Consider the following 57671-nt stretch of genomic DNA (forward strand, 5'->3'; position numbering starts at 1 on the left):
ATCGGAATGACAGCGTGTAACAGTGGATCGCCCTCAAGTCGTACAATTTTGTCTATCGGAAAACCAGCGGAGGATAATGTTATATATTTTACGCATACAGATAACAAACGAAAGATACATGATATACAAGACATGTTTCAAAATAAGAAGTGGAAAAGAAATGAAACATTCAGCACTGTTAATAAAACGCCAGATGTCGTCTTATCAATAGATGAAAACAACAAAGGGTTACCGACGTTATATGTTACCGTGTATTTTCATGAAAATGGAGCGGACGTTTTGAATTTGTATGGGGAGTATACGAGCTTAAATAAAGAGGAACTTGAAAATCTTAGAAAAAAGATGAGTGCATATTATCCTAAAATGATTTTTGGTCTAGTGTTATAAATTACTTGTAAATAAAATCCCCTTATTTTTCCAAATTAAACTAAGAGAAGGTGATCTGTCTATATGCAGTTAATAGAATATCACTTGCCACTTTAATTTTCTTTTAATATAATTAATTTAGAATTTTTAAATATTCTAAATTTTATAAAGGTGGGGTTTTTGTGAATCTCGTTCAATCTTTGGCTGAAACGGCAAAAAAGAAGGGGGAAAAACCGGCTTATATATTTATGGATCAGTCGGTCTCATATGACCAATTAAACAAAATGGTCACAAGGTTTTCTAGCAATTTAGCAGAAATGGGCATTGGAAAAGGGGACAATGTCGCATTAGTTGTTGGGAACTCACCACATTTTTTGGTCGGTTTATACGGAACAATGAAAGCCGGAGCAACTGTTATTCCAGTTAATCCAATTTATACAGCAGACGAAATGCATTACATTTTACAAAATGGAGATGTAAAAACAATCATCGTACTCGACGTCTTTCTACCTGTTATACAATCTCTTACAACAAGACTTCCTTCATTAGAAAACATCATCATATGCGAAACCTCATCAGATTTTAACCATACAGAAACCGAAAAAATGAAAACGTTTACTAGTTTTGTGGGGGCTGGAGATTTACAATACGAAGGCCCTGAACTAGATGAAGAGGATGTAGCGGTTATCCTATACACTTCAGGTACAACTGGAAAACCGAAAGGCGCTATGCTCACACATAAAAATTTATATAGTAATGCGAATGATGTTGCGTCTTATTTACAATTTACTGCTGACGATCGCGTCGTTGCGGCACTGCCAATGTTCCATGTATTCTGTTTAACAGTTGCGGTAAATGCACCGATTGTGAACGGAGCAACGATTTTAATGTTACCGAAATTTAGTCCGAAAGAAGTATTCCGTATTTGTCGTACGTACGAACCAACGATCTTTGCTGGCGTACCGACGATGTACAATTATTTATATTTATTTGAAGAAGCAAGCGCAGAAGATGTGAAGACGCTTCGCCTTTGTATTTCCGGTGGTGCATCGATGCCTGTTGCTCTTCTGCAAAACTTTGAAAAACGTTTTAACGTTATTGTTTCAGAAGGATACGGTTTATCAGAAGCATCACCAGTTACTTGTTTCAACCCGCTAGATCGTCCTCGTAAACCAGGATCAATTGGCACAAATATTTGGCATGTAGAAAATAAAATTGTAAATGAACTTGGGGAAGAAGTACCTGTCGGCGCAGTCGGCGAATTAATCGTTCGCGGACCTAACGTTATGAAAGGATACTATAATGCACCAGAAGATACAGCTGCGACATTGAAAGACGGCTGGCTATATACAGGTGACTTAGCGAAAATGGATGAAGAAGGTTACTTCTATATCGTTGATCGTAAAAAAGATATCGTCCTAGTTGGCGGTTATAACGTATATCCTCGTGAAGTAGAAGAAGTATTATATACGCACCAATCAGTAGCTGAAGTTGTTGTAATCGGTGTTCCTGATGAAAACTTAGGAGAAGCTGTGCGAGCGTACGTCGTTTTGAAGCAAGCAAACGTAACAGAAGAAGAACTAATGCATTACTGTACGTTACATTTAGCGAAATATAAAGTGCCGAAAAGCATTGAGTTTTTAATAGAATTACCGAAGAATACGACGGGTAAATTGTTAAGAAGAGCATTGAGAGAGAAAGCGATGCAAGTGTAATGAAGAAAAGGTCCCCTAAAAGATATTTTAGGAGACCTTTTCTTTGTTTATCGTAATAACTTTTTCTCATATGAAATGTAGTAGGAAGTTTGTATATATAATAGCGGAGCGTGTTCAAATAACTATTTGGTACTAGTAGTAATGAAGATATTCTTCCTACTTTCTTACATGAAATTTTTAATTTTGGATATTTGTATCATATGTTTCTGCAACAAACACAAAGTCTACATGCTCTTTATCAATAAAAATACTTGTTTTAGATGGAAGACCTGTTATGGTAGAAACAATATCAACCTCAACAAGGTCAAATCCTACACGATAAGCATCTGCAATTTCAATTCCACCAGTTAGAAAATGCAATCCATCCCCAAATGACTTAAATACAAATACATTTTCTTTCAAACTTTTATTATCCATTTCAATCCATTCTTCGTTAATATAAATCTTAAATGTCGTGCACTTTGGAACACACTCGATGTGATGTATCCCTTTATAACTATTAAGCGAAAACATATAGGTATGAGTTTCTTTAAAGTTAATATCTATCCCGTATTTAAAAGCAAAGGTTTTATATACCATTTCATAAAACAATGGCATTACAATATCATCCCATGCGTCATAGGCAAAAGCATGAATTGGTATTAGATGAGGATATAAACTTACAATCGCTTTTTGAAAATTAAGTAAGATGGTTGTATCTGTAATTTCTTTTAAAGAATCATCTATTTCATGGTCATAATCTTTCGAAATTCTGTTATCAATCATATGAAAAACTCCTTACATAGTCTTCTATATACTACGTTTTTCCGCATCATCAGTTTGTGCCTTCTTCAACTAAATTGCAAGTTTAACCGATGATTCCAAAAAAGCCCTTGTCTTATTTTATCAATTGTTAAATGTATTTATCTTTAAACTTCAATACGAAGATTAAACATGAAGGTGCGGGCGGAAAAGTAACAGAAACAAACTTTGTATATGACCCGATTAACCAATTATTAAATGAAGCACTACCAAACGGAACAACTAAATCATACACATATGATGGATTTGGAAACCGTACAAGTGTGAAAGTTGTAGAGAATGGAAAAGAAACAAAATCTATAGCGGCAACATTCAATGAAGGAAATCAGCTTGTAAAATTCGGAAACGAATCGTTAACGTATGATGCGAATGGCAATCGTACATCTGATGGAAAGTACAAGTATACATGGAATGAAGATGACCAACTTGTAGCGATTACAAAACAAGGTGAAAGCAATGCATTCGCAACTTATAAGTATGACGAGGATAATCGTCGTATTGAAAAGAGTGTAAATGGTCAAGTAACACGTTATTTCTATGATGGAGACAGCATTAACCCATTATATGAGACAGATGGTAGTGGAAATGTTCTTCGTCAATATGTATACTCAACAAGTGGCGCGCGTCTAGCGATGAAATCAAAAGGACAAACGTTATACTACCACTACAACCCTCGTGGTGATGTCATTGCGATGACAGATCAAAATAGAGAAGTTGTAGCAACGTATGAATATGATTCGTGGGGTAACGTATTAAAGAGTGATACAAAAGGTATCGCGACAGAGAATCCATTTGGATATGCGGGATACATGTATGATAAAGAAATTGGCATGTATTATTTAATTGCCCGTTACTATAATCCAGATCATGCGGTGTTCTTATCGGTGGATCCTGATCCAGGTGATGAAGATGATCCGGTTACAATGAATGGGTATACGTATGTAGATAATAATCCAGTAATGTTGATAGATCCAGATGGTAATATACCTGTTGCTCCACTTGTAATAGCGGGTGCAAGGATGGCTGCCCCTCATATAGCACGTTATGCAGCAAAACAAGCAGCAAAACAAGCAGCAAGAAAAGCGAAAAAAAGAGCTACATTAGCAGCTAATAAAAGAGCAGGAGCAAGGGCTGAGGAACTTGCAAAATCGGCATTAAAGAAAAAGGGATATGATGTATTAGGAAGTCAAGTTAGTGTTCGTACTTCTAAAGGTATTAGAAGGGTTGATCATTTAGTTAGAACACCTCGTGGCAAATTACTGGCGGTAGAAGTTAAAGCTGGTAATGCTAGAAGAACTGCGATGCAGTTAAAAAAGGATAAGCTAATGAGGAAACAGGGAGGAAAGATTATAGGGAAGAATGCCCCTCGTAGATTGAAAGACCAAGTTCGTAAAATACGAACCGTTGTTGTCACCCCTAAGTAAGGAGGATAGTTATTATGAATAAAAAAGAACTAAAATTAAAGTTATTGCAAGGTCTAGGTGAAGCATTAAAAGAAAAAGGTTATAAGACTAGAACTACACAACAAGACCTGGTGAAAAAATTTGATAAAGGAAAAATCAGTATACATTTAGCCTTTATCAATCACCCAGAAGATTTTCATGTGACGGTGGATGTGGGAATTCGGTTTGACGAATTAGAAAATATGAAAAATCAATGGGATGAAGGTTTAACAATTAAAGAGAAAAAGGAAACCTATACGATTGGGGTTGAGTTAGGGAATTTAGTCCATAGGGAGCAAAAAAGGTGGCGTGTTGAAAAGGAAGAAGATATTTTACCTGTTACTATGGATATTTTAAAAGAAGTTAAGGAATACTTCATTCCATATATTGATAAGTATGTAGATGTGGAAAATGTATTTGATTTATGTGTAAGAGATGATGATGAGGCTGGATTAATAGGGACAATATTTGATGGGGCTCGAGCACAAAATGCTATTGGATTAGCCTTGTTATTAAATAAAGAAGAGATGTTAGAACAAATCATTGAGAAAAAGAAAGAGTATTTAAAGACGAGGGATAAATTTGAATTGGAGTTATTTGAAAACTTTCTTTCTAATATGAATCTAGGATAAACCAGGTTAGTTATTCATTTTCGTGAGTATAGTGGGGTTAATTGTTTATATCTGGTTTTTCTGGCTGGAAAAACATTAAACTCTAGATTTTCTATTAATTATAAATATTAGTAGCCCCTAGAAGGAAACATTCGACGTTTTTATGATTAGACATAAACTTCGAATGTAACTTATAGGGGTTTTTATTTACAGGTTTTATAATGCTGGAAAGTCCATATCGAATTTTAGTGCCTGCGAGTGATGATGGTGCACTGTAACCTTGAGCAGTAGCGATAGACTTAGCCTTTGATAGCAAAACCCCCACAGAGTTTAGTCAACTTACCTTTTTAAAGAGTCTATCAAAGAATTATTTATTTTTATAAATTAAATGATTAAGAACCATTATTTCGATTATGAAAAAGAAGTATTATTATAAAATGCTAGAGAGACGCTTTTTATTAATTTAATTTATTTGAGTTCAATTATATTATGTGAAATAGGAGTGAGAATTTTGTTCCAAACGATAATTTACGATAAAGCTAAATATCATTATGAAGGAGATTTCCCACAAGAACTACCGATGGAGCAAGCATTTGTACATACTGGAATGTTCTTAGGTTGGATTATTGATAATAATTTATTTAGTGATGAATTTTTAGAAGAGACTGAAGAGGAAATTAATAAATTTAAGCTTAGAAAAATGACTGGAACTCAAGTTTATATGTTCTGGGATGGGGTTTTAAGCGATGACATGTTAAATGATGAAGGGAATCAATTTGCAATAGATTATTTTGATTTTGAAAAAGGTTTATATTTAGATGATTATGATGATGTATTTTTAGAGTGTGATACATTATATCAAGTGCAAGATACTTGGGAAAATTACTTTAAATTAAAAGAAGTAATTGATATTAGGTATACAGAATGGAAAAAACTTAAAAATAACGGGTAAAGAGGACTTTAAGTAATGGAATATTTTTTGTTCCAAATGAAGGTTTATTATATGCTGTAGAAAGAGGAGAGAAATAATGAAATTCCCAAAAGATGAAGATGGACAAGTATTAAATATGTTATACAAGCAAGGTATAGATTTTAATAAAAAACATATAGTAGATTTCTTTATTGCAATTCCTGATCAAGGTAATGGAGAAAAAATAATTGGCAGACTACAAGAGCTGGGCTTAAATTGTGAATTAGATTATAATGAAGAATTTGAAGATTGGACATGTACTTGTTCTAAAGAGATGTACTTAGTTTATGAGGATATCGTAAAGATGCAAAAGGAATTGAATAAACTGGGTGAAGAGTTTGGTGGATATACAGATGGTTGGGGTGCATTTGTGTAATGTTGAATTTATTTATAGTGATAAAATAAATTAGACGGAGTAAAGAAACTATTTATGGAAAGAAGGGCTTATATAAGTTCTTCTTTCTTTGTATATATTAAGATATCTTAGTGATAGAAACGTATATGATATGTGGGCGGGGGGCTATTGGTAAAAGCCCGATTGGTAAGGGCTAATTAAAGTTTCACTTTATATAGGTTTTGAGAGAGTAAGATATAAGATATATTGTTTGTAGCGGAGATCTTGAAGGAAGGGAGCGTGTGATAATTGGCAATGACGGATGAACAATTCGAAAATTATCTTGTTATGTGTTATGACAAATTAGAAAGTAAACAGCAAAAATTCATTTCAGATTATAATATCTATAACTTTGATGAGTATTGGTATGATCAAGATCAATGTATATTACAGTTTAAAAAAAATGGTCAAGTGTTACTTGAATTTAGTGTTGTTTTTATAGGGTCTTGGTCTGGAAAGAGTAACAGTTGGATGTGGTCTTGGGCTAATGAGAATGTGGCTGATTATGCAAGAAGTAAGTCTAACTGTTTGAAAGATTTACAAAAGATTACAGGAAGTGAGGTTTTTATAAATCCACTTTTTGAATGCGTTCAAGAAATGGCGTATGAGCTAGCAGCCTTTTCGATTGAATATTTAGATGCAGAAGGAATGTATATGGCACCAGGTGAGAGAAGTGATGTATTTATGGCTGTTATGTCACCGCGTGCATTGTGAGTAGAGCATATGAAAAATATAGATAAGGTAAAATGAATAAGGAGTACAGTTTAATAAATTAATAAAAGGTATCATAGGTCCCCGATGCATGGTGATAAATTTAAAGGAGTGAATTATATTGCTTGAAGTAAAGTTTTACGATTGGAAAAAAACGTCCTAAAAAACATTATTTGCTTGTACATGAAATTAGAATTTTCGAGCTGATTTTCTCAAAGAAAGTTAGCGAGTTTGAGATGGGATTAAGAGAGATTGAAAAAGTAACTGTCTTTTGTTTAGCTAACGAAAACACTGATATTTCATATGAAGTGAATAGAGCTTTGGGTGAAATTCGTATATATGTTCCATATGATTTTATGGATTTTTTAGCATTAAATTCAGTTGAAGAGAAATACAAAGAGTTTTGCAAATTAGTACGCCAATATGTTGTCCTTGGACTTGAAGAAAACTCTACTCTTTCATCATCTGTTGTTAAAAGGTATATAGAGGAATCTTTAGATGAAATTGTGAAGCAAAACTATGAAGGAATATTTTTAGTTGGGAAGACACCTAAGAAAAGCCCAAGCCGTAAGAAGATAGCGATATTAAAAGGAATTCATCGTGTTAAAGGTTTCCAGCTACGATGTGAAGTGTATGATGAAAAGGGATTAAAGATTCGAGATCAACTATTGGTGGAAGAGGTAGGGAATGAAATAGTATATTCTAGATTCTTAGGGACATTAAAATGGGAAAGTGAAAATCTAATAGTAGTTCAATCTAAATCCAGTAGTTGGAAAGAAGAAATCTATCTTTAATAACAAGGTTGTATAGTAGAAAGAGGGTTGTAGAGCATAAATGAATTTTTTTCGAAAAGATAAATTAAGTGACATTCAGAAAAAGTACTATGAACATTTTGGAGAGCCGATTCAATTTGTTAATTATTATAGCTGTGGATCGGTTATGTATTTTCAAACGGATGATACGCTTTATTATGTTAATTTACTGAATGTATGAGGTGATAAATGTGAATGAACGTTTAAAGAAAATAGCAATGTTAAGAGAAAAGGTCGAGGAAAAGGCTACTAGAGAATAGTTTTTAATGTTATGTCCGTCTATAAAAGAATTTGAGATTATTAGCGGGAAGAAAATTGCTTCATTAGTAAACTTTTTAATTGATGAAGCACCGAATCCTATCAAAGTTATGAGTAAATTAAATGCTGAACAAGTTATCAATGAAATAAAAGAATTTGAACGTGAATTAACTAGTTTATTGTCTAAGAAGATTATTCTATGGTATGCACATGAAAATTGGGACTTTGGTGTGCAATTAGAATTAGAAGATTTCATGTTATATACAAAAGAAGTATTACATTTCATTGGATATGATGATGCTCAAAGATCATTAATTTATTCTAGCCTTATTGTAGTAGATGAATCTATGAGAAGTGGTTTTACTTTTCTAAAGAATGAGTATGATCTTGAAATAGTACTATGGAAAGAAGGCTGAATGTATTAGAGTGTTTTGAAACAAATTGGATGAATGGTTGGGTTTATTATTAGAAGAAGTGGTACGTGTTTTAGTGTGATAGAAAGAAAAAGAGAGTCTTCAAGGGATATGTATAAGAGAGTAAAGGAGAGGAAATATGTCTTTTTATAAAAAGGAAATAAAAGGGGATAAATTGATTATAAGTGACGAAAGCATTGATATTTTAATGGATGCTTTTCAAAATAAAGGTGAAGAGATGCCTAAAAATATATCATAGAATTTCATAGCGACGGTATTACTCGCGGGATCTTATTATGAATAAGTAAAAAAACGAAGAGTTTAAATAGCCCTTCGTTTTTTTTACTTTATTTTTTCTCTACTAATTTCTTATTCTTCCAATCTAGTGTGAACAATTTATTAAATGTTTTTTGATCAACGTCTTTTACGTTGTTTCCAACCCAGTTTGCAGTTCCGAATGTGTAGCCTGGACGAAGTTGGTAATCGTCGGCGTGTTTTGTATAAGCGACTTGTAAGTTAGATTGATCTGTATTTTTTTCAGAGATAACAACAGCGATCATACCAGGAGAGAAACCGCTATTTGTTAGCGCTGGAAGTTGATCCATCGGTATTAAATTACCTTTTGCATCAGATTCATATAGGTATGTGCGAGAGTACATGAAAAGTTGGTTTCCATATAAAGAATGATAGGAGTCACGTGTGTAAATACCCCAGTTTTGATTGTTATATCCGTTAAAGAATACGTTCCACTTTACGTTTTTGTTTGTTTGGTCAATTAAATTTGTTTTATAACTAGTTTGTTTATAGCTTACAGAGTCAGACCAAGTGACTTGACCAGTTGCACCAGCTTCACCGCTAGGGCCATTAGGCGTTACAGAAGCTTTAACAGAGCCACCAAGTTGATAAGATACGCTAGATGTTACAGTCGTTTCTTCTACAGCATTTGTAGGTGCTACGTTAAAGAAACGAGCGCTGTTATCTTGAAGGTTAAATGCAACATCATATTGTGAAGGATAACGTAATGTTGCACTAGCGCCAGGGATTGGGTAGTTATCAATAGGTGCATCACTTATAGTAGGATTTGCTTTTAGAAAACTACCAGTTGTATTAATAACGGCAATCTGTTTATCAGCGCTTGGGTCATCGATAAAAGTTACCTTTAAAGACATTGTCATATTATCAGCTTGATCATTATTAAATGTATTATAGCTCGTATGTGTTTTTGCGTTTTGTCCGATATCTGTTACAACTTGCGATGTTGTTTGAGCATAAGCAGCAGGTGTTGAAAGAGTTACAGCGCTACTAGCAAAAACAGCGGATAATGCTAAACATTTTAAGTATGTTTTAGAACGTTTCATACAATCACTTCCTTTTATCTTTGTCGATATATGTCGTATTACATTTATATCGTAACATGAAAATAAAACGGAATGGATGGTTATGCATAATTGCATAGATGAGTTTTGAAGGATAACGATAATAGCATTTTATCAATCCTTATTAAGGAAATTGATGTGATTTTATTTTATCCCGCTATTTGCTGGGCAGTAAGACCCCCACCTCAAAATGCAGCGAAAGCAAAGAAGTTAGGTGGGGGATGAATAAATCCCCACTGATTAAAGTTTCATTTCATATATTCCTCCTAATCAATTCTCCAACTTGCGTCGCAACAAACGCAACATCACTATCAATTTCATCCAACACGTAAGACTCTAAAATGCCCATTACAGCTGTTCCTAAAAATTTTAAGATGATATGTTTATCGATGTTTTTATTTACTGATGTGTCTGTATTTAACTTTTTCTCTATTTCACCCATGATGAAAGTTAGTAATTTTTTTTGAAATGATAAGGTGCTGTTACTTCTAAATAGTGCCGCAAAAAATGGTTTGTGTTCTTTGAAGTATTCAAACCATATGATTGTTCCTTCTATAAATTCTTTGTTTTGCTTCTCGTAGCATATTTCTTTTAATTGGTCTAAATGATCGTCCACAATTTTATCTAATAAATTGTACTTATCTAGATAGTGTAAGTAAAACGTTTTTCTTCCGATGTTTGCTTTTTCGGTAATGTTTTTAACTGTAATTTCATCAAATCCATCTGTAATTAACATTTCTATAAATGCCGATTGAATGGCGTTTTGTGATTTTATAATTCTTCTATCGATTTTCTCCATATCGTGTTCCTCCGTTGTTGATACACATATTTCTTTATGTGTGTATTATCACCCAAATGCGTAAATGTGGTCATTGAAACAAGGTTCTACTCATTTTATTATAAATATACACACGAGTAATAACTCTCACAAGTGTAAAAATAATAATAATAAGATAAGGGCGGTTTTATATATGGCAGTTACGAAGGAAAATATAAGATTTTATGCAAGAGGTTTACAAGTTACAGGTATTTTGAACATTCCTGAAGGTGCTGAGGAAAAGAAACAAAATCCATCGATTGTTTGTGTGCATCCAGGTAGTAGCTGTAAAGATCAAACAGCAGGATTGTATGCCGAGAAGTTAGCGGAACAAGGATATGTAACGCTTGCGTTTGATGCGTCATATCAAGGTGAAAGTGAAGGTACACCGAGATATATTGAAGAGCCAGCTGCGCGAGTTGAGGATATTCGCTCAGCAGTAGATTATTTAACTACTCTTCCTTATATAGATGAAGAACGTATCGGTGTGTTAGGTGTTTGTGCAGGCGGTGGTTATGCGGTAAATGCTGCGATGACAGAGCGCCGCATTAAAGCGGTTGGTACAGTTGTTGGTGCAAATATCGGTCGTTTAAATCGTGAGTCTAACCCGATTGGTGTGTTAGAGGCAATTGGTAAACAACGTACTGCTGAAGTACGCGGAGCAGAGGAAATGATTACAAATTGGATTCCTAAAAATCAGGAAGAGTTAGTAGCAGCGGGTATGACCGATATAGATATTGTAGAAGCAGTTGAGTATTACACAACGCCGCGAGGGCAAAGTGTTAACTCTCCAAATAAGTTAAACTTTACGAGTATGGGATCGGTAATTGGTTTTGATGCGTTCCATTTAGCAGATACGTTATTAACGCAGCCGCTGCAAATTATTGTCGGCAGTAAGCAAGGTGCATTTGGTTCTTATAAAGATGGTCATGAGCTGTATGAGAAAGCAGCTTCAGAGAAAAAAGATTTACTTGTTGTGGAAGGTGTGAGTCATTACGATTTATACGATCAACCAGAACCAGTAAGAATTGCAGTTGAAAAATTAACAAGTTTTTATAAAGAGCATTTGTAAAAACAATGTTGATATAAATGGTGCCTATAGTTGTTAGATACAAGTCTAACAACTATAGGTTTTTACTATGATGAGCGAAGTGCTTAATATTTACGTTATAAGTGCATAACAAGTTATAATAGAAGAAATCAATAAGGAGGCTGGCTGTGAAGAATCTTCGTTATCTCAATATATTTACGATATTAATTATATACACACTACTTATGTTTTACATTGGCTGGAACGGCTGGGTTTGGCTTCATGCGGTATTTGGCTGGGAATCTTGGGGATATTACGCTTTCGTAGTCGGATTTATTTCATATGCGTACATTCTCGTGCAAGTGTTTAAGTTTCTGCCATTTCTGCGAACGATAGGTTCGATTTGGTTTGCAGTTATACAATATGCGCTTATGTTGTTGCCATTAGCTAATATTATGGTCTTTCTTTTACAGTTTTCAGCAGAGAAAGAAGCGGCAATTATTTGGACAGGGGCGGCTGTGATAGCTGCATTTATCTTTATCTTTGCGTATGGAGTATTTAATGCGTATAGTCCGGTAGTAAGAAAGTACGAGGTGCACATACCGAAAAAGGTAGAGGGGCGTAAAAGTTTACGCATTGCGATGGCTTCTGATATGCATTTCGGTAAACTGTCTGGCGTTTCGCATTTAAAAAGACTTGTTCGTCATGTAAATGAGATGGAACCTGATATTATTTTACTGCCAGGTGATATTATCGATGATCATCCAGGTGTGTTCATTCAAAAGAATATGGGACCAATCATGAAACAAATGAAAGCACCATTAGGCGTATATGGCGTATTAGGAAACCATGAATACTACGGTAGAGCGGTTCCAGAGTTTTTACAAGAGATGGATAAGATTGATATTCGTATTCTTTTAGATGAAGTAATTACAATTGAAGATGACTTTTATCTCGTTGGAAGAAGAGATAAAACAGAGCGAGATCGTCAAAGCTTTGAACAATTAATGAGTACGGTAGATAAATCGATGCCTGTTATCGCAATGGATCACCAGCCATTTGAGTTGAAACAAGCAGCAGCGGCAGGTGTAGATTTATTATTATCCGGTCATACGCACCGCGGACAAATGGCGCCCAATCATATTGTAACGAGAAGAATGTACGAGCTAGACTGGGGATACGCACAAAAAGGCGCGTTCCACGCAATTGTTTCTTCTGGATTTGGGTTTTGGGGACCACCGCTTAGACTTGGTAGTAGGTCGGAGATTGTGCAGGTAGAAGTTACATTTGAATAGGGGTTATGAAATAGAGAGCTGATGGCTCTCTATTTTTTTTAATAAAAACAAATAACAATAAATATTTATGTTGGTGCTAATTTCATAAAAGAGATAAGATTATAAGACTCGATCAAAATAAAGGGGGATTGTAAGTGATCATATCAGATGTACTATACGGAGAATTTGAAGTGGATCAAGTAGTAGAAGAATTAATTTCAAGTAAGTCTATGCAAAGGCTAAAAGGTATTCATCAAAATGGCGCAAGTTACTTAATGAACGAGAAATGGAATGTAACGCGCTTTGATCATTCAGTTGGTGTTATGTTATTAGTTAAAAAATTAGGTGGTTCAGTAAAAGAACAGATTGCTAGTTTACTGCATGACGTATCGCATACTGCTTTTTCCCATGTGATTGATTACGTTTTTGATAATGAAGATGAAAGTTATCATGAAGAGATATTTAGTTCTGTTGTGAAAAACTCAGAAATTCCAGCGATTCTTGCGAAGTATGGTTATAACTATGAAGATATTTTGTTAGATGATTCGAAATGGACGTTACTCGAAAGGTCAGCACCAGAATTATGCGCAGACAGAGTGGATTATACATTACGAGATATGTATACATATGGGTATGTTTCTTTAGAAGAAGTTCACAGTTTTTTAGAAGATGTCATCGCTGTAGATGGGAAAATGGTTGTTCAAAGTGTCGAAATGGCAGAATGGTTTACAGAAACGTATTACAAGGAAGTAATCGATTTCTTTATGGAACCAATGAATATTTACGGAAATGATATGTTAGCGAAAACGTTAAAGGTAGCTCTTCATAAAAGGATTATTCATGCAGATGATTTTCTTCTTGAAGATGAGGAGCTTATTTCGAAATTGCAACAATGTAATGACCCCGAAGTAGAAGCTTTATTAAGCAAAGTTCATCGAAATGTAAAAGTAAAAGAAGATAGAAACGATTATGATTTACATCAGAAAAATAAAGTGCGTCTTATTGATCCGCCGTTACTTCGTGAAGGAAAAATCGTTCAGTCGTCTGTTGTGTCAGAAAACATAAGACAGATGAGTGATATTGCTTATGAAAAAGCGGTGAGAGGGATGTATGTGAAATTGATTTCGGAATAAAAAAGAAGTAGCGCATCTTTTTTAGAGCGCTACTTCTTTTTTATTAATTATCAAACCAATTCCAAATCTCAATATCTCCAAGAGTCGCATAACGTACGTGCGGGGAGTTTTGTAATTTTAATAACTCTTTCGATGGGCCAGTAATAACAATTCCGTATACTTTTACACCGTTATCCTTTACATATTGATAACGTTTATCTAAGTTTAGTTCTTTCTCAGAAAGCGCTGCTATTTTGCTTACCGTTTTTTTATGGATAGAAAGGACGCGCATCATTTCGGTTACTTTGTCTTCTTGCGTTTTCCGCCCGTCAGTTTCATTATCGAGGAATCTTACATGTTCTGGAAACCCTATAGCTTCTCCGCCATGTAGGATATAGTCATCTACATTTTTTCTTTCTTGTCCTGTATCTAAAGCGTACCATACAGGAGTTGGAGGGAGTTCTTGTGCCTCGAATATGCTATATAAAAGCGGTTCTAATTCTTTTAAAGTGTAAGCTTTATCAAAAGAAATTGCTACTTCTGCAACGGTTCCATCATGTACTTTTGCAAGTGTATCCCATACTTTTTTTGATGAATCCTTTAAATAATCACCCTGCTCTGTTTTGGGATGAACAAAGAAGAGTTTTGGTTGATAGAACGGATTCATCCAAGTTTGCTTCGTGATATCTACAGATGATAAGAAGCTTTTTGTTTCTATTGTACCAAGTGGCATTTCTTTTTTACCGACGGTTCTTACTAAATCAAATTGGCTATTTGTACGGAAAAAAGCTTCTACACTTGTTCCGCCTCCCATAACGCGGCTATTTGGGATAGTTGCTTCAAGTGCCAGCGAAGGAACCTCTCTAATTTCTTTTAGCCTTTTATCATTATTAGCTTGAAAATAAAAGGCTGATAATACCCCGCCGATTATATAGATAACGATGCAAATTGATAATATAAAACCAAACGTTTGTAAACGATGTTTCCACTTAATTCTCCAAAAAGGAATTTTAAGATCTTTTGGAGGTAACTTTTTCTTAATTGGTTCTGTCTTTGTTAACAGCTCATCTAAGTAAGCTTCACACTCTTCACAAGACTCAATATGACTTTCTAACAGTTCTTGTTCATCATGTGTGAGCGTTCCGGTTTCATACTTCTTCCATAGTTTTTTAAATTCTGTACAGCCCATCTGTATCACTCCTTTATGCTTTTTATTTCTTTTCGTCCCCTGTGTAATTCAATTTTCACTTTCGCTAATGAGAGACCAGTCATTTCTGCTATTTCCTTATAGGAGAATCCATAGTAATCTCGTAGTAGCAGGGCATTTCGTCGTTCGAGCGGAAGAATGGATAAACTTTCTAACCAACTAGCAATCTCAAATTTTACGAAATATGCATGTTCTGTACTTGGAACGTTTGGTAAATGGAATTCTGCAACTTCTGTTGTTTTATATTTCTTTTCTTTACGATACCAATCGATAAAGGCATTGTAGGCAATTGTAAATAACCACGGCCTAATTTCTTCTCCTTTATAATAATCAATATGGACGAGCATTCGGTAAAAGGTTTCTTGCATGAGATCTTCCGCATAGTGGGAATCTCCGGTTAGGGAGAGAAGATAGCGAAATAAATCTTGCATATGCTCGGAGTAAATGTCTTCTAATGATTGTTTGCGTTTCACTACATTTCCCTCCCTTCATACATAACAACGAAATACATATAAAAAAGTTACAATTTTTTATGGAATTATAGTAAAAAACGTCAAGAATTGGATAGGATTCTCTTTTATCATAATACATATAAGGCGGGTGAACAGAGATGGAAAGCTATGAAACACAAATTCAAAGGTCAATTGATTATATTGAGGAAGATGTAATGGAAAAACAGACGCTGTGTAATTTAGCACGTATTGCAGGTTTTTCTGAGTCGCATTTTCATCGTGTATTTCAGGCATTAGTAGGTGATACAGTAATGGAGTATGTTCGAAAGCGGAGGTTAGCCCGGGCAGCTTATCAACTTTCTCATACGGATGAAAAAGTTATTGATATCGCGTTTGAGCATGGCTTTCAATCTCACGAAACGTTCACGAGAGCCTTTAAGAAATTATTTCAAATGACACCGAGTGAATATCGAAAACAAGAAATTGAAACACCGATGTATTACAGAGTGAATGTAAAGCAAAGAAAATTAAATCCGTATTTAGGAGGCATACAAATGGAATATCGTATTGTAAATAAACCAGAATTTTTAATGGCAGGTTATGAACTGAAGACGACAAGTAAAGAAGGGAAAAACCATCAAGACATCCCAGCATTTTGGCAAGAATATTTACAAAAAGATCTTGGAACAACGATTCCGAATCGTAAAGATACGAGCCAATGGGTAGAGCTTGGATTATGTACTGATTTTAATTTAGAAACAGGGGACTTCACTTATATTATCGGAATGGAAGTTACAGACTTTGAAAATGTACCAAATGAAATTGCAAAGCGTACTTTCCCTGCAGCAACATATGCAGTATTTACAACGCCGAAAGTTCCTCATAAAGAAATGGTATCGTCTATTCACCAAACTTGGAATGCAGTATTCTCAGAATGGTTCCCGCATTCAGGATATGAACATTGCGGAGTTACAGAGTTTGAACTGTACGATGAGCGTTGCCACGAAGATAAGAGTGAGTTTGCACAAGTAGAGCTTTGGATACCGGTGAAGAAAAAATAATAGGGTAAGAGCGAATCATTGGGAGATGGTTCGCTTTTTTATAAAGGGGGAAATAGGAAAATATTCAAAAAACTAGAATGTGTATCTATACATACGAAGAATATAGAAAGGTCAGTTTCTTTCTATCCCGCTATTTGCCGGGCAGTAAGATCCCCACCTCAAAATTCAGCGAAAGCAAAGAAGTTAGGGGGGATCAACTGCCCGTAAAAGCCCGATTGGTTCAACTAATAATCAGTGGGGGATGAAGAAGCCCCCCACTGATTAAAGTTTCACTTTATAAAGAAATGGGAATGAAGCAAAACTGGATGATAGAAAGAGAATTAGAAGAAGGGGTTATTTGGACGTTAATAGGATTGAAGTTTCCAGATGAGAAAAGTTCGGAGTTAGTAATAAGCAATCACCCGGATATTAATTTTACGGAAGTCGAAGTATTAGTAGAAGATGTACAACAAACGTATGAAAGTTTAAAAGATAATAAAGATGTAAAGTGGATTCGCGAACCATTTCCAACAGAATCAGGACATGTTGCAGTAATGGAAGCACCTGATGAGAATGTATTTGTGTTAGTAGGGAAATAGCTCAAATATGGAGTGACCTTTCATAGTGAGTTATGAAAGGTTATTTTTACTTTGTATAGTAGTAGAGGAAGTAGGTTAGTATTGTAAATTTTTGTCGGTAAGTCGATATAATTTGAATTGCGCCGATATATTTCGGAAATCGCTGATATAATTCGAGTTGCGCTGATATATTCAAAAAATCGCCGATATAATTTCATATATCGCTAAAACACCTCAAAAAAACGATCCACATAATTTCAATTACCGCAAAATTCTTCTAGAAAAGAAAAAAGACGCTACATAGCGTCTTTCCTACGAACGAAACGGAAACACAAGAATAATCGTCGTTCCTTTTCCGAGTGCACTATCAACGGAAATTGTCCCGTTATGAGCATGAACGAGCTGTTTTGTAATGGCTAGGCCAAGTCCAGTTCCGATGTTGCTTTCTTCTGTGTTTGTTCCGCGGTAATATCGTTCAAATAGAAGTTCTTTCGTTTTTTCATCCATTCCTTTTCCGTCATCCGAAATGGAGAGTATAAAGGAATTGGCGTTTTGTGATAGTTTTACGATGACAGTAGTTGTTTCGTTATTATGTTTTACAGCATTTACGAGTAAGTTTTCGATAATACGCTGGAACCATTTTTCTTCAATGAAATATTGAATTTTATTTGAGCTCGGTACGAATTCAATATTTTGATTTTGAAGTGTTGGATTATTAATAAATTGCAATAATACTTTTTGGACGAACTGATTAATTTCAACGTTTACGTGCTGTGCAGGAAGGCTATTATTTTTTAATTGATACGTTAAGCTTAAATCATCAATTAATGTCGTCATATATTGAGATTTCTCTTTCATAACACTACCAAATTGTTGAATATCACGATCGGTCCAGTTGTATTGATTCGATTCTAGTAATAATGCGTAGCCATATATAGAGCTAAGTGGTGTTTTTAAATCATGCGTTAGACCGGTAATCCATTCTTCTCGTGTTTGCTGAAGTACTTGCCTCATCGCATCATTTTTCTTGAGTGTAATAGAAAGGTGTTCTAGTGAACTTGTCACATCTCTAAACAAACGGAATGACCATTTTTCTTTACCAGATCGCCGGAACCTGACAGGCTTTCCTTTTTTACTAATAGGTTCTTCATACTTTCCACCAGCGATATTTTTAAGCCAGCGCATCGCATGTAATAACGGTTTTCCGAATTTATTACCATACCAAATAGAAAGAATGACTAAATAAACAAATACGATAAGAAGGATTAATCCGCATCCAATGAGAAACTTCTTAGTAAATACATCTTCAATTTCGTCATCTGGGTAGTAGTGATCATTTTTTGCAGTTACAACGAGAAGGTTGCCACTATTTGCATCGTAAAAGCTAGACGTGTTTTCTTTATGATTCCAAGGTTCTTTTTCATTAAGGGCGATTTGTATTGCTGAAAATGTTTTTTTCTTTCCGGTTGTATAAGAAAAAACCTCTTCGCCATTTTGATTAAATATTTGAAGTGCTGCTTTTTCTTTAGACAGTAACTGTTTTTCTTGATCTGTTAATGTGAACGAATCCATTGTTAAAGAGGAATGCTCCTTTTGAATTGCTGTTAGTAAAGCATTGCTTTTTAACATACCACCATAAATAACAAGTACTTTCTTTTCTTCTAATTCAATTTCCCAATATGTAAATTTATAATTACTTTCGATATGATGTTGTATATATGCGACTAAAGATGTCTTCGTATAAGCATTCGGAACATCATTTGGTGTATTAAAGTGGTAGAGGATTTTTCCGTTTTCATCTACAACTTGGAGCCAATCATTTTTCTCCTTTATTAAATCTTGCACTTCAGATTGTAATGAAATATGCCCATCTTCTGAAGAGATGTATCTTGAAATTGTAAAACTATCAGAATCTGGAATGTTAGGTTCGTATAAAGTACTAGTAAGAAGAAAAATTAAATAAGTAAAAGCAGCAACTACAGCGATAAGTAATGTAACTAAAACAAAAACGTGTTGCATGATAAATTGAATAATAAGTCGTTTATTAAAATTCATATCGTCACCCTACTTTGTAACGAACTTATAACCAAGGCCGCGAACAGTTTTTATATATTCTGGTTTACTTGGATCGTGTTCAATTTTTTCACGTAGTTTTCGAATGTGGACCATAACAGTGTTGTCATCGCCATTATAGGCAGGTGCTCCCCAAACTTTTTCGTATATTTCCTCTTTCGAAAATACGTAGTTCGGATTCTCGCAAAAGAAGAGTAGTAGTTGAAAGAGTTGAGCGGAACATTCGACAATGTGACCATCCACTGTCAGTTCTGCAGAGTGTTGATCAATTTCAAATCTTCCAAATGAAATCGAGTGTGATTTTTGTTCGTGCGGTACTGCTTGTTTCATATGTCTCCGAAGCTGTGCTTTCATGCGTGCTACTACTTCTAATGGATTAAAGGGCTTCGTAATATAATCATCCGCACCGTATGAAAATCCAGATATTTTATCTAAATCAGATGCTTTTGCTGATAGGAAGAAAATGGGACAATCTGTTTGTTGGCGAATGATTGGACAAATATCAAAACCAGATTGTCCAGGAAGCATTACATCTAAAATAATTAAATCGTAATTGTTTTCCTTAGTTAGAGATAAAGCTATTTCAGCTGATGTTGCAGTTGTAATATGAGAAAAACCTTCTTTTTCAAGAATGGTAGTTAGTAATTGTAAAATTGCTGTTTCATCATCAACGAGTAAAATATTTGCTTGGTACATAAACATCCCTCCTAATTTTCTCGAATATCATATCATCCTTTTGTAACTTATGGAATTTTTAAGGAAATTTTAAGGTTTTCTTTCGCAAAAAATTAAGAATCAAATGATATGATAAAAGTAACATAGGGGAGGAGATGAGTGTGAATCCGTTTCAAGTGATGCGAGCTAGATATTTTTTAATTGTATTTGCACTATTAATTTTAATAGCGAGAAGTAGTGGCGAGTTGCTAACAAGTATATTTCATATACAAAATTCTTCTTTTATAAATATCCTTATATTCTATATCCTTCCGATGGTATGGATTTTTTATGAGTATAAAAAGCATCGCATTTCATTTTCATTGTTTGTTAATAAAAATGAAACATTTAACTTGGTGCAAGTTTTATACATTACGGTTATGTTATGCATATTTAGTTACGGGTATCTTATTTTGTATATGTATAGTTTTGCATGGATCACACCAGACTTTATTATGAATGCATTGCATGAACCGATTATAGATAGTACTGGGGGATATGTATATCAAGTCATTAGGGTTGTATTCATCGCACCAATTATCGGGGAGTTTGTTTTTCGCGGATTTTTACTTCAACGCTTTGCAACAAAATGGGGAACGAGCATAGCGACCATCGTTGTAGCAATATTGTTTGCATTGTTACATGTTGATTTCCTCGGTGCAGCCATATTCAGCATCGTATTGTCGATCGTATATATTCGTACGGAAAGTTTACTCATGCCAATTGCAATACATATGTTAAACAATGCATTTGTAATGGGCGCGGCTTTTTTAATAAGTAGAGAAAAAATTATGAGTTTTGCAGACTTCTCAAATTATACGACATTCTTTCCTGGACTTATTATATTTATAACGGGATTAAACTTAGTACTTATCTTTTTATTTGTTAATCGCAAGTATTGGAGTAAAGAAGTGCCAGTTATATATGCAGAGCAGGAAAAGAGCTTTTCAGATGTAGTCGGGAGTAAATAAGATGAAGAAGACGGTTGAAAAAATATTAAAAGAAATTATAGATGCTACGTCTATTGCAGATATGTGTGATAAAAGCTTTTGTAATTGGATTCAACCTGTAGTAGATACGTTTGTGTTTCCAGAGTATTATTTGTTTTCTAGTAATCATTTAAAAGAAAATATTATTTCTCTTCTTATTGTATTAGGAGTTGTACTAATATTTGGTCTAATTGTAGAAGAAATGATGAAGCGCATCTTCAGAAAAAATGGAGAGAAGTATATGTGGGTTCATAAAGTATTCGAGAAAGTAATAGTGGCTTTCCTTTTGTTTTATAGTATGAAAACAATCATTTACTTTATAGCTTTGAAACATCATTAATTCTAAATTTGAAAGGGATGTATAAAATTATATGAATGAAACGATATCATCAAATAAGTTTTTTTATTTGATTTTACTTAGTCTAGTGTTAATAACGACAGTGAATGTTATTTTGCGCTGGGAGGAAGCTTACTTTTTCATGTATTTAGCGCTCCATTTGTTGGGGATTTTATGTATAAGTGGTGGAGTCGTTACTGAAAAAAAGAGTGAAGAAAGCGTTAACTATATGTGTGTGATCGGTCTTATTTTACTTTTAGCTGTACAGGGTATTATGAAATATAGTTCCTTCTCTTTACAAGATTTTAGTTTATTAATAGATGTACTTCCTTAAAGAGGCTCTTTATGTTATCTAAAAAGCAAGTAGGGTACGTACTAGTTTTAATCGGATTTTTTAAGATTATCCCGCTATTTGCCGGGCAGTAAGACCCCACTGATTAAAGTTTCGCTTTATTATAACGACGCTATTCTTTCAAGACTATGAGTATATTTGATATGTAAAAGGCGTTGGTTTGTAAGTGCTTCCGGATTATGAACCGAAGAAAGTGTTTAAAGATAGGTAAAACTCTTCTTATGTAGAAGAGTTTTTTTATGTGAATAAAAAGATCCATAGCAATTCACATAATAAGCTTGTTCTAATTTAGCGTGTACGAACTTACAATAATAATAGACAGGCAGCATAGAGGAGGGAATAGCGTGAGGAAGGTTATTGGTTGGTCGCTTTTTTTGTACGTTGGATTTGCGTTACTTATATATTGGTATTTATTTGGATGGAATCATGAACTTATTCCGGACATGTATAAAGGAACAAGTGCAGATCCAGAAACGTTTATGAGTGCTAGAGAGCTTACGCTAAGCCAAGATTATTCGCGCGTGAAAAATTTACTATACTTTTTAGCGACGCCTCTTGAATGGATTATTTTATTATTTGTACTTGTGCTAGGTATTTCAAGAAAGTTTGAGAAATGGTCGAAGGAAACGACTAAAATAAGTGTCTTGCAAGTTGCGATTTATTTCTTTTATTTATCATTACTGACAACAGTGCTTGCCTTACCGATGCAATGGATTGGCCGGAAAGTATCCGTTGATTACGGCATTTCAACACAAAGTACACAAAGCTGGATAAAAGATCATGTTATCGGTTTTTGGGAAAGTTATGCGACTATGTTAATTGTAGTTACCGTTCTATTATGGCTTATCCGTAAATTTCCGAAGAGGTGGTGGCTAGCAGGGTGGGCGCTCTCTGTTCCATTTACAATCTTTTTAACATTCATACAGCCTGTCGTTATTGATCCGCTTTATAACGACTTCTCAACGCTGAAAAATAAAGAATTAGAAACGAAAATTTTAGCGATAGCAGACAAAGCTGACATTCCTGCTAAACACGTATATGAAGTAAATATGTCAGAAAAAACGAATGCATTAAATGCTTACGTAACAGGAATTGGTCCTAACGCCCGTATTGTAATGTGGGATACAACGCTTAAGCAGTTAAAAGATAAAGAGATATTATTTATCATGGCTCATGAAATGGGACATTATGTTATGAAGCATATATACTTTGGCGTTGCAAGTTATGTATTGCTATCGTTTATAGGTATGTTTTTAATTAGTCGTATTATAAATATGTGTATTCGCAAATGGGGAGATACATTGCAAATTTCAAAAGTAGCATGTTTCTCCATTTTACCTTTATTTTTCTTAATTTCTTCTGTACTCTCTTTTGCAGCACAGCCAGCAACAAACTACGTTTCACGTATAGAAGAAAGAGCGGCAGATCAATATGCTTTAAATATGACGAAGGATGGGAAATCTGGTGTGAAAACTTTTCAATATTTATCAAAAACAAGTTTAAGCCAAGTCAATCCGCCTGCGTTAGTGAAATTTTTCTTATACACGCACCCACCAATTTTTGAAAGAATTCACACGTTTGAACAATATGAGAAACAAAGAAAAAAGGAGTAGCTATTATGCTACTTTTTTTTATAGAGATATAAGTTTTATATTGGGAATATTTATCATTGCTTTTTATTGCGATTTTGTAAATAATAAGCTATAAAATTCTAAAAATCTATATATAAAGGAATAAAGGTGAAAAAATGTATTTTTTACAAAATTTAAAAGTGAAATATAAATTATTAGCGCTTATTTCATTAGCAGTTTTAGGTATGATAATTATAAGCAGTGTAGCAATTCATTCTATTAATAAGATTAAACACGATACAGAGGTTGTAGTAGATGATTATCAATATTCTGCAATTTTATTAGAAGGAATGCTTCGCACACAAAATTCACTAGAATATAACTTATTAGAGTTAATTACGGCATCACAAAATGAAGTAGCAAATAAAGAGGGAATAATTGATAATATTGAAAAGGATCTTAAAAAATATGATTCTTTATTAAAAGAATATGATGATGGTTTTAATTTAAGTAAGCAAGAGGATGAACTGTTTCAGAAGATGAAGAAATCTTTACCAAGTTATAAAGATACATATAAAAAATTATTTGAAAAGGCGAAGGCAACAAACGAGCCACAAATGGTAAATGAATTTCAGAAGGAATTAAAACCGAAGGGAATAGAGTTAGCTGGTTATGCAGTGGATCTAGAATCGTATGTTTCAAACTTAGCTGATCAAGTGTTTAAAGATTCTCAAAAAATGATTGATCGATCCGTTATTACCTTTATCATTCTTGTAGTAGTTACTACAATCGTTATATGTATAGTAAGTTATATTATTAGCAAGCTTATAGTTGCTCCTTTACAAACGGTTAGTCGTATGATGGAAAGAGCGAAAGAAGGAGATTTAACCGTACATGGTGATTATACTGCTAAGGATGAATTAGGTGTATTAGTAAGTAATTTTAACGAGATGATTGCAGGGCTAAGAACAAATATGCAAGAAGTAGAGAATAATATTCAGCTTTTATTCCAACATGCAGACGGAGTAGTATCTGCATCAGAAGTATCTAGTAGTGCAGCGAAGAAAATCACTATGGATATTGAAGAAGTTGCAAATGGTGCAGAAAGTCAAATGCAAGCAATGGAACAAACTGCGGGTGCGATGGAAGAGTTGACACAAGGAATGCAGAGTATAGTCAATACATCATCCTCTGTAAATGAATTATCTGCTCAATCAGCATTAGATGCAGAGAATGGTAACAAATTAATGAAACAAATGATTCAACAGATGGATACAATCCAAAATTCGGTACATAGCGGTGTGAAACAAGTAGAGACTATGAAAGAACAATCAGAAGAAATTGTTAAAATCATTGATGTTATGCAAGGTATTACCTCTCAGATTAACTTATTAGCATTAAACGCCGCAATTGAGGCTGCACGTGCTGGTGAAAGTGGTAGAGGATTTGCAATTGTGGCAGATGAAGTGCGGAAATTAGCAGAACAATCTAGTGATTCTGCAAAACAAATTGAGAATCTTATTACTCAAGTTATGGGAACAACGAACCATACGGTACATATGATGGGGAAAGTAGATAATGAGGTACAGGCAGGTACACAAGTAGTAATGCACACAGAAAAAGTATTTGGAACAATTACAGAAAAAGTACAGCAAGTATCTGAGCAAATTCAAACGGTATCTATGTCTACAGATGAAATTGCAGCGAGTAGTGAGGAAATCTCGGCTTCTGCAGAAGACATGGCTCAAATTTCCCAAAGATCATCTGACCGAACTGATAGGGTAAAAGAGTCTATTCAACAGCAAGAAAAATCTGTTCAAGAGATTTCGGTTTCAATTGAACATATGCATAACGCAGCAGGAAAATTAAAACAAATAGTTGGCCAATTTACTCTTCAAAAGTAGTAGCATATTTGAGTGTTAATAAATATAAAAAAGCATCCTCTTTTAAGAAAAAAGGATGCTTTTTTTATTACTACTATTCTTAGATTTCGAGCATTTTCAAGGTGATGATCTGTACATACTAGATTTGTATATTACTTATTTTTTGACAGTTTAAGACATTTATCGACGAGAATTATTTCTGTATTAGTGTTTTTAGATCCTGCTGTTGCAATATTATTAGATACTGTTTTTACCGGATTTAGACCAACTAGTATGCAAGTAGTAGGGATTATCCTTATATTTGTAGGGATGGCGCTAACTTTTCGCAAGGGAAGAGAAGGCGAGTTATCAGTGGAGAGGAATGCTACCTCTGAAATATAAATCATGAATATAGTAACCTTCATTAGGCATCTCCTTTACGCGCCAATAAAGGGAAGTTGTAAAGTGAAAAGGAGTTTATAAAGAGATTGTAGAATGTTTTAGTATATAACACCTTAGATGTGACAACTTCCTTTTTGAAAAAGGAAGAAGGAGGCATAAAGCAGAAAGGTAGTGGAAATATTTCTTCTAGAAGATTTGCATTTTATCTTACATTCACCAAAAAATAGTACTCCTGAAACAATGAAGTTCATTTTATTTGAATGAAATAGGGAGAGAGGACGATGAAGAAAAAAATATTGGGTGTAATGATGATTGCGACAATGGCAGGAGGGATATTTGCAGGGACGAATGTGACGCCTGTAAAAGCGGAAGAGTATCCACAAATGATTGTGTTTGAAGATGTTCCATACGGGTTTTGGGCATATGACGCTATTATGGATTTAGCATATCATAAAATTATATTAGGGTATGGAAACGGGAAGTATGGTGTTGGTGATCTTACAACACGTGAACAAGTAGCTGGTATTATTTACAGAACACTTGAAATGAAAGAAGAAGGATCAGTAGCGAATCCGTATAAAGATATTTCTGATAGTACAACAACTTTTAAAAAGGAAATTTTGGCGTTAACAAAACGTGGTGTTTTTACAGGGGATGGGCAAGGGAACTTTAGGCCGAAAGCACCAGTCTCTAGAGCGGAAATGGCTGTCATTTTAAAACGAGCATTTACTTTTGAAACGAAGCAAAAACATACATTTAAAGATATTCCAAAAGGCCACTGGGCAGAAGATGCAATTAGTGCGCTACAATCTAATAATGTTGTAAGAGGAACTGGGAATGGCATGTATGAATTAAATCGCCCTGTACCTAGAGAACAATATGCTCAATTTATTAATAATGCGATTATTAATTATCATTTGAAAGAGGATTGGAGATAGAGTGAAATATGAAAGCACAAATAGAAATATTTGTGCTTTTTTGTTTGTTTAAAAAAGAATTATTATTCGTTTTTATGTATTTTTAATGTTATACATAAGCTTTATAATCAACCCCATAAAAAAGACATGATGTGTAATATGATTCACAAAACCGTCACGAAATGTGTCGGAAAATATATTGTTACTATACTATTTGTTATGTATATTTGAAAAAACATATACATATTGGGGAGGAAATGTAATGAGCAAAAAATTATTAAAAACAGCTACAGCATTAACAATTATGGGTGGGGTGTTATTCTCAGCAGAGAGTAACAATGTAAAAGCGGAAAGTGCACCGTTGCAAAAAACAAATACAATTGTATTTAAAGATGTACCAAAAGGGCATTGGGCATATGAGGCGATTCATGATTTAGCGGAACAAGAAATTATTTTGGGATATGGCGATGGAATATTCGGTTTTGGGGATAATGTAACACGTGAGCAAGTTGCAGCTTTAATTTACCGTGTGTTTGATATGGAAGAACAAGATGAATATGAAAACCCATATGGAGATATCGATGAAAATTCAACAAGCTTTATCGAGGAAATATTGGCTTTAACGGAAATGGGAATTTTCCAGGGAGACGAGAATGGAAACTTTAGACCGAAGGCGACGTTAACGCGTGCGGAAATGGCACAAGTTCTTACGAATGCTTTTGACTTACAGGCAAAGGGATCTCATAACTTTAATGATGTTTCAGCAAATTCATGGGCAACGAATGCAATTAGTGCAGTACAAACAAATGGTATTACAATGGGAATCGGAGAAGGTAAATTCGGTCCGTCTATGAAGGTAACGAGAGAACAATACGCACAGTTTTTACATAGAGCAATATTGCATGATATGGAACAAGGGCAGTAATAAAGTTTAACTAGTCAAAGTGAAATTTAAAAATAATACAAAAAGGTCGTTGTTGTATAACAGCGGCCTTTTTTTGTATGAAATAAAGCGCGAAAGAATGGCGTTTTGAAAAAAAATGAAGTGAATTTTCAAAAAAAACTTCCTTTTCTGAAGATTTGTTATATAATATAAAACATGAAATCAAATCTGTTATAAAACAGTTTAAGAAGGGGATGCTAATATGTCGACGCAAACTTCACGGGTTACACTCGTTGGAGAAATGTTACCAGCGTACAACGAAATATTGACACCTGAGGTGCTTAGTTTTTTGAAGGAACTACATGAGAATTTTAATGAGCGCCGCATAGAACTTTTACAAAAACGTGTAGAAAAACAAAAGAGAATTGATGCAGGGGAGTTTCCGAAGTTTCTAGAAGAAACAAAACACATACGTGAAGCGGATTGGACAATTGCCAAGCTGCCAAAAGACTTAGAGGATCGCCGCGTAGAGATTACTGGACCGGTAGATAGAAAGATGGTCATTAACGCTTTAAATTCAGGAGCGCATCTTTTTATGGCGGATTTTGAAGATTCGAATTCACCAACTTGGGAAAATGCAGTGGAAGGTCAAATCAACTTACGAGATGCAGTAAAGGGAACGATTTCACATGAAAATGATAAAGGGAAAGAATATAGATTAAATGAGAAAACAGCTGTACTCATTGTACGTCCAAGAGGATGGCATTTAGAGGAAAAGCATATGCAAGTTGATGGGGAAAATATGTCAGGTAGCTTAGTAGATTTCGGCTTGTACTTTTTCCATAATGCGAAAGCTCTTTTAGCAAAAGGGAGCGGCCCATACTTTTACTTACCGAAAATGGAAAGTTATTTAGAAGCGAGATTATGGAATGATGTATTCGTATTTGCTCAAAAATATATCGGCATTCCAAATGGAACGATTAAAGCAACTGTGTTACTGGAAACGATTCACGCTTCGTTTGAAATGGATGAAATTTTGTATGAGCTAAAAGATCATTCTGCTGGCTTAAACTGTGGAAGATGGGATTATATTTTTAGCTTTTTAAAGAGTTTCCGTAATCATAATAAATTCTTACTACCAGATAGAGCACAAGTCACGATGACAGCGCCATTTATGCGTTCGTATTCTTTGAAAGTAATTCAAACGTGTCACCGCCGTAATGCACCAGCAATTGGAGGAATGGCGGCACAAATTCCGATTAAAAATAATCCAGAAGCGAATGAAGCAGCTTTTGAAAAAGTGCGTGCTGATAAGGAGCGCGAAGCTTTAGACGGTCATGACGGGACTTGGGTTGCTCACCCTGGACTTGTACCGGTTGCAATGGAAGTATTTAATCACATTATGAAAACACCAAATCAAATTTTCAGAAAACGTGAAGAAATATGTGTAACAGAAAACGATTTACTAGAGGTACCGGTGGGAACGATTACAGAAGAGGGCCTTCGCATGAATATTAGCGTAGGTATTCAATATATTGCATCTTGGTTCAGCGGACGGGGAGCAGCACCCATTTATAACTTAATGGAAGATGCGGCAACTGCTGAAATTTCAAGAGCACAAGTATGGCAATGGATTCGTCATGAAGGTGGAAAACTAAATGATGGTCGTAATATTACGCTTGAATTAATGGAAGAGCTAAAAGAAGAAGAATTAGCAAAAATAGAAAGAGAGATTGGTAAGGAAGCCTTTAAGAAAGGGAGATTCCAAGAGGCGACAATGTTGTTTACAAATCTCGTTCGAAATGATGAATTCGTACCATTTTTAACATTACCAGGTTATGAAATTTTATAAAAAATGAAAAGGGGATGGAATAAATGAAAAACGAAAGAATCGAGAAATTACAAGAAAGCTGGGAATTAGATGAGCGTTGGAAAGGGATCACACGTCCATATTCGGCAGAAGATGTAATTCGCCTGCGCGGATCAATTGATATTGAACATACATTAGCGCGCCGCGGTGCTGAGAAGCTTTGGACATCGCTTCATACAGAAGACTATATTAACGCACTTGGCGCATTAACAGGAAATCAAGCGATGCAACAAGTAAAAGCTGGGTTAAAAGCGATTTACTTAAGTGGTTGGCAAGTGGCAGCTGATGCAAACCTTTCTGGACATATGTATCCAGACCAAAGTTTATATCCAGCGAACAGCGTACCTGCTGTAGTGAAACGAATTAATCAAACACTTCAACGTGCGGATCAAATTCAACATATGGAAGGAAGCGATGATACAGACTATTTCGTACCGATTGTAGCAGATGCAGAAGCTGGATTTGGTGGACAATTAAACGTATTCGAACTGATGAAAGGTATGATTGAAGCAGGTGCATCAGGTGTGCATTTTGAAGATCAATTATCTTCAGAGAAAAAATGTGGCCATTTAGGTGGAAAAGTACTACTACCAACGCAAACAGCGGTACGTAATTTAATTTCTGCACGTCTTGCAGCAGATGTAATGGGAGTGCCAACAATTATCGTTGCAAGAACAGATGCAGATGCAGCTGATTTAATTACGAGCGATATCGATCCTGTTGATAAAGCATTTATTACAGGAGAAAGAACACCAGAAGGATTTTACCGTACGAATGCAGGTCTTGATCAAGCGATTGCGCGCGGTTTAGCGTATGCACCGTATGCAGACCTCGTTTGGTGTGAAACGTCGGAACCAAATTTAGAAGATGCAAAACGATTTGCGGACGCAATTCATAAGGAGCATCCAGGAAAGTTACTTGCATATAACTGTTCACCTTCATTCAACTGGAAACAAAAACTAGATGAAAAAACAATTGCGAGCTTCCAAAAGGAAATCGCATCTTACGGTTATAAGTTCCAATTCGTAACACTTGCTGGATTCCATTCATTAAATTACGGTATGTTTGAACTAGCACGTGGCTATAAAGAGCGCGGCATGGCAGCATACTCTGAACTACAACAAGCTGAATTTGCAGCAGAAAAACACGGCTACTCTGCAACACGTCATCAACGCGAAGTAGGAACAGGTTACTTTGATGAAGTTGCACAAGTGATTACAGGCGGAACTTCATCAACGACAGCGTTAAAAGGATCTACAGAAGAAGCACAGTTTACGAAATAAAAGGAAGGGGCACCTGTTTGAAGGGGGCCCCTTGTTATTTTGTGAACGATTCGAAAAGAGATATCAATTTATCGGCAAAAAACGATACTAACTTTTCTTTATTACTAAATCAACGCCACTCAGCCCTATGATTACGAATAAACTTCATATCTTTCTCATAATGCTCTAGATGTCCTTCATCAATCATTCTTTGGAAATTCAAGTCGCCTTCTTGCGCTTTTCGTTTCATATATGTACATAACCCTTCTAATCGTAGCAACACCATTCCTAAGTAATCTTCATCCATATTTTTACCATAGGACTGAACGAATAATTTCACTCTCTCTTTAATACGATCTGCATGTTGCGATGATTCATAATGAATGGCTTCACCAGATTCTGTATAATACACTCTACTTAAAGGCACACAAGTATAAAGTGTATAAGCGATATCCCATAGTCTTGGACCAGGAGCAGCAACATCGAAATCAATAATCCCTACTGGCTTCTCATTATTAAAAATAATGTTATATATGGCAAAATCATTGTGGCATAAAACCTCAATGTTATTTGGCGTGTGATCCATCGGTTTCCAATCATCTAATAACGGAAAATCACTTACAGCATCATGGTAAAGGCGGAGCATCTTTGCGCTATCTGGCTTTAACTCTCGACGAACAGTATTTTCAGAACGATATACGTTCGAAACGTTTCCGCCTGTTAGCTTTTCTTCGTTATCGTAGTTTGACATGTAAAAATTCCCCCTATAATTAAAAAATCCAATTCCAAATAGTGAATAGACCAACAATGGCAGAAAAGAGAAGGCAAGCAAGGAATGCTAGACAGCCAAAAGGAACTAGCTTATCTTGCCATGTTTCTTTATACTCATAAATTAACTCCTCTGCTACTTTCTTCTGCACTGAAGATAAAGGTTGATCTTTATACAAAGCTTTTATATGGTTAGAATCGCCTTTAAACTTTAAAGCGCGTGCAATATGATGAGGGTTATTTCCCATTGATTTCTCAAATAATAAACATGATTCATGCATAATATCTGTTTTATGCTCCTCTAGATACCAGTAACGTCCAGCCATTTCTGGATATTGTAATTTATAATAAATATCTCCGAGTTGTTTTCGAAGATGTAATTCATTTGGGTATGTAAAGATGAGGCCGTGCAATCTGTCTCTTGCTTTTCCAAGATTATTATTTTCAATATCCTCTTCGATTCTTTTTAATGTTTTTCTAGGAATTTTGTTGTTCATAAATTCCTCCTTATTTGGAATAGAGATAATTATATTTTATAAGAAATACTAAAAATTAGAAATTCCATTTTAGAAAAAGATTGTACATTTTATTTTAATGTGCTATGATGATGTCAGTTGAATAGTTAAATTAAGCAATCCATATGTTATCAAGTGCTGAAAACGAACGAGAAAAAGTATGTGAGAACTAGTTTATGTTTCGTATTTGATAATGTGTGGATTCTTTTTTTAGACAGGAAGACTAAAAAATTTAAAATTTGTATTTTCTTAGGAGGAAATAATTATGGCAGTAACAGGACAAGTAAAATGGTTTAACAACGAAAAAGGTTTCGGTTTCATCGAAGTTCCAGGCGAAAACGACGTATTCGTACACTTCTCAGCAATCGAAACTGACGGTTTCAAATCTTTAGAAGAAGGTCAAAAAGTTAGCTTCGAAATCGAAGACGGTAACCGTGGACCTCAAGCTAAAAACGTAATCAAACTATAATTTTATAGTTGATGATGGAAAAAAGGATGGCTAATGCCATCCTTTTTTTTTAGGTTGTGCAGAAATTTTTTTCAGAGCCTGTTTTTATATCTAAATCTCTTTTTCTATGTTACAACTGGTAAAAAATTATCGGGAATGCGTATTAGTTTCTGTATAAGAATTAGTTCAGCAAGAGCATTTGCTGCGTATGATAGTAAATAACTATAAGTTTGTATTCTTTATTGAAATAGGGGAATCTTTTCCAGATAGACCTTGAGTCTCATCTTTTTTGTTAGTATTGTTATTGGAATTTTGTACGTTTTGAGATGATGTTTCTAACAGTTGTTCTTGTTCCTTGCTAGGAGTATTCAGAGCATCTGAGGGGATGCTATTAACCTGCTGACTTAATAGATTTTCTTTATCCATAGTATACAACTCCTTTTTAGAATTCGATAAAAAGCAATGTAATTATAAATAGCTACTTATATATATTGTGTTTTTGAATGACATTATATACAAAACTTATATTACAAAGTTAATTAATTGACGAATTGTTAGTGATGGAAAAAGATGTACAAATTTAAATTTTTTAGTAAAAATTTAAAGCGGGTAACAAGTACAAATACTCTTTCTCATGTTTTATATAAGGATCATATTACAAATCAAAAAAGATGTAGAGAACCTTGGAAGAAAATATAGTTGTTTTTCTAAGGGTGAAGAAGAATAAATAAAATGATACTACAAATGTAAAAAGGCTTTCCAAAAAGGAAGGCCTTTTACTCTTTTTTCGCTACGTTTTTCTTCTCACGTTTTTTACATTCTGTACATTTTGATTTACGAAACGGTTTGGCAAAGAATAGCAGAATAAAAAATAAACCGAATATAATACTAGCTGAATTTTTCACGATAATGACGCTACTATTTTTCATTTGAATCGATGGTTGGATCTCTTTTTCTTCCATAGTGGCCCTCCATATATTGGATTTACATTTTAATTATAACAAAGTTAATTGTTGTAATGATGTGAAATGAGGAAGTGATTTCAAATATTTATAGCAGTATAAATGCTTTTTTGTGCACAATGCCATCTTGTTATTTTTATATATTTATTTTGAAATTTGAAGAATGTTTGATAAATAATAAATTAATGTAAAATAGTAGAATGTGCAATCCGTTTTCTTTTCATAGGTGCTAAAATTATATATGCAGCTGCTAATATAAATGGAAAAAAGGAGATAATAGAGTATGGAAAGTAAAGTGGAACGCTATGTCGAAAATTATGTTGTAACGAAAAATACGATGGCCTTACTTCCTGTTATTCTAAGTGAAAAGAAAATTGTTACGCGAGTCGTTGAAATGAATGATTCTTTTTTCGTATTTCAAAAACCACTAGATATTATAGAAAGAAGTTGCCGAAAGCATGGTTCTAGTTTCTTAGGCAGAAAAGAAGGAACGAAAGAATTAACTCATATTACACATAAAGCACCGATTGCGATTAGTCCTACAGATCAACTTTATTTTTTCCCTACCTATTCTTACTCTAGAAAAGAGTGCGCTTGGTTGTCTCATTTTTATATTGAAGGTAATAAAGAATTAAAAGATGGAAATCTTATTATTAGGTTTATAAATGGCTTTGCTGTGAAATTAGAAATATCAAAAACTAGTTTTGAAAATCAACAAAATCGTACAGCGAAATTGCGTACTGAATATGAAGATCGTAGGAAAAAACAAGGGAGCCCTTGTTTTAAAGAGATTGATAAAAAAGAGGAATCAACATTAAGACCTGCTTATGAGAGAGTGTATTTTGTGAAGGAAGGCGAAGTGTGAAAGGATGGGGGAATCATCCCCATTCTTTTTTTGTTTATCCGCTATTTACCGGGCAGTAAGACGCACACATCAAAATTCAGCGAAAGCAAAGAAGTTAGGTGGGGGCCCTGCTGCCTGTAAAAGCCGGATTGGTGAGGGTTGATTAAAGTTTCATTTTATCAATCTTTATAGATAAAGAGATGTGTTAGAAAAACCGAGTTGTAATTTCATTTACCGATAAAAATATCGGAAAACCACCTAAATAACAAAACGAACGACATTTCCTGTCGAATATTGATAGATTATCATAGCTAAATAATGAAGGAATTCTTATGAAAGATATGGAAACTTTAATAAATACATCTCCATATGTCGTATCTACCATTTCCTCTTTCATATAAGCAATGATACAGTAGGGATAGTATTTAGAGTAAAGGGGTAAAGTGTAGAATGGATTTTCAGACAATCAAAGAGTATTTTTCACCAGAAAATATGGATCATATTGTTGAGAGTTATAAAGCGTTCGGACCACTTCTTGGTATTGGTTTACCGATGATAGAGGCGTTGATTCCAGCATTACCGCTTATTGTATTTGTACTGGCGAATGCTGTTGCATTTGGCTTTTGGCTCGGTTTTCTTTATTCATGGCTTGGATCAGTAATGGGTGCATTACTTGTCTTTTTCATCATCCGCCATTTTGGTCGCAGTCGTTTCTTTTCGTTTGTAAATAAGCATGAGAGAGTAAGAAAAGCAATGGGGTGGATTGAAAGGAAAGGATTCGCACCGATTTTTGTTATATTTTGTTTTCCGTTTACACCGTCAGCGCTAATAAATGTTGTCGCTGGTTTATCACGAATTAGTGTAAAACAGTTTGGGCTAGCGTTAGCATTCGGAAAACTTGTGATGATTTTTATTTTAACGTATATCGGTCATGATTTAATGTCATTTATTCATAATCCGGTGAAATCAGTCATTGTAGCGATTGGTATTTTTATTTTATGGTATGTCGGTAAGAAAATTGAAGTAAAGTTAGAACTACATTAAGAATAGTCTTCTTTGTAAAGGAAAGCTTCAGTATTAAAGGATAAGGGGAGAAGCGGATGAAGAAAACTTTGAAAAAAGAAGGCATAGAGTGGATACGAACAATTTTAATTGGTGTATTATTAGCTGTATTTTTTCGAACGTTTTTCTTCTCAACGTATGTTGTAGAGGGGAAGTCAATGATGCCGACATTGCAAGATGGTAATATGCTCGTTGTAAATAAGGTGAGTTATCAAGTTGGGGACTTGAACAGATTTGACGTTGTGGTGTTTCATGCGAATAAAAAAGAGGACTATGTAAAGCGAATTATCGGTTTACCTGGAGATCATATTGAATATAAGCATGATAAGTTATATATAAATGGACAATTTATTGATGAGCCGTATCTAGAGAAATATAAGAAAGAGATAAATGGAAGGCAACTAACAGGCGACTTTAAATTAGAAGAGTTAACGAAAGAAAAGCTGGTGCCACCCGGGTTTATTTTTGTAGTAGGTGATAACCGGCTCGGGAGCTGGGATAGTAGACACTTTGGCTTTGTAAAAGCTGATACAGTCGTCGGTAAAGTTGATTTGCGATATTGGCCAATTCAAGAGGTGCAAACGAATTTTTCAAAAGGTTGATATAATAGATAGAAGTATAGAAAAGACAAACAACTCAGTTTGTCTTTTTTCGTGTACTATAATACAATTATAGTAGCAAACTAACGTTCGTTATGTAAGTGAAAGGTGGGGTTACATGTCACTTCGATTTGTGATTGGTAGAGCGGGAAGTGGAAAAAGTACACTTTGTTTACGCGAAGTGCAAGAAGAGTTAAAACAACGCCCGAGAGGGAAAACAATATTATATCTTGTGCCAGAACAGATGACATTCCAGACGCAGCAGGCGTTAATTGGAAGTGAGGATGTAAGAGGTTCTATTCGGGCACAAGTTTTTAGTTTTTCACGATTAGCGTGGAAGGTACTACAAGAAGTTGGCGGAGCGAGTCGTCTTCATATTGATGAAGCGGGTGTACATATGTTACTCCGTAAAATTGTAGAGTCTCGTAAAGATGGATTATCGGTGTTCCAAAAAGCAGCGGAGCAAAACGGTTTCTTTGAACATCTTGGCAGTATGATTGCAGAGTTTAAACGTTACAATGTAACGCCATCTAACGTATATGAAATGTGGCAACAATTGGATGCGCATAGTAGCAGTGCCGAACAAAAGTTACTAGCGAATAAAGTGTATGATTTACAGCTATTATACGATGATTTTGAACGTGCTTTAATTGGAAAATATTTAGATTCAGAAGACTACCTGCAATTGCTAGTGGAAAAGCTTCCGCAGTCTGAATATGTAAATGGTGCGGAAATTTATATAGATGGATTTCATTCATTCTCCCCGCAAGAGTTAGAGATTGTAAGACAGCTTATGATTTGCGGAGCGAGAGTTACGATCACGTTAACGATAGATGAAAAAACGTTAGCACAGCCAGTAAATGAACTCGATTTATTTTATGAAACGACGTTAACGTATGAAAAAATCAAACAAGTAGCGCGTGAAGAGAAAATAGAAATTGAAAAAATAATTCCACTTATGGAACAGCCGCGTTTTCATTCTCCGGCATTAGCGCATTTAGAAGCTCATTATGAAGCGCGTCCGAATGAAAAATTTAACGGTGAAGCGAGTGTAACGATTAGCACAGCTGCGAATTTACGAGCGGAGGTAGAAGGTGTTGCTCGTGAAATTCGTAAACTTGTTGCGAATGAAAAATATCGTTACCGAGATATTGCAGTGCTTCTTCGTAATGGGGAAAGTTATTACGATGTGATGCGCACGTTATTTACAGATTACAATATCCCGCACTTCATCGATGAAAAGCGTCCGATGTCACACCACCCATTAGTAGAATGTATTCGTTCTGCACTCGAGATTATTAGTGGGAATTGGCGTTATGATGCGGTGTTCCGCTGCGTGAAAACAGAGCTTTTATATCCATTAGACGTAAGAAAAGAAACGATGCGTGAAGAAATGGATGAATTTGAAAATTACTGTTTAGCGTACGGTGTACAAGGAAAGAGGTGGACTTCAGAGGATCCATGGATGTATCGCCGTTATCGTTCTCTTGATGATACGAACGGGATGATTACAGACAGTGAACGTGAAATGGAAGAGAAAATAAATAGGTTACGTGACGTTGTAAGAACACCTGTTATTCGCATGCAAAAAAGGTTAAAGCGTGCAGGAACAGTTATGCAAATGTGTGAAGCAGTTTACTTATTTTTAGAAGAACTGGATGTTCCGAAGAAGCTAGAAGAATTACGTATACGTGCAGAAGAAAGTGGAGATTTCTTATTTGCGACAGATCATGAACAAGTATGGGAAGAAGTAATGAGTCTTCTTGATACATTTGTAGAGATGCTTGGTGAAGAGAAAATGTCTCTTTCTATGTTTACGGACGTTATGTCGACAGGTCTTGAGGCACTTCAATTTGCTAACATTCCGCCGTCATTAGACCAAGTGTTAATTGCTAATATTGATCACTCCAGGTTATCTGACGTGAAAGCAACGTTTATTATAGGTGTAAATGAGGGGGTCATTCCAGCAGCACCTATGGATGAAGGTATGCTTTCTGATGAGGAAAGAGAAGTTCTTGGTGCGGCAGGGATTGAATTAGCGCCAACGACGAGACAAACTTTGTTAGAAGAACAGTTCGTTATGTATCAAATGGTAACGAGAGCGTCTGAGAGGTTATACATTTCATGCCCGCTTGCAGATGAAGAAGGAAAGACGTTACTTGCGTCTAGCTTTATTAAGAAAATAAAAAGAATGTTCCCTAATGTGAAAGATTCATTTATTACGAATGACGTAAATGATTTATCACGTTCAGAACAAATTTCATACGTAGCAACGCCAGAAGTAACGTTATCTTACGTTATGCAGCAACTACAAACGTGGAAGCGATACGGATTTGAAGGGAATTTAGACTTTTGGTGGGACGTATACAACTTCTACGTAACTTCAGATGAATGGAAACAAAAAAGTAGCCGCGTTTTATCAAGTTTATTCTATCGAAATCGTGCGAAGAAACTAAGTACAGCAGTAAGTAGAGATTTATATGGAGATATAATTAAAGGAAGCGTCTCTCGTATGGAACTATTTAACCGTTGTGCATACGCTCATTTTGCACAGCACGGTTTATCACTTAGAGAGCGTGATATTTTCAAGCTTGATGCACCGGACATCGGCGAATTATTCCATGCGGCATTAAAGAAAATTGCGGACAAGTTATTGCGTGAAAACCGTACTTGGGCGGATTTATCCATAAAAGAGTGCGAGCATCTTTCTGTTTTAGTAATAGAAGAAATTGCACCGTTATTACAACGACAAATTTTATTAAGTTCAAACCGTCATTTCTATTTAAAACAAAAACTACAACAAATCATTTTCCGTACGTCAATCATTCTTCGTGAACATGCGAAGTCGAGCGGATTCGTACCAGTTGATTTAGAAGTGCCATTCGGTATGGGCGGTACAGGATCACTTCCGCCGATGGAATTCTCACTACCAAATGGTGTGAAGATGGAAGTAGTCGGCCGTATTGACCGTGTTGATAAGGCAGAAGATGAGAACGGGACGTTCTTACGTATTATTGATTATAAATCAAGTTCAAAAGCGTTAGATTTAACAGAAGTGTATTACGGATTAGCACTTCAAATGTTAACGTATTTAGATGTTGTTACTTCGAATGCACAGACGTGGATGAAAAAAGGCCAAGCAGCATCACCAGCGGGTGTATTGTATTTTCATATCCATAATCCAATTGTTGAAATGAAAGGTGACGCATCTGAAGCCGAAATTGAAAAAGAAATTTTAAAGAAATTTAAAATGAAAGGACTCGTATTAGGAGATGCTGACGTTGTTCGTTTAATGGATAACAAACTTTCAACAGGAAGTTCAGATATTATTTCTGCTGGCCTGAAAAAAGACGGTAGCTTTAGTGCGCGTTCAAGTATTGCAAATGAGCAAGAGTTTAACGTACTGCAAAAATATGTACACCATACGTTTGAAAATATCGGAAAAGATATTACAGAAGGTGTTATCGATATTGCTCCTTATAAAATGGGAAATAAAGCAGCGTGCACGTTCTGTAACTTCAAATCTGTTTGTCAATTTGATGAGTCACTTGAAGATAATCAATTCCGTACGTTAAAAGATATGAAAGATAGTGAAGCGATGGAGAAAATAAGAGAGGAGGTTGGCGGAGAATGATAGAAAATTGGCCTAAAAAACCAGAAGGTAGTCAATGGACAGATGACCAGTGGAAAGCTGTTGTAGCGAACGGACGTGATATTTTAGTTGCGGCTGCAGCTGGATCAGGTAAAACAGCAGTATTAGTTGAACGTATTATTAAAAAGATTATTAATGAAGAGAATCCAGTCGATGTCGACCGCCTGCTCGTTGTAACATTTACAAATGCAGCAGCGCAAGAGATGAAAAATCGAATTGGGGAAGCGTTAGAAAAGGTATTAATTGATGAACCAGGCTCTCAGCATGTAAGAAAGCAACTGAGCCTATTAAATAAAGCTTCCATTTCAACAATTCACTCATTCTGTTTACAAGTAATTAGAGGATATTACTACATGCTGGATGTTGATCCTCGTTTCCGTATTGCGAATCAAACAGAAAATGAATTGTTAAAAGAAGAAGTGCTAGATGACATATTAGAAGAAGAGTACGGAATCGAAGATAATACAATCTTCTTTGAACTTGTTGATCGTTATACGAGTGACCGTAGTGATGATGACTTACAACGTATGATTTTAGCGCTTCATACAGAGTCAAGAGCGCATCCAAATCCGGAAAAATGGCTTGATAAATTAGTAGAAGCATATGACGTAGAAGGAAAGACAATTGAAGATTTAGTATATGCTTCTTATTTATTAGAAGATGTGAAATTCCAGCTTGAAACAGCGGAACAGCATATTCGTAAGGCAACTGAACTCGCAATGCTTCCTGACGGTCCAGCGCCTCGCGTTGAAACCCTGCAAGCAGATGTAGCATTACTTGGAACGTTATCATCAGCTGCTCGTGAGTCGTGGACAAGCGTGTATGAAGCGATGCAAAACGTATCGTGGCAAACGTTAAAGCGTATTAAGAAAAGTGATTACAATGAAGATGTTGTAAAACAAGTAGACTCTCTTCGTAATAAAGCGAAAGATGAAGTAAAGAAATTACAAGAAGAGTTATTTAGCCGCAAACCTGAAAGTTTCTTACGAGATTTTCAAGATATGCACCCAGTATTAGAAAAGCTTGTTCAACTTGTAAAAGTATTTACAGAGCGTTTCCAAGCGATGAAGCGAGATAAAGGAATGGTCGATTTCACAGATTTAGAGCATTTCTGTTTACAAATTTTAAGTGAACAAAGTGAAAATGGTGAAATGAATCCGTCAGCAGTGGCGTTCCAATATCGTAATAAATTTACTGAAGTATTAGTCGATGAATATCAAGATACGAACTTTGTACAGGAATCCATTATTAAATTCGTAACGAAAGATTCTGAGAGTGAAGGAAACTTGTTCATGGTTGGTGACGTAAAGCAGTCGATTTATCGTTTCCGACTAGCTGAACCAGGACTATTCCTAGGAAAGTATAAACGCTTCACACAAGAAGGATTGGGCGGCGGAATGAAGATTGACTTAGCGAAAAACTTCCGTAGTCGTCATGAAGTACTAGCAGGTACGAACTTCATTTTCAAACAAATTATGGGCGAAGAAGTTGGAGAGATTGACTACGATGCTGACGCTGAATTAAAACTAGGTGCTACCTATCCAGAAGGTGAAGATGTAGCGGCAGAATTACTCTGTATTCAGCAAACGGAAGAAGAAGTAATAGACGGTGAAGAAGGTGCAGAAGTCGAAAAAGCACAGCTTGAAGCTCGCCTTATGGCGCAGCGCATTAAAGCGATGGTTGATTCCGGTTATGAAGTGTATGACCGTAAAACGGATAGTATGCGTCCTGTACAATACCGCGACTTCGTTATTTTACTTCGCTCCATGCCGTGGGCGCCGCAAATTATGGAAGAGTTAAAATTGCAAGGAATTCCGGTATATGCTGACCTTGCGACTGGTTATTTTGAAGCAACGGAAGTAAATATTATGATGAACGTATTCCGCGTTATTGATAATCCGATGCAAGATATCCCGCTTGCAGCTGTACTTCGTTCCCCAATCGTTGGATTAAACGATGAAGACCTTGCGACGCTTCGTGCTCACGGAAAGAAAGGCTCGTTTTATGAAGTAATGAGCTCATTCTTAAAAGGTGCACCGCTTGAAGAGGAACAAGAACTTCATGAAAAACTAGAGTGGTTTTATAACTTACTGCAAGGATGGCGTGAATTTGCACGTCAACAATCACTTTCTGATTTAATTTGGAAAGTGTACGGCGAGACAGGTTATTACGACTTCGTTGGCGGTTTACCAGCTGGAAAGCAAAGGCAGGCAAACTTACGCGTACTATATGACCGTGCAAGACAATATGAAGCAACATCATTTAGAGGATTATTCCGCTTCTTACGTTTTATTGAACGTATTTTAGAACGCGGTGATGATATGGGGACGGCGAGGGCCCTCGGTGAACAAGAAGACGTTGTTCGCATCATGACGATCCATAAAAGTAAAGGGCTAGAGTTCCCGGTTGTATTTGTAGCTGGACTCGGCCGTCGTTTTAATACACAAGACTTAATGAAACGTTTCTTACTCCATAAAGATTTCGGTTTCGGTTCGCAATTTATCGATCCGCGTAAACGAATTAAATACACGACATTATCACAGCTTGCGATTAAACGTAAAATGAAAATGGAATTAATTGCGGAAGAAATGCGCGTACTATACGTAGCGTTGACGCGTGCGAAAGAGAAGTTAATTTTAATCGGAACAGTTAAGGATGCAAATAAGGAGATGGAAAAATGGCTTGATGCGAGGGAACATAGTGAATGGTTATTACCGGATCACATACGTGCCGGAGCGTCTTGTTATTTAGACTGGATTGCACCTTCATTATATAGACACCGTGATAGTGAAATGCTTCTTGAATTAGGACAAGGAAGTATTCCAGATGAAATTTACGGGTATGACACGAACTGGAAAGTAGAAGTTGTGGACGGTAACACGCTACTTGCACCAGAGCCAGTTCAAGAAGAGAAACAAGAATTGTTAGAAGCGCTTCGTGAGAAAAAGGCTGTTCCCCTGCAAAGTGAACGGAAAGAAGAAGTGTACGACAGATTAATGTGGAAGTACGGATATGAGGATGCAACATCTTATCGTGCGAAGCAATCTGTTACAGAAATAAAGAGAAATTATCAATCTGAAGAAGGTAGCGATAATGCCTTTATTAAAAAACTACGTACGCCAATTAAAACACGTCCGCGCTTTATGGAGAAAAAAGGATTAACGTACGCAGAGCGTGGAACAGCAGTCCATGCCGTTATGCAGCATGTTGATTTGAAGAAGCCGATTACGGTTGAAGTTCTGCAAGAGCAAATTGCTGGAATGGTAAATAAGGAATTATTAACATTCGAGCAGGCGGAAGAAATAGCGATTGAAAAAGTAATTTCATTCTTTGACAGTGATTTAGGTAAAAGGGTACTAGCGGCGAAAAGTGTTGAGCGTGAAGTGCCATTTACGATGATGCTTGCAGCAGAAGAAGCATATCAAGATTGGCAAGGGAAGAGTGAAGAAACGATTCTTGTCCAAGGGGTTATCGACTGCATGATTGAAGAGGAAGACGGCATTACGTTAATCGACTTCAAAACAGATACGATTGAAGGGAAATTCCCAGGCGGATTCGAACAAGCAAAACCAATTTTAGAAGATCGATATAAAGTACAGCTTTCGTTATATGCAAAAGCGCTGGAGAAAAGCTTACAACATCCTGTGAAAGAGAAATGTTTATACTTCTTTGATGGGAATCATGTTGTAAATATTGAGGAATAGAGGGGCTTGAAAATGGTAACGGAAAAAACGTTAAGAACTTGTGAAAAAGGACATGAATACTACAAAAGTAGCGATTGCCCAACTTGCCCGACTTGTGAGAAAGAAAAGAAACCTAAAACAGGATTTCTTTCACTTCTTTCATCACCAGCACGAAATGCGCTGCAACATCATGGAATTCACACGATAGAAGAACTATCCAAGTATAGTGAAAAAGAGATTTTAAAACTGCATGGTATGGGACCTGCGTCTATGCCGAAGCTTAGAAAGGCTTTGGAGGAGAGAGGGTTATCATTTAAATAAAATGAAATAGTGCCTCTTTACTACTTACTTGTTTATACTGCTATTTGTGGACAGTAAAGCTCTTTCTTATTAAAATTTCATTTTAATAATTTTGAATTAGATAAAAGAAAAAAGTAGGAGAATATCTCCTACTTTTTTTACGCTGTTCCAATCTGATCTTGATCCGCCACATCAGAATCAAACGTATTTGTTGCACTAACACCGTTAAACGTATTTACGACAAATCCAACATTGGAAGCCCCAGATCCGTTATAAGCTTTCGTGTTTTCTTTCGGAGATACGTTATAAAAATCTCCTAAGTTGAAAGAGCCGTTACTATTTTGAACGACGAGATTTCCTACAACCGAAGGCATACCATCCACCTACTTTACTAAGCTTTTTACTTACTATATGAATTATTGTGCGGAAGGTTCATCCGTAATATATTGGCGGATTTGCATAATACGAGAGTTATTAAAACCATAATCAACATTTCCAATTTGAAAGCAACCAGAATTTAAAAGTGTCCGCAATTCAACATTATTAACTTCAATAAAAGGGCATTCATTTACAATATTTAATTTTACATCTGTCGTTCGTTTTGGAATTGTAATGTGTTCATCTGTAAAGATTTCAAAAGCATCAAAGCGACCTTCTCCCCTTATATAACAAGGAATTTCACGGTGGACGGCAAGAGCTCTACTTTTTAATTCCATTTGGTTTGCATCTCCAACTTGAAATACGGCAGTAATCCCTAAAGAAATAATAGAAACATTTTGGACAATGGACACATGATGCAACATAATTTCTCAGTCTCCTTAACCTGGAGTAGGAGGGACATCTGTTACTAATGGTACAAATGGACCCTCTGTAACTGTTTCAAATGGTGTATCGAGAATAGAAGATAGAATGAGGAGATTTGCATCTCCAATTAAAAAGAGTGCGGACGACGATACACCGTTCATTTTAATCTGTCCGACTTTTAACTCACGGTTTACAACGTTAAGGTTCATACATACTTACTCCTTTCGGAAATTTCCCGGTATGTGCTGAATAAATGAGAGAAAGGCTTTGTCAATATCTTGTTTCATTGCCTGGATAATGATATCTCGTAAATAATCTGGATCTGTTGAAATACCTTCATATGATTGAACTTGTGATAAATAATAAGGGAGTCGATGCTCCATCTGTTTTTTTATGTCATCCACCATCATTTGTCGATACATTTCATCAAGCGGTGTTCTCTCTTCTTGTTCAAAATGGAGAATACGATTATATGCTTCTTCATCTAAGTATCGATGCATTTCTTGGAGGATACCTTGATAAAAGTCTGGGTTTGTTTCGGTTTCAGGATTTACCTTCAATGTTTCTGTATCCACTTGAAAATCTTCAATTTGTTGTCCTTTTGCTGAAAATGGGTTTAAGCCAATATTTAAAGTGCCATTTAAATTTTCGACTTTTAATTGATCGAATTTGTATTCCACTTTTCCTACAGAAGAGGAGGGGCGATTTTTTAATTCGTTAAGCTCTTCTTGGAGTTGACGCACTTGATCTTCTAAATTGAGGATGGCTGCTTGTTGTGTTTGAAGAGCTTGTTGAAGTTGGTGTAAGTAAGTATATATATCTTGATTCATTTGTGAAACCTCCTTTTCAATAGGGAGGGTAAAAATATTCCTGCTATATATTTATGACAAGGATGTCTTAAGAAGAACTAGTTGATGGTTTGATAGAAATAATTTGTCCGTTTGCCTGTAATGGGCGAAGCGGCTCCGTAAATCCGCCCGTATTTGAAAATTTGGATAGGGCTTTAATACTTCCGGCAGTGCCAATTTGGAATACAGAAGAGGTTGTAATGCTATCAATTTTAATGCTGTTAATGATAATGCTTTGGTTTACGTAAAAATTCAATACAATCGCCCCCTTTAAGTTGAACCAATTATCGCTTGATCAACGACATCTGAATCATTAACAGTCGTTGCACTTTGATAATTGTAGACAGAAACATTATCTCCAACATTAAAAGAGCCGGCCCCGGCGAAAGCACGTGAGTAACTAATAGGCCTAATCGCAAATACATCTCCAATATGAAAAATACCACTTGATCCAATATTGACGATACGAATATGTCCGACCATAGCTGGCATACAAAACACCCTTCGTTTTTAAAATTTTCTTTTCTACTATTGTATGGGCGTTTCCGATAAAATGTGTGTTTTTTTGAAATAAAAGAAACACACACATTATTGCGTGTGTGTGTTGAGTGTTTGATTTGAGTGAAAATCCGTATGTACATGCCAAATTACATTTAAGAGCCTGTCCAGTTCTTGGCTACAATCCACTGTTTTTTGAGAAGTCATTCCATAGCGTTCAGCAAAATAAATCATTTTTTCACGTTTTTTTTCAATCGCTTGCTCAAACATTGAAATCGGCTCCATCTCTAAATGAAATTTTTAGTATATATGTAGTACATATTATACAAAAACTCCATAAAAAAGAAATACCTTCGCTAAAAAAAGTAAAAATTCTACATTTTATGCCAAATGTAGAGGGGTAACGAATAGGATGTGAGAAGAATATTGTAAAAATTAGCGTGCATGAGAAGGTTTTTTTCTTGCGGATGCGAATACAATTAAAGGGTATGAGTTTTAGGATGGAGAGTGGAAATATTGCGTTTTGTAACGGCGAAGAAAGAAGAAAAGGTATTTGTAGGTATTGTGGATGAAGAAGAAGAAAAGGTATTACACTTAAGAGAAGCGCAAAGACAAAAAAGGGAAAAGGTTACAATCCCTATTACAATGTTAGAGTGTATTGAAAGAGGGACTGAGTGCTTTGAGAAAGTATGTGAAATTGTAAATTGGGCAAAAGAGAACGGGGAAGCGGCGTATTATCCGTTAACAGAGGTGAAAATATTAGCACCGATTCCAAGGCCAAGAAAGAATATTTTGTGCGTTGGAAAAAACTATCGTGAGCATGCGGTAGAAATGGGCGGAGTAGAGTCTATTCCAGAAAATATAATGATCTTTACGAAAGCACCAACAACAGTTATTGGCATAAATGAGCAAATTAATGGTCACCCTCACGCAACGGACGAACTAGATTATGAAGGAGAACTAGCTGTCATTATAGGTAAGCGAGGGAAGCAAATTAAAAAAGAAAAAGCGCTTGAGCATGTTTTTGGTTATACGATTATAAATGATGTAACAGCTCGAGACATTCAAAGAAAACATAAACAGTTTTTCCTTGGGAAAAGCTTCGATACATTTTGCCCGATGGGACCGTATTTAATTCATAAATCGGTGGTTAATGCGCCGAATGCATTACACATTGAAACGGTAGTAAATGGAGAAGTAAGGCAAACTTCCAACACAAATAAAATGATTTTTTCGATAGAAGAAATTATTTCAACGATAAGCAAAGGAATGACTTTAGAACCAGGTGATATTATCGCAACAGGAACCCCGGCTGGTGTCGGAAAAGGTTTTACACCACCGAAGTTTTTACATGCTGGTGATGAAGTGGTCATTACAGTAGAAGGAATTGGTACTTTGCGAAATGTAGTGAAATAAAGAAAAGAGCTATCTTGTTAAAAGATAGCTCTTTTTTATGGCCTTGGGTTATAGAGGTAATCGATAACGGAAAAAGTGTAAAGGCCAATGAATGCAAGTGTACAAATGCCAAATAGTATAACCGTAAGTGCACTTTTTTCTCGTCCAAAACCAATGATAGTAAGAATAACAGCAGTCCAAAATGATGCTTTCAGTAGTGTGAATGTAGTAGGAGTTGAGTAGTGAGTAAGCCATGTTGTGGAAAGTAGGAAGCCACAGAATGTAACTAAAATAAAAGATGTAGCTAAATAGTTAATCTGTTTACCGTATCTTAATAGCATATCGCACCTCCTTTACGATTTTAAAATACAGAAAATTACGATTTTATCTTAATATAAATGAATATAAAAAGAAAGAGGTTGTCCCAACATGCCGGACAACCTCTCTATTATTATGATAATACAGCTTTAATTTTTTGGAATGCCCACTCTAAATCTTCTTCAGAGATTACTAGAGGTGGTGCGATACGAATTACGTTTTCGTGTGTTTCTTTACATAGTAGACCAGCTGCTTTTAGTTGTTCACAGTAAGGACGAGCTGGCTCGTTTAATTCGATACCAATGAATAAACCTTTACCGCGAACTTCAGTGATCATTGGGTTATCAATTTCTTTTAATTGCCCAACTAATTTTTCTCCTAATTGAAGAGAACGCTCTGTTAATTTTTCTTCTTCTAACACTTCAAGAGCTGCGATAGATACAGCACATGCAAGTGGGTTACCGCCGAATGTAGAACCGTGAGAACCTGGCTCAAATACACCTAAAATGTCGCGGTTTGCTGCAACGCAAGAGATCGGGAACACACCGCCACCAAGTGCTTTACCAAGTATGTACATGTCAGGAGTTACATCGTCCCAGTCACAAGCGAATACTTTACCAGTACGGCCTAAGCCTGTTTGGATTTCATCGGCTACGAATAAAACGTTTTCTTTTTTACATACTTCAAGAGCTTCTTTTAAGTAACCAGCTGGTGGGATGTTAATTCCAGCTTCACCTTGAATCGGTTCTAAAATGAATGCTGCTGTGTTTGGTGTAATTGCGGCTTTTAATGCTTCTAAATCACCGTAAGGAATTACAACGATGCCAGGAAGCATTGGACCGAATCCACGCTTGTACTCTTCATTTGAAGACATAGAAACAGAACCCATTGTACGTCCGTGGAAGTTATCTTCACAAACGATGATTTCAGCACGGTTTGCTTCTACTTTCTTCACATCATAAGCCCAGCGGCGAACTGTTTTAATTGCAGTTTCAACAGCTTCAGCACCTGTGTTCATTGGAAGTACCATTTCTTTATTAGTTAGTTTCGCAACTTTTTCGTACCAAGGACCTAATTGATCGCTATGGAAAGCACGAGAAGTTAACGTAACACGATTAGCTTGGTCAATTAAAGCGTTAATAATTTTCGGGTGACGATGACCTTGGTTTACTGCAGAATATGCACTTAATAAGTCCATATAGCGGTTTCCTTCAGGATCTTCTACCCAAACACCTTCTGCTTTAGAAATAACGATTGGAAGTGGGTGATAGTTATTTGCTCCGTATGTGTCTGTAAGTTCGATAATATCCTTAGTTTGAATCATGATTGTTCCCCCTTTTGTTATTACAAGAAGTTTGTAAATACTCTAAATATTATATCATTTAAATGTAAAAAAGCGAAACATTTCCTGAAAATAAATGAACATGTTATCATATAGAGTGAAAAAGTGTGAAAAGAGGAGGTAAGGGATACGATGGTACATATGCATATTACAGCATGGGCGTTAGGTTTAATTTTATTCTTCGTTGCGTATTCACTTTATTCAGCAGGAAGAAAAGGTAAAGGTGTACATATGGGGCTTCGCCTAATGTATATCATCATTATTGTGACAGGCTTCATGTTGTACATGAGTATTGTGAAGACAGCAACAGGTAGCATGCACATGTGGTATGGCTTAAAAATGTTAACTGGTATTTTAGTTATCGGTGGAATGGAAATGGTTCTTGTGAAAATGAGCAAAAACAAACCAACAGGGGCGGTTTGGGGCTTATTTATTGTTGCGCTAGTAGCAGTATTTTACCTTGGACTGAAATTACCGATTGGCTGGAAAGTATTCTAATAAAAAATAAAACCACCTTATAATCTCAAAGACTTGGGAGATAAGGTGGTTTTTTACGTTATCCCGTATTAACTGGCAGTAAAACTCCCACCTCAAAATTCAGCTTAAGCAAAGAAGTTAGGCGGGAGATCAACTGCTCGTAAACACCCGATTGGTGAAGGCTAATAATCAGTGGGGCTGCCCCACTGATTAAAGTTTCACTTTATGTCGCATCGATATGCAACTCTTCCCCATTTACTTTCGTAAAACGGAACATATTTTTATTGGATGTAGTGTGACGGACGAAATGGTGCTGCAGTGTACAAATCATCTCTTCGTTATCAAACAAAAGAATATTTACTCCTTCGCGTGACTCCTCTTTCGGTAAGAAAGATAAATAATTATGACAATACATGCAATCATATAAAGAGTAGTGAAGTGATTGCAATGATTCAGTTAATAATGTGAAGACGGAGTCAGGTAATTCCTCGAGCCATTCATTATAACTAAGAAGTAACTTTTTTCGAATACGTATCATTTCACCATTTTGCAAATGGTGTTGTTCGTTGGCGATTTGTAATACATCTTGTTCATAGAAACGGGCTGGTAGCCAATTGTTATTATATAAAACTTCAAACCCATCTTCGGCAATATCTTCTAATAAAAACGCTTCATCATTTTCATCATCAAAGAATACCCATTCATTGTTTATATATTCTACATTACCGACTGTATGAGCACGGGGCTGGTTATATAAAATATGTTTACGTTGTATCATACACGATTTCTCCTTTATGAAAAGTAGTTATTCCTGTTATAGACAGTTCGTGCATTCTTTATAACTAGACACATCTAAACATAGGTGGGCATACAATAAAACACGTTTTACTGAGTGAGAATGCTATTCCAAATGTGGATAGTAGGTTATCGTCAAGTTTGTCATTTTTTTGATCCGCACTCACAGGGTGGGGATTACTGCACGTTCAAGAAAAGAAATAAGATGGAAGGATGATTTATATGTGCGGGATTACAGGATGGGTGGATTATAAACGCTCATTAGAAGGAGAAAGAGATGTCGTTACGAAGATGGCTGAGACGTTAGCGAAACGCGGTCCAGATGATAATAAAGTTTGGATTAAAGGTAATGTCGCATTTGGGCATAAACGGTTAATCGTTGTTGATCCTGAGGGTGGTAAACAACCGATGACTTGTTTAAAAGATGAAACGAATTATGCCATTTGTTATAACGGTGAACTTTATAACACAGAAGACATTCGAAAGGAATTATTAAGAAGAGGATATACGTTCAAAGGTCATTCTGATACAGAAGTATTATTAGCTTCTTATATTGAATGGAAAGAAGAATGTGTCGATCATTTAAACGGTATATATGCGTTTGCAGTATGGGACGAACAGAAAGAACAAGTATTTATTGCGAGAGATCGATTAGGTGTAAAGCCACTTTTTTATAAATATGATAGCGGACGCTTATTATTTGGTTCGGAGTTAAAAGCGATATTGTCGCATCCAGATGTGAAGGCAGAAGTAACATTAGAAGGATTATCAGAAATATTCGGACTCGGACCGTCAAGAACACCTGGCCACGGTATTTATGCTGGTATAAAAGAATTACGTCCAGGTCATGCGATGACATTTTCAAAGAACGGTTTATGTATATGGAGATATTGGAATGTGGAAAGTAAAAAACATGAAGACTCCTTTGAAGAAACAGTAGAGAAAACACGCTTTTTATTACAAGATGCGATTACAAGGCAGCTCGTTTCTGATGTACCACTATGTACTTTTCTATCAGGCGGTGTAGATTCGAGCGCTATAACAGCAATTGCTGCGAAAGAATATGCAAGGTCAGGAAAAGGGCAATTACACACATATTCTGTTGATTATGAAGATAATGACAAATACTTTAAAGCGAATGCGTTTCAGCCAAATTCAGATGCTCCGTTTATTAATTTAATGACTGAGACATTTCAAACAACCCATCATCGCTGCGTCATTTCGAATGAACAATTAGCAGAGTATTTAACTGAAGCGGTACTCGTTCGTGATTTGCCTGGTATGGCAGATATCGATTCGTCATTATTATGGTTTTGCCGAGAAATTAAACAAGATTTTGTCGTTGGCTTATCTGGAGAATGTGCAGATGAAATATTTGGTGGATATCCGTGGTTTTATAGAGAAGATGATTTACAATCGAGTGCATTTCCGTGGATGCGTTCTACAGAGGCACGTGAACAACTTCTAAAAAAAGAATGGAGAAATAAACTAAATTTACAACAATATGTACAAAGGCGCTATGAGGAATCGATTCAAGAAGTTCCTATTTTAGAGGGGGAAAGTCCACTAGAAGCAAAAAGACGCCAATTATTTTATTTAAATATGGTATGGTTTATGACAACATTATTAGACAGAAAAGACCGTATGAGTATGGGGGCAAGTTTAGAAGTACGCGTTCCATTTGCAGATCATCGTCTTGTCGAATATGCGTGGAATATTCCTTGGGAAATGAAAATGTATAAAAACCGCGAAAAAGGTCTATTACGTAAAGCGTTAGAAGATGTACTCCCACATGACATCTTATATAGGAAGAAGAGTCCTTATCCGAAAACGCACAATCCACACTATACAAAGGCAGTAACGGTATGGCTTCAAAATCTATTAACAGATAAAGGTTCAATTTTACACGAACTATTTGATAAAGAGCAGTTGAGCGGATTGATTCAGTCTGGTGGCAGTGCATTTCAAACACCGTGGTTTGGTCAATTGATGACTGGGCCACAGCTTTTAGCTCATTTAGCACAAATTCATGTTTGGTTTAAAGAGTATGGGGTAAATATTAAAGAATAGGAGAAAAGCGGCTTGCAATTATGTAAGTCGCTTTTATTAAAGAAATTGTCATATAAAATTCAAAATCACCTTATAAATAATACTTAATTAGAATTATTATTTTGACGTACTTATTATTACTTGTTATAATTTGAAACAAACGTTCTGAAAAGTATTCTCATTTATAAAATTGAGGTGTTATATAGATGACAAAGGAAAAAATAGGTTTACTCGTAATGGCGTATGGAACACCAGAATCATTAGACGATGTAGAGGCATATTATACACATATCCGTCACGGACGTAAGCCATCAGAAGAAGCGCTTGAAGATTTAATTGGGCGCTATAAAGCGATTGGTGGAATTTCGCCGCTTGCAAAAATTACGAAAGAGCAGGCGCATAAATTAACAGATTCAATGAATAATATATTTACAGAGTATGAATTTACTTGTTACTTAGGTTTAAAACATACTGCGCCATTTATAGAAGATGCTGTAGAAGAAATGAAGCGAGATGGAATTGAGCAGGCGATTAGTATCGTATTAGCACCGCACTATTCTACATTTAGCATTAAAGCGTATAATGACCGTGCTATTCGTCTTTCAAAAGAAATCGGTGGTCCTGTGATTGAACCAATTGAACAATGGTACGATGAACCGAAGTTTATTTCGTATTGGACAGATCAAATAAAAGAAACATTTACAAAGATTGAAGATAAAGAGAAAACAGTTGTAATTTTTTCGGCGCATAGTTTGCCAGAAACAATTATTGCAGCAGGGGACCCTTATGTGGAGCAATTGCAGCATACAGCAGATTTAATTGCGGGGGCTGCCAATATTCAAAACTATACAACGGGTTGGCAAAGTGCTGGGAATACTCCAGATCCGTGGATTGGTCCAGATGTGCAAGATTTAACGAAAGATTTATATGAAGAGCATGGGTACGAATCTTTCATATATTGCCCAGTTGGCTTTGTGGCAGAGCATTTAGAAGTTTTATATGACAATGATTATGAATGTAAAGTTGTAACTGATGAATTAAATGCTAAATATTTTAGACCAAATATGCCGAATGCACAATCTGCATTTATCGACTGTTTGGCTGAAATTGTTTCCAAAAAAGTGAAGGAAATAGTTGACAAAGATTTAGTTTTAAATAATAATTAATTTATAATAATTTTAAATAAATAATAATTACTATGAAAGAAAGAGGAGGATCCCCCTAGATGAATCCAAATAATCGCTTAACAACAAACCAAGGTGCTCCAGTTGGAGACAACCAAAATTCTCGTACAGCTGGTCGTCGTGGACCAGTATTATTAGAAGACTATCATTTAGTAGAAAAACTTGCACACTTTGATCGTGAACGTATTCCGGAGCGTGTTGTGCATGCACGTGGTGCAGGTGCTCACGGTGTATTCGTAACGAAAAATAGCATGAAGCCATATACGAAAGCAGCATTTTTACAAAATGAAGGAACTGAAACACCTGTATTTGTTCGTTTTTCAACGGTTATTCATGGTCAAGGTTCTCCGGAAACAGCTCGTGACCCACGCGGTTTCGCAGTTAAATTTTATACAGAAGAAGGAAACTACGATATCGTAGGTAATCATTTACCAGTTTTCTTCATTCGTGATGCAATTAAATTCCCTGACATGGTTCATTCTTTAAAACCAGCACCGGATACAAATATTCAAACGCCAGATCGTTATTGGGATTTCATGACGTTAACTCCAGAGTCTACACATATGATGACATGGGTATTTTCTGATTATGGTACACCAGCAAGCTATCGTGAAATGGAAGGTTTCGGTGTCCATTCATTTAAATGGATTAATGAAGAAGGTAAAATTGTTTATATTAAATACCACTGGAAACCGCAGCAAAGTGTACGTAACTTAAATGCGAAAGAAGTGCAAGAAGTGCAGGGGAAAGACTTCAATCATGCAACTCGTGATTTGTTCGACGCAATCGAAAAAGGAAATCATCCAAAATGGGATTTACACGTACAAGTTATGCAACTAGATGAAATGGATTCTTTAGACTTTGATCCACTAGATCCAACGAAAGTATGGCCAGAAGATCGCTTCCCGTTAATTGAAGTAGGGACAATGACGTTAAATCGTAATCCGAAAAACTTCTTTGCAGAAGTAGAACAAGTAGCGTTCTCTCCAAGTGCAACTGTAAATGGTATTGAACCATCGGAAGATAAATTATTACAAGGTCGTTTATTCTCTTGCCCAGATACACAGCGTTATCGTCTTGGTGCAAATTACTTGCAAATTCCTGTAAACTGCCCATATGCAGCTGTTCATAACCAACAACGTGATGGTGCGATGCAAATGAATCAAAACCCATCTACAATCAACTACGAACCGAGCCGTCATGCAGAGAATCCAGTTGAAGACAAAGCTTACCGCGATTCGACTATGAAAGTAGAAGGCTATGTATCTCGTGAAAAAATCGAGAAACCAAATGACTTTAAACAAGCAGGTGAGCGTTACCGTTCATTCTCTAAAGAAGAGCAAGATAACTTAATTGCAAACTTAACAAATGACTTGAAAGACGTAAATGAACGCACGAAATTACTAGCTGTTTGTAACTTCTTCCGTGCAGATCAAGAATACGGTATGCGTTTAGCGCAGGCGTTAAATGTTGATATTACGCAATATGTAGGAAATGCTCCAAAATAAATAGGAAAAGACGACCGGGTTTCGGTCGTCTTTTTTGTATAACGTTATGTGGGGTATTTTGCTTGTAAATTATGTCGGAATTTGTTTGTAAATCGATATGTTGTGTCCGACCGTTGATATATTGAAAGAAACAATCGATATATTTGAAAAATCGTTGATATATCCAAAAAACCGTTGATATATTTACATTTATACTAGGTGGGGTATGTTGCCTAGTACGCAAAAAAGAGATGCAATCTACTATCAATAGATTGCATCTCTTTTTTAGTTTACTCGCTCTGCATGTTCATAAGCCTTCTCGCCATGCATTGAAATATCAAGACCCATGTGTTCTTCATGTTCATCGACGCGAACGGGGAGGAAGAAGTTGATCGCTTTAATAATGGCATACGTCATGATGATCGTGAATGCATATGTTGCGCCAATCGCTATAAGTTGTTTAAACAGTAACGCGGCATTTCCGTAAAATAATCCGTTTGCGCCATCCCCGTTTACGGCAGTAGTTGCAAATAGTCCTGTTGCAATACCGCCCCAAGTTCCTCCGATGCCGTGGCATCCAAAGGCATCAAGTGTATCGTCATACCCGAATTTTGTTTTTAGGAAGAAAACGGCGCCGAAGCATATTATACCACCAATTGCTCCGATAAGAAGGGCGGAGAAAGGTGTAACGAACCCGCAGGCTGGTGTAATAGCTACTAGACCAGAAACAACTCCGCAAGCAGCTCCCATCGCGGTCGGTTTTGATTGGAAGAACCATTCAGAAAGCATCCAAGTTAGAGCAGAGGCAGCAGCGGCTATATTTGTATTAATAAATGCAGTTAAAGCTACGTCGTTTAAGGATAATGCGCTGCCAACGTTAAAACCGAACCAGCCAAACCATAATAAGCCTGCGCCTAACATTGTAAATGGCAAATGGTGAGGAGAAGAACCATTTATGTTTTTTCGTTTTCCAAGGAAAATAGCTAATACAAGACCGGCAACTCCGGAAGTGATGTGAACGACATTTCCGCCAGCGAAGTCTAGTGCACCAAGTTCCCTTAGCCACCCACCGAGGCCCCATACCCAATGAGCGACAGGATTGTAAACGATTGTTGTCCATAGAAGGATAAAAATAAGAAAGGCAGAAAATCGCATTCTTTCAGCGAATGCACCTGAAATTAAAGCTGGAGTTAAAATGGCGAACATGAGTTGAAACATCATAAATAAATTGTGAGGAATAGTAGATGAGTAGTCTGGATTTGGTGCGTAGGTAACTCCGTTTAGACCGAACCAATCAAGTGTACCGATAAGTCCGTGCCAATCTGGCCCGAATGATAAAGAATAGCCGATAACAATCCATTGAATCGAAACGATAGCCATTGCACTATAACTATGCATCGTTGTACTGAGTACGTTTTTGCTACGAACCATACCTCCATAAAAAAGTGCCAATCCTGGTGTCATCAACATGACCATTACTGTCGTCACAAACATAAAAACCGTATCTTCCATATTTATGATCTCTCCTCCTGGGATGTTAGAAAAAATAACATCTATTTGTTATGTTTCATATCATATTCGAAATAAAACTAAAAATCAACTAAAAATTCAGAAAATTACATACGTGATGTCATAAAATCTAACATAGATTATTTTGTGAGGATTGAAATCGGCATATGCGTTTCACTTGGATAATTGGTATAATATTCTTACAATTAAAAAATTGGGGGATGCGTGTGGGAAAAATATGGACTAGGAAACTATTCATTTGTTTTTGCTTAGCTGTTGTTTTGTTTGTACCAATACATACTTTTGCAGACGAAAAAAGAGAGTGGCGAGATGAGGTTATATACTCCATTATGATTGATCGCTTCAATAATGGAGAACCGAAAAATGACAAACAGTTAGAAGTTGGTAATTTAGAAGGGTATCAAGGCGGGGATATAAGAGGAATTATAAAAAGGTTGGATTACATAAAAGAAATGGGTTTTACTACCGTTATGCTTTCGCCACTTTTTGAAAGTGGAAAGTACGATGGATTAGACGTGCGAAATTTTAAAAAGGTAAATGAACATTTCGGGACAGAAAATGATGTGAAAGAACTTGTAAAAGAAGCTCAGGCAAAAGGAATGAAAGTTGTATTTCAATTTCCGCTTGGAGAAAACGAACAACAGGTAATTGACGCAATGAAATGGTGGATAAAAGAAGTTGATTTAGACGGAAGTTATGTTATACATAGTGAAAAAAAGCCGCGTTCCTTTTGGGATAACGCGCAAAAAGATATGCAAGTGATAAAGAAAGATTTTCGTATTATGACAAAGGAGGATAGCGAATACAACGAAAAAATAGTAGAATCGTTTTCCAAAGCGGATGTATCGGTGAAATCGTTATACGATGTGAGTAAAAAAGAAGGAGAATTTGTTACGTTCTTAGATGATCAAGAAACAAAAAGATATGCGCGTATTGCAAAAGAAAATATGTATTATCCGCCATCACGTTTAAAACTGGCGCTTACATATCTGTTAACATCACCTGGAATTCCGAATTTTTATTACGGAACTGAAATTGCATTAGATGGAGGAAGTGTACCCGATAATAGACGATTAATGGATTTTAAGTCAGACGAAAAATTTATGCAGCACATAACAAAACTAGGTGAACTTAGACAGGCGAGACCGTCTTTACGACGCGGTACGTTTGAGCTATTGTATGATAATAGCGGGATGAGCATACTAAAACGAAAATATAAAAATGAAGTAACTTTAGTAGCAATTAATAATACGAAAGAAACACAAAAAGTCTCCTTACCTGCAAGTACGATTGGTGAAAAACAAGAGTTAAGAGGATTGTTAGAGGATGAAATTATAAGAGAGGAAAATGGGGGATTTTATCTCGTTTTAAAGCGTGAAGAATCAAACGTGTATAAAGTTAACGGAGAAACAGGTGTGAATTGGTTATTTATCTCCTTAATCGTTGGTGTGAATGTATTATTTATTGCGTTTTTAATTGCAGTTAAAAGGAAACGTAGAT

General features: G+C 35.8%; 56 protein-coding genes and 4 pseudogenes (2 of these 60 only partly in view). 38 read left to right on the plus strand and 22 right to left on the minus strand.

Annotated features, from left to right (window positions below; all coding sequences use genetic code 11):
- Both ASE54_RS17665 and ASE54_RS17670 read left to right on the plus strand, forming a co-directional pair.
- Window positions 1–387, plus strand: partial view of a hypothetical protein gene (locus ASE54_RS17665; RefSeq protein WP_000832634.1) — the 3' portion only. The gene continues 42 nt to the left of window position 1, outside the view; only the last 387 of its 429 coding nucleotides appear in the window; its start codon lies off the left edge, out of view; the stop codon is at window positions 385–387.
- 161 nt (window positions 388–548) lie between these two features.
- A complete protein-coding gene (locus tag ASE54_RS17670; protein WP_001055197.1) occupies window positions 549–2081 on the plus strand; it encodes a fatty acid--CoA ligase family protein in 1533 nt (510 codons plus the stop codon).
- 177 nt (window positions 2082–2258) lie between these two features.
- Here the strand turns inward: ASE54_RS17670 and ASE54_RS17675 are convergent, their stop codons facing one another.
- A complete protein-coding gene (locus ASE54_RS17675; protein WP_000566763.1) occupies window positions 2259–2846 on the minus strand; it encodes a hypothetical protein in 588 nt (195 codons plus the stop codon).
- Between the two features lie 155 nt (window positions 2847–3001).
- Between ASE54_RS17675 and ASE54_RS17680 the strand changes: the two are divergent.
- The 8 genes and pseudogenes from ASE54_RS17680 to ASE54_RS37115 all read left to right on the plus strand — a co-directional run.
- A pseudogene (locus ASE54_RS17680) lies at window positions 3002–4306 on the plus strand (RHS repeat-associated core domain-containing protein); the annotation flags it as partial.
- 14 nt (window positions 4307–4320) lie between these two features.
- On the plus strand, window positions 4321–4956 hold the full coding sequence (locus ASE54_RS17685) for a hypothetical protein (RefSeq protein WP_001034371.1): 636 nt from the start codon (window positions 4321–4323) through the stop codon (window positions 4954–4956).
- A 490-nt stretch (window positions 4957–5446) separates the two neighbouring features.
- Entirely contained in the window at window positions 5447–5887 is a 441-nt protein-coding gene (locus tag ASE54_RS17690) for a hypothetical protein (RefSeq protein ID WP_000487868.1), read from the plus strand.
- A 76-nt stretch (window positions 5888–5963) separates the two neighbouring features.
- On the plus strand, window positions 5964–6281 hold the full coding sequence (locus ASE54_RS17695) for a ribonuclease E inhibitor RraB (protein ID WP_000671652.1): 318 nt from the start codon (window positions 5964–5966) through the stop codon (window positions 6279–6281).
- Between the two features lie 267 nt (window positions 6282–6548).
- On the plus strand, window positions 6549–7013 hold the full coding sequence (locus tag ASE54_RS17700) for a DUF6882 domain-containing protein (RefSeq protein WP_001251761.1): 465 nt from the start codon (window positions 6549–6551) through the stop codon (window positions 7011–7013).
- Window positions 7014–7131: 118 nt separating this feature from the next.
- Window positions 7132–7804, plus strand: a pseudogene (locus ASE54_RS17705) (hypothetical protein).
- Window positions 7805–7844: 40 nt separating this feature from the next.
- Window positions 7845–8003, plus strand: a complete 159-nt coding sequence (locus ASE54_RS36400) for a hypothetical protein (RefSeq protein ID WP_001008988.1) — start codon at window positions 7845–7847, stop codon at window positions 8001–8003.
- 10 nt (window positions 8004–8013) lie between these two features.
- Window positions 8014–8496 (plus strand): annotated as a pseudogene (locus tag ASE54_RS37115) (hypothetical protein).
- A 344-nt stretch (window positions 8497–8840) separates the two neighbouring features.
- Here ASE54_RS37115 and cytK2 read toward each other — a convergent pair.
- Window positions 8841–9851 carry a beta-channel forming cytolysin CytK2 gene (gene cytK2, locus ASE54_RS17715; RefSeq protein WP_000830629.1) on the minus strand — a complete coding sequence of 337 codons (1011 nt, stop codon included), beginning with the start codon at window positions 9849–9851 and terminating at the stop codon, window positions 8841–8843.
- 271 nt (window positions 9852–10122) lie between these two features.
- Window positions 10123–10668 carry a TetR/AcrR family transcriptional regulator C-terminal domain-containing protein gene (locus tag ASE54_RS17720; RefSeq protein WP_000410996.1) on the minus strand — a complete coding sequence of 182 codons (546 nt, stop codon included), beginning with the start codon at window positions 10666–10668 and terminating at the stop codon, window positions 10123–10125.
- A gap of 172 nt (window positions 10669–10840) precedes the next feature.
- On the opposite strand from ASE54_RS17720, the gene ASE54_RS17725 reads away from it, so the two are divergent.
- From ASE54_RS17725 to ASE54_RS17735, 3 genes are all read left to right on the plus strand, one after another.
- On the plus strand, window positions 10841–11758 hold the full coding sequence (locus tag ASE54_RS17725) for an alpha/beta hydrolase (protein WP_000301540.1): 918 nt from the start codon (window positions 10841–10843) through the stop codon (window positions 11756–11758).
- Between the two features lie 146 nt (window positions 11759–11904).
- A complete protein-coding gene (locus tag ASE54_RS17730; protein ID WP_000793748.1) occupies window positions 11905–13011 on the plus strand; it encodes a metallophosphoesterase in 1107 nt (368 codons plus the stop codon).
- A gap of 134 nt (window positions 13012–13145) precedes the next feature.
- On the plus strand, window positions 13146–14123 hold the full coding sequence (locus tag ASE54_RS17735; protein ID WP_000587072.1) for an HD domain-containing protein: 978 nt from the start codon (window positions 13146–13148) through the stop codon (window positions 14121–14123).
- A gap of 43 nt (window positions 14124–14166) precedes the next feature.
- Here ASE54_RS17735 and ASE54_RS17740 read toward each other — a convergent pair whose 3' ends face one another.
- Window positions 14167–15291 carry an anti-sigma factor gene (locus ASE54_RS17740; protein WP_000501947.1) on the minus strand — a complete coding sequence of 375 codons (1125 nt, stop codon included), beginning with the start codon at window positions 15289–15291 and terminating at the stop codon, window positions 14167–14169.
- Between the two features lie 5 nt (window positions 15292–15296).
- Window positions 15297–15782 (minus strand): RNA polymerase sigma factor, encoded by a 486-nt coding sequence (locus ASE54_RS17745; RefSeq protein WP_000823979.1) that lies wholly within the window; start codon window positions 15780–15782, stop codon window positions 15297–15299.
- Between the two features lie 137 nt (window positions 15783–15919).
- On the opposite strand from ASE54_RS17745, the gene ASE54_RS17750 reads away from it, so the two are divergent.
- Complete coding sequence (locus ASE54_RS17750) at window positions 15920–16822, plus strand: AraC family transcriptional regulator (protein ID WP_000446815.1); 903 nt, start codon at window positions 15920–15922, stop codon at window positions 16820–16822.
- 257 nt (window positions 16823–17079) lie between these two features.
- Window positions 17080–17400, plus strand: coding sequence for a glyoxalase/bleomycin resistance/dioxygenase family protein (locus tag ASE54_RS17755; RefSeq protein ID WP_043333423.1), 321 nt, complete (start codon window positions 17080–17082; stop codon window positions 17398–17400).
- A 291-nt stretch (window positions 17401–17691) separates the two neighbouring features.
- On the opposite strand, the gene ASE54_RS17760 is transcribed toward ASE54_RS17755, so the two are convergent.
- Together ASE54_RS17760 and ASE54_RS17765 are read right to left on the minus strand one after the other, a co-directional pair.
- Entirely contained in the window at window positions 17692–19434 is a 1743-nt protein-coding gene (locus ASE54_RS17760; protein ID WP_001010455.1) for a HAMP domain-containing sensor histidine kinase, read from the minus strand.
- A 9-nt stretch (window positions 19435–19443) separates the two neighbouring features.
- Window positions 19444–20148, minus strand: coding sequence for a response regulator transcription factor (locus ASE54_RS17765; RefSeq protein WP_000283858.1), 705 nt, complete (start codon window positions 20146–20148; stop codon window positions 19444–19446).
- A 140-nt stretch (window positions 20149–20288) separates the two neighbouring features.
- On the opposite strand from ASE54_RS17765, the gene ASE54_RS17770 reads away from it, so the two are divergent.
- The 10 genes and pseudogenes from ASE54_RS17770 (at window position 20289) to aceA (ending at window position 30632) form a co-directional block, all read left to right on the plus strand.
- Complete coding sequence (locus ASE54_RS17770) at window positions 20289–21137, plus strand: CPBP family glutamic-type intramembrane protease (protein WP_001067991.1); 849 nt, start codon at window positions 20289–20291, stop codon at window positions 21135–21137.
- A 1-nt stretch (window position 21138) separates the two neighbouring features.
- Entirely contained in the window at window positions 21139–21495 is a 357-nt protein-coding gene (locus tag ASE54_RS17775) for a hypothetical protein (RefSeq protein ID WP_000754347.1), read from the plus strand.
- A 31-nt stretch (window positions 21496–21526) separates the two neighbouring features.
- Window positions 21527–21826, plus strand: coding sequence for a DUF2101 family protein (locus ASE54_RS17780; protein ID WP_001006051.1), 300 nt, complete (start codon window positions 21527–21529; stop codon window positions 21824–21826).
- A 362-nt stretch (window positions 21827–22188) separates the two neighbouring features.
- The gene (locus tag ASE54_RS17785; RefSeq protein ID WP_001233317.1) at window positions 22189–23457 is read left to right on the plus strand and encodes a M48 family metallopeptidase; all 1269 of its coding nucleotides are present in this window, start codon (window positions 22189–22191) and stop codon (window positions 23455–23457) included.
- Window positions 23458–23591: 134 nt separating this feature from the next.
- Window positions 23592–25319, plus strand: a complete 1728-nt coding sequence (locus ASE54_RS17790) for a methyl-accepting chemotaxis protein (protein WP_000273760.1) — start codon at window positions 23592–23594, stop codon at window positions 25317–25319.
- A 58-nt stretch (window positions 25320–25377) separates the two neighbouring features.
- Window positions 25378–25679 (plus strand): annotated as a pseudogene (locus ASE54_RS37595) (DMT family transporter); the annotation flags it as partial.
- 281 nt (window positions 25680–25960) lie between these two features.
- On the plus strand, window positions 25961–26617 hold the full coding sequence (locus ASE54_RS17800; RefSeq protein ID WP_000727105.1) for an S-layer homology domain-containing protein: 657 nt from the start codon (window positions 25961–25963) through the stop codon (window positions 26615–26617).
- Window positions 26618–26858: 241 nt separating this feature from the next.
- The gene (locus ASE54_RS17805) at window positions 26859–27521 is read left to right on the plus strand and encodes an S-layer homology domain-containing protein (protein WP_012614769.1); all 663 of its coding nucleotides are present in this window, start codon (window positions 26859–26861) and stop codon (window positions 27519–27521) included.
- A 220-nt stretch (window positions 27522–27741) separates the two neighbouring features.
- Window positions 27742–29331: a malate synthase A gene (aceB, locus tag ASE54_RS17810; protein ID WP_000107341.1), complete on the plus strand. Its 1590-nt coding sequence runs from the start codon at window positions 27742–27744 to the stop codon at window positions 29329–29331.
- Between the two features lie 23 nt (window positions 29332–29354).
- On the plus strand, window positions 29355–30632 hold the full coding sequence (aceA, locus tag ASE54_RS17815) for an isocitrate lyase (RefSeq protein ID WP_000787346.1): 1278 nt from the start codon (window positions 29355–29357) through the stop codon (window positions 30630–30632).
- Between the two features lie 109 nt (window positions 30633–30741).
- On the opposite strand, the gene ASE54_RS17820 is transcribed toward aceA, so the two are convergent.
- Together ASE54_RS17820 and ASE54_RS17825 are read right to left on the minus strand one after the other, a co-directional pair.
- The gene (locus ASE54_RS17820) at window positions 30742–31362 is read right to left on the minus strand and encodes a phosphotransferase (RefSeq protein ID WP_000073812.1); all 621 of its coding nucleotides are present in this window, start codon (window positions 31360–31362) and stop codon (window positions 30742–30744) included.
- Window positions 31363–31381: 19 nt separating this feature from the next.
- Window positions 31382–31876 (minus strand): DUF6584 family protein, encoded by a 495-nt coding sequence (locus ASE54_RS17825; RefSeq protein WP_001060337.1) that lies wholly within the window; start codon window positions 31874–31876, stop codon window positions 31382–31384.
- 283 nt (window positions 31877–32159) lie between these two features.
- Between ASE54_RS17825 and cspA the strand changes: the two genes are divergently transcribed.
- Window positions 32160–32363 carry an RNA chaperone/antiterminator CspA gene (gene cspA / locus ASE54_RS17830; RefSeq protein WP_000301518.1) on the plus strand — a complete coding sequence of 68 codons (204 nt, stop codon included), beginning with the start codon at window positions 32160–32162 and terminating at the stop codon, window positions 32361–32363.
- A 201-nt stretch (window positions 32364–32564) separates the two neighbouring features.
- On the opposite strand, the gene ASE54_RS17835 is transcribed toward cspA, so the two are convergent.
- Window positions 32565–32768, minus strand: a complete 204-nt coding sequence (locus ASE54_RS17835; RefSeq protein ID WP_000356915.1) for a hypothetical protein — start codon at window positions 32766–32768, stop codon at window positions 32565–32567.
- Window positions 32769–33118: 350 nt separating this feature from the next.
- The gene (locus ASE54_RS17840; RefSeq protein ID WP_000391375.1) at window positions 33119–33304 is read right to left on the minus strand and encodes a hypothetical protein; all 186 of its coding nucleotides are present in this window, start codon (window positions 33302–33304) and stop codon (window positions 33119–33121) included.
- A gap of 283 nt (window positions 33305–33587) precedes the next feature.
- On the opposite strand from ASE54_RS17840, the gene ASE54_RS17845 reads away from it, so the two are divergent.
- From ASE54_RS17845 to ASE54_RS17870, 6 genes are all read left to right on the plus strand, one after another.
- Window positions 33588–34169: a competence protein ComK gene (locus ASE54_RS17845; RefSeq protein WP_000444446.1), complete on the plus strand. Its 582-nt coding sequence runs from the start codon at window positions 33588–33590 to the stop codon at window positions 34167–34169.
- A 429-nt stretch (window positions 34170–34598) separates the two neighbouring features.
- Complete coding sequence (locus ASE54_RS17850; protein ID WP_000347517.1) at window positions 34599–35192, plus strand: TVP38/TMEM64 family protein; 594 nt, start codon at window positions 34599–34601, stop codon at window positions 35190–35192.
- A 56-nt stretch (window positions 35193–35248) separates the two neighbouring features.
- On the plus strand, window positions 35249–35812 hold the full coding sequence (lepB, locus tag ASE54_RS17855; RefSeq protein WP_000751896.1) for a signal peptidase I: 564 nt from the start codon (window positions 35249–35251) through the stop codon (window positions 35810–35812).
- 115 nt (window positions 35813–35927) lie between these two features.
- Window positions 35928–39443: a helicase-exonuclease AddAB subunit AddB gene (gene addB, locus ASE54_RS17860; RefSeq protein WP_000058587.1), complete on the plus strand. Its 3516-nt coding sequence runs from the start codon at window positions 35928–35930 to the stop codon at window positions 39441–39443.
- The gene (gene addA, locus ASE54_RS17865; RefSeq protein WP_000572302.1) at window positions 39440–43165 is read left to right on the plus strand and encodes a helicase-exonuclease AddAB subunit AddA; all 3726 of its coding nucleotides are present in this window, start codon (window positions 39440–39442) and stop codon (window positions 43163–43165) included. Before addB ends, addA begins: the two co-directional genes overlap by 4 nt.
- Window positions 43166–43177: 12 nt before the next feature.
- On the plus strand, window positions 43178–43465 hold the full coding sequence (locus tag ASE54_RS17870; protein ID WP_000255718.1) for an RNA polymerase alpha subunit C-terminal domain-containing protein: 288 nt from the start codon (window positions 43178–43180) through the stop codon (window positions 43463–43465).
- 137 nt (window positions 43466–43602) lie between these two features.
- On the opposite strand, the gene gerPF is transcribed toward ASE54_RS17870, so the two are convergent.
- The 7 genes from gerPF to ASE54_RS17905 all read right to left on the minus strand — a co-directional run bounded on the left by gerPF (window position 43603) and on the right by ASE54_RS17905 (window position 45864).
- The gene (gene gerPF, locus ASE54_RS17875; RefSeq protein ID WP_001141566.1) at window positions 43603–43818 is read right to left on the minus strand and encodes a spore germination protein GerPF; all 216 of its coding nucleotides are present in this window, start codon (window positions 43816–43818) and stop codon (window positions 43603–43605) included.
- 42 nt (window positions 43819–43860) lie between these two features.
- Window positions 43861–44247, minus strand: coding sequence for a spore germination protein GerPE (locus ASE54_RS17880; RefSeq protein WP_000902327.1), 387 nt, complete (start codon window positions 44245–44247; stop codon window positions 43861–43863).
- Window positions 44248–44262: 15 nt separating this feature from the next.
- The gene (gerPD, locus tag ASE54_RS17885; protein WP_001052807.1) at window positions 44263–44457 is read right to left on the minus strand and encodes a spore germination protein GerPD; all 195 of its coding nucleotides are present in this window, start codon (window positions 44455–44457) and stop codon (window positions 44263–44265) included.
- A gap of 6 nt (window positions 44458–44463) precedes the next feature.
- Window positions 44464–45078, minus strand: a complete 615-nt coding sequence (gene gerPC / locus ASE54_RS17890) for a spore germination protein GerPC (RefSeq protein ID WP_001070761.1) — start codon at window positions 45076–45078, stop codon at window positions 44464–44466.
- A gap of 67 nt (window positions 45079–45145) precedes the next feature.
- Window positions 45146–45352, minus strand: a complete 207-nt coding sequence (gerPB, locus tag ASE54_RS17895) for a spore germination protein GerPB (protein ID WP_001012509.1) — start codon at window positions 45350–45352, stop codon at window positions 45146–45148.
- 14 nt (window positions 45353–45366) lie between these two features.
- Window positions 45367–45588, minus strand: a complete 222-nt coding sequence (gerPA, locus tag ASE54_RS17900) for a spore germination protein GerPA (RefSeq protein WP_001111188.1) — start codon at window positions 45586–45588, stop codon at window positions 45367–45369.
- Between the two features lie 96 nt (window positions 45589–45684).
- Entirely contained in the window at window positions 45685–45864 is a 180-nt protein-coding gene (locus ASE54_RS17905) for an aspartyl-phosphate phosphatase Spo0E family protein (RefSeq protein WP_000462848.1), read from the minus strand.
- Between the two features lie 246 nt (window positions 45865–46110).
- Between ASE54_RS17905 and ASE54_RS17910 the strand changes: the two genes are divergently transcribed.
- Entirely contained in the window at window positions 46111–47010 is a 900-nt protein-coding gene (locus ASE54_RS17910) for a fumarylacetoacetate hydrolase family protein (protein ID WP_001213085.1), read from the plus strand.
- Window positions 47011–47045: 35 nt separating this feature from the next.
- Here ASE54_RS17910 and ASE54_RS17915 read toward each other — a convergent pair whose 3' ends face one another.
- Entirely contained in the window at window positions 47046–47330 is a 285-nt protein-coding gene (locus ASE54_RS17915; RefSeq protein WP_000926870.1) for a hypothetical protein, read from the minus strand.
- Window positions 47331–47440: 110 nt separating this feature from the next.
- Window positions 47441–48631: an ornithine aminotransferase gene (rocD, locus tag ASE54_RS17920; RefSeq protein ID WP_000616660.1), complete on the minus strand. Its 1191-nt coding sequence runs from the start codon at window positions 48629–48631 to the stop codon at window positions 47441–47443.
- A gap of 150 nt (window positions 48632–48781) precedes the next feature.
- Between rocD and ASE54_RS17925 the strand changes: the two genes are divergently transcribed.
- The gene (locus ASE54_RS17925) at window positions 48782–49147 is read left to right on the plus strand and encodes a YisL family protein (protein WP_000233496.1); all 366 of its coding nucleotides are present in this window, start codon (window positions 48782–48784) and stop codon (window positions 49145–49147) included.
- Between the two features lie 202 nt (window positions 49148–49349).
- Here the strand turns inward: ASE54_RS17925 and ASE54_RS17930 are convergent, their stop codons facing one another.
- Window positions 49350–49904, minus strand: coding sequence for a DUF2777 domain-containing protein (locus tag ASE54_RS17930; RefSeq protein ID WP_000616051.1), 555 nt, complete (start codon window positions 49902–49904; stop codon window positions 49350–49352).
- A gap of 239 nt (window positions 49905–50143) precedes the next feature.
- Here ASE54_RS17930 and asnB point away from each other — a divergent pair, with 239 nt between their 5' ends.
- The 3 genes from asnB to katB all read left to right on the plus strand — a co-directional run bounded on the left by asnB (window position 50144) and on the right by katB (window position 54662).
- Entirely contained in the window at window positions 50144–51991 is a 1848-nt protein-coding gene (gene asnB, locus ASE54_RS17935; RefSeq protein WP_000333993.1) for an asparagine synthase (glutamine-hydrolyzing), read from the plus strand.
- 185 nt (window positions 51992–52176) lie between these two features.
- Window positions 52177–53136 carry a ferrochelatase gene (hemH, locus tag ASE54_RS17940; protein WP_000159538.1) on the plus strand — a complete coding sequence of 320 codons (960 nt, stop codon included), beginning with the start codon at window positions 52177–52179 and terminating at the stop codon, window positions 53134–53136.
- A gap of 59 nt (window positions 53137–53195) precedes the next feature.
- Window positions 53196–54662, plus strand: a complete 1467-nt coding sequence (gene katB, locus ASE54_RS17945; RefSeq protein ID WP_001069165.1) for a catalase KatB — start codon at window positions 53196–53198, stop codon at window positions 54660–54662.
- A gap of 264 nt (window positions 54663–54926) precedes the next feature.
- On the opposite strand, the gene ASE54_RS17950 is transcribed toward katB, so the two are convergent.
- Window positions 54927–56159, minus strand: coding sequence for an ammonium transporter (locus ASE54_RS17950; RefSeq protein WP_016077974.1), 1233 nt, complete (start codon window positions 56157–56159; stop codon window positions 54927–54929).
- 158 nt (window positions 56160–56317) lie between these two features.
- Between ASE54_RS17950 and ASE54_RS17955 the strand changes: the two genes are divergently transcribed.
- Window positions 56318–57671: the 5' portion of an alpha-amylase family glycosyl hydrolase gene (locus ASE54_RS17955; RefSeq protein ID WP_003309197.1), read on the plus strand. 2 nt of this gene lie beyond the right edge of the window; the window shows 1354 of its 1356 coding nt (coding positions 1–1354); its start codon is at window positions 56318–56320; the stop codon is cut by the window's right edge — 1 of its three bases falls inside, at window position 57671.

The organism is Bacillus sp. Root131, assembly GCF_001429475.1.
GTDB classification, from domain to species: domain Bacteria; phylum Bacillota; class Bacilli; order Bacillales; family Bacillaceae_G; genus Bacillus_A; species Bacillus_A thuringiensis_S.

Coding starts and splice junctions, on each gene's coding strand:
- hemH (WP_000159538.1), top strand. CDS start 52,177: ATGACAAAGGAAAAAATAGGTTTACTCGTAATGGCGTATGGAACACCA.
- ASE54_RS17930 (WP_000616051.1), bottom strand. CDS start 49,904: ATGATACAACGTAAACATATTTTATATAACCAGCCCCGTGCTCATACA.
- gerPF (WP_001141566.1), bottom strand. CDS start 43,818: ATGCCTTCGGTTGTAGGAAATCTCGTCGTTCAAAATAGTAACGGCTCT.
- ASE54_RS17800 (WP_000727105.1), top strand. CDS start 25,961: ATGAAGAAAAAAATATTGGGTGTAATGATGATTGCGACAATGGCAGGA.
- ASE54_RS17905 (WP_000462848.1), bottom strand. CDS start 45,864: ATGTTTGAGCAAGCGATTGAAAAAAAACGTGAAAAAATGATTTATTTT.
- ASE54_RS17740 (WP_000501947.1), bottom strand. CDS start 15,291: ATGGGCTGTACAGAATTTAAAAAACTATGGAAGAAGTATGAAACCGGA.
- ASE54_RS17915 (WP_000926870.1), bottom strand. CDS start 47,330: ATGCTATTAAGATACGGTAAACAGATTAACTATTTAGCTACATCTTTT.
- rocD (WP_000616660.1), bottom strand. CDS start 48,631: ATGATTCAAACTAAGGATATTATCGAACTTACAGACACATACGGAGCA.
- ASE54_RS17685 (WP_001034371.1), top strand. CDS start 4,321: ATGAATAAAAAAGAACTAAAATTAAAGTTATTGCAAGGTCTAGGTGAA.
- ASE54_RS17880 (WP_000902327.1), bottom strand. CDS start 44,247: ATGTTGCATCATGTGTCCATTGTCCAAAATGTTTCTATTATTTCTTTA.
- ASE54_RS17725 (WP_000301540.1), top strand. CDS start 10,841: ATGGCAGTTACGAAGGAAAATATAAGATTTTATGCAAGAGGTTTACAA.
- lepB (WP_000751896.1), top strand. CDS start 35,249: ATGAAGAAAACTTTGAAAAAAGAAGGCATAGAGTGGATACGAACAATT.
- ASE54_RS17820 (WP_000073812.1), bottom strand. CDS start 31,362: ATGTCAAACTACGATAACGAAGAAAAGCTAACAGGCGGAAACGTTTCG.
- addB (WP_000058587.1), top strand. CDS start 35,928: ATGTCACTTCGATTTGTGATTGGTAGAGCGGGAAGTGGAAAAAGTACA.
- gerPD (WP_001052807.1), bottom strand. CDS start 44,457: ATGAACCTTAACGTTGTAAACCGTGAGTTAAAAGTCGGACAGATTAAA.
- aceA (WP_000787346.1), top strand. CDS start 29,355: ATGAAAAACGAAAGAATCGAGAAATTACAAGAAAGCTGGGAATTAGAT.
- addA (WP_000572302.1), top strand. CDS start 39,440: ATGATAGAAAATTGGCCTAAAAAACCAGAAGGTAGTCAATGGACAGAT.
- ASE54_RS17835 (WP_000356915.1), bottom strand. CDS start 32,768: ATGGATAAAGAAAATCTATTAAGTCAGCAGGTTAATAGCATCCCCTCA.
- ASE54_RS17765 (WP_000283858.1), bottom strand. CDS start 20,148: ATGTACCAAGCAAATATTTTACTCGTTGATGATGAAACAGCAATTTTA.
- ASE54_RS17790 (WP_000273760.1), top strand. CDS start 23,592: ATGTATTTTTTACAAAATTTAAAAGTGAAATATAAATTATTAGCGCTT.
- ASE54_RS17720 (WP_000410996.1), bottom strand. CDS start 10,668: ATGGAGAAAATCGATAGAAGAATTATAAAATCACAAAACGCCATTCAA.
- ASE54_RS17840 (WP_000391375.1), bottom strand. CDS start 33,304: ATGGAAGAAAAAGAGATCCAACCATCGATTCAAATGAAAAATAGTAGC.
- cspA (WP_000301518.1), top strand. CDS start 32,160: ATGGCAGTAACAGGACAAGTAAAATGGTTTAACAACGAAAAAGGTTTC.
- katB (WP_001069165.1), top strand. CDS start 53,196: ATGAATCCAAATAATCGCTTAACAACAAACCAAGGTGCTCCAGTTGGA.
- ASE54_RS17775 (WP_000754347.1), top strand. CDS start 21,139: ATGAAGAAGACGGTTGAAAAAATATTAAAAGAAATTATAGATGCTACG.
- ASE54_RS17845 (WP_000444446.1), top strand. CDS start 33,588: ATGGAAAGTAAAGTGGAACGCTATGTCGAAAATTATGTTGTAACGAAA.
- asnB (WP_000333993.1), top strand. CDS start 50,144: ATGTGCGGGATTACAGGATGGGTGGATTATAAACGCTCATTAGAAGGA.
- ASE54_RS17805 (WP_012614769.1), top strand. CDS start 26,859: ATGAGCAAAAAATTATTAAAAACAGCTACAGCATTAACAATTATGGGT.
- ASE54_RS17870 (WP_000255718.1), top strand. CDS start 43,178: ATGGTAACGGAAAAAACGTTAAGAACTTGTGAAAAAGGACATGAATAC.
- aceB (WP_000107341.1), top strand. CDS start 27,742: ATGTCGACGCAAACTTCACGGGTTACACTCGTTGGAGAAATGTTACCA.
- ASE54_RS17825 (WP_001060337.1), bottom strand. CDS start 31,876: ATGAACAACAAAATTCCTAGAAAAACATTAAAAAGAATCGAAGAGGAT.
- ASE54_RS36400 (WP_001008988.1), top strand. CDS start 7,845: ATGAATTTTTTTCGAAAAGATAAATTAAGTGACATTCAGAAAAAGTAC.
- ASE54_RS17760 (WP_001010455.1), bottom strand. CDS start 19,434: ATGAATTTTAATAAACGACTTATTATTCAATTTATCATGCAACACGTT.
- ASE54_RS17850 (WP_000347517.1), top strand. CDS start 34,599: ATGGATTTTCAGACAATCAAAGAGTATTTTTCACCAGAAAATATGGAT.
- ASE54_RS17780 (WP_001006051.1), top strand. CDS start 21,527: ATGAATGAAACGATATCATCAAATAAGTTTTTTTATTTGATTTTACTT.
- ASE54_RS17750 (WP_000446815.1), top strand. CDS start 15,920: ATGGAAAGCTATGAAACACAAATTCAAAGGTCAATTGATTATATTGAG.
- ASE54_RS17695 (WP_000671652.1), top strand. CDS start 5,964: ATGAAATTCCCAAAAGATGAAGATGGACAAGTATTAAATATGTTATAC.
- cytK2 (WP_000830629.1), bottom strand. CDS start 9,851: ATGAAACGTTCTAAAACATACTTAAAATGTTTAGCATTATCCGCTGTT.
- ASE54_RS17925 (WP_000233496.1), top strand. CDS start 48,782: ATGGTACATATGCATATTACAGCATGGGCGTTAGGTTTAATTTTATTC.
- gerPC (WP_001070761.1), bottom strand. CDS start 45,078: ATGAATCAAGATATATATACTTACTTACACCAACTTCAACAAGCTCTT.
- ASE54_RS17675 (WP_000566763.1), bottom strand. CDS start 2,846: ATGATTGATAACAGAATTTCGAAAGATTATGACCATGAAATAGATGAT.
- gerPA (WP_001111188.1), bottom strand. CDS start 45,588: ATGCCAGCTATGGTCGGACATATTCGTATCGTCAATATTGGATCAAGT.